Source organism: Pseudomonas sp. CP-1 (assembly GCF_021213715.1).
Classification (GTDB): Bacteria; Pseudomonadota; Gammaproteobacteria; order Pseudomonadales; family Pseudomonadaceae; genus Pseudomonas; species Pseudomonas aeruginosa.
Window position 1 is genome coordinate 1 of sequence record NZ_JAJQKY010000031.1, and the last position, 46993, is coordinate 46993.

The following is a 46993-nucleotide window of genomic DNA, read 5'->3' on the forward strand; positions in this document are numbered from 1 at the left end:
TGTTGGTCAGGCCGCTGCCCTGCGCCTGCATGACCCGCTTGCTGGCGTAGTTCTCCGAGGCGATCAGTTCGATGTGGTCTTCCTGCCGCCGGTCTTCGGCGTCCATCGCGGCGAGCAGTTCGTCGTCGTAGCCCTGGAGCTGGTCGTGCTTGCTGAACATGGCGCTGGCCTCTTGTCGTGTCGGTGTCAGGACGCTCGCTGGCGCGAGCGTGGCCGCGGCGCCGCTACGCAAGCGCGGCGCCGGGAAAGGGGTATCGCCGGAAACGCGAGGACGCCGCCGCTGGCGGCGCCCTCCTCGTCCGTCACTCCTCGCTGTACGCCTCGATCGGCGGGCAGGAGCAGGTCAGGTTGCGGTCGCCGTAGACGTTGTCGACGCGGCCCACCGGCGGCCAGTACTTGGCCTCCACCAGGCTGGCCAGCGGATAGGCGGCCTGCTCGCGGCTGTAGGCATGGTTCCATTCGCCGAGCAGTTCGGCGGCGGTGTGCGGCGCGTTCTTCAGCGGGTTGTCTTCCTTGTCCAGCTCGCCGCGTTCCACCGCGCGGATTTCCTCGCGGATGCGGATCATCGCGTCGCAGAAGCGGTCCAGCTCGGCCTTCGACTCGCTCTCGGTGGGCTCGATCATCAGCGTGCCGGCCACCGGGAAGGACATGGTCGGCGCATGGAAGCCGAAGTCCATCAGGCGCTTGGCCACGTCGTCGACGCTGATCCCGCTGCTGTCCTTGAGCGGACGCAGGTCGAGGATGCATTCGTGGGCGACCAGGCCGTTGCCGCCGGCGTAGAGCACCGGGTAGTGCTCCTCCAGGCGGTGGGCGATGTAGTTGGCATTGAGGATGGCCATTTCCGAGGCGCGCTTGAGGCCTTCGCCGCCCATCATGCGGATGTACATCCAGGTGATCGGCAGGATGCTCGCGCTGCCGTACGGCGCCGCGCTCACCGCGCCTTCCTTGCGCTCGCCGCGAGCGTGGCCGGGGAGGAACGGCGCCAGGTGCGCGCGCACGCCGATCGGGCCGACGCCCGGGCCGCCGCCGCCGTGGGGGATGCAGAAGGTCTTGTGCAGGTTCAGGTGGGAAACGTCGCCACCGAACTTGCCCGGGGCGCACAGGCCGACCATGGCGTTCATGTTGGCGCCGTCGATGTACACCTGGCCGCCGCAGTCGTGGACGATGGCGCAGATCTCGCGGATCGCTTCCTCGAACACGCCATGGGTGGACGGATAGGTGATCATCAGCGCGGCCAGGCGTTCCTTGTGCTCGCTGGCCTTGTTGCGCAGGTCCTCGACGTCGACGTTGCCGCGCGCGTCGCAGGCCACCACCACCACGCGCATGCCGACCATGCTGGCGGTAGCCGGGTTGGTACCGTGGGCGGAGGACGGGATCAGACAGATGTCGCGCTGGCTGTCGCCGCGGCTCTGGTGGTAGGCACGGATCGCCAGCAGGCCGGCGTACTCACCCTGGGAGCCGGCGTTGGGCTGCAACGACACGGCGTCGTAGCCGGTGGCGGAACAGAGCATCGCCTCCAGTTCGTCGGTGAGCTGGCGGTAGCCTTCGCTCTGCTCGGCCGGGGCGAACGGGTGCAGGTTGCCGAATTCGGCCCAGGTCACCGGGATCATCTCGCTGGCGGCGTTCAGCTTCATGGTGCAGGAGCCCAGCGGGATCATCGTGCGGTCCAGCGCCAGGTCCTTGTCCGCCAGCTTGCGCAGGTAGCGCATCAGCTCGGTTTCCGAGTGATGGCGGTTGAAGATCGGGTGGCTGAGGATCGCCGACTGGCGCAGCAGCTCGACCGGCAGGCGGTCCCCGCTGCTGGCGGCAAGGGCGGCGAAGTCCGGGAGCGCCTGGCCCTCTTCGGCCAGCAGGCCCCAGAGGGTCTCCACATCGGCCTGGCGGACGGTCTCGTCGAGCGACAGGCCGAGACGGCCGGCATCGATCTCGCGCAGGTTGATCCCGGCGGCGCGGGCCTTGGCATGGATCGCCGCGGTACGCGCGCCGGTGGCCAGGCTCAGGGTGTCGAAGAAATGCTTCTGCTCGACGGCCACGCCCAGGCGCTCCAGGCCGGCGGCGAGGATCGCGGTCAGCCGGTGGGTGCGCCGGGCGATGCGCAGCAGGCCCTGCGGGCCGTGGTAGACGGCGAACATGCTGGCGATGTTGGCCAGCAGTACCTGGGCGGTGCAGATGTTGCTGGTGGCTTTCTCGCGGCGGATGTGCTGCTCGCGGGTCTGCATGGCCAGGCGGTAGGCCGGCTTGCCGTGGCGGTCGATGGAGACGCCGACCAGGCGTCCCGGCATGTCCCGCTTGAAGGCGTCGCGGGTGGCGAAATAGGCCGCGTGCGGGCCGCCGAAGCCGAGCGGCACGCCGAAGCGCTGGGCGCTGCCGATGGCTACGTCGGCGCCGAACTCGCCCGGCGGGGTCAGCAGGGTCAGCGCCAGCAGGTCGGCGGCCACCGCGACCAGCGCATCGACCGCATGGAAGCGGCTGACCAGTTCGCGGTAGTCGACGATCTCGCCGTCGCAGGTGGGGTATTGCAGCAACGCGCCGAAGTAGGCGGAGAAGTCTTCGATGGTGCTCTCGTCGCCGACCACCACCTCGATGCCCAGCGGCTCGGCACGGGTGCGCAGCACGTCGAGGGTCTGCGGGTGGCAATGGCGGGAGGCGAAGAATGCCTGGCTGGTGCGGTTCTTCGACAGGCGCTTGCAGAAGGTCATGGCCTCGGCGGCGGCGGTCGCCTCGTCGAGCATCGAGGCGTTGGCGATCGGCAGGCCGGAGAGGTCGCTGACCAGGGTCTGGAAGTTCAGCAGCGCCTCCAGGCGGCCCTGGGAGATTTCCGGCTGGTACGGCGTGTAGGCGGTGTACCAGGCCGGGTTCTCCAGGAGGTTGCGCAGGATCGGTGCCGGGGTGTGGCAGTTGTAGTAGCCCTGGCCGATGAAGGAACGCAACGCGCGATTGCGCGCGGCGATCGCCTTCAGGCTGGCCAGCGCCTCGGCCTCGCCCATGCCGGCCGGCAGGTCGAGCACGCTGCTGCCCTTGATGCTGTCCGGGATCACGTTGCCGATCAGCGCGTCCAGCGAGTCGTAGCCCAGGCGCTGGAGCATGGCCTGGGTGTCGGCGGCGCGCGGGCCGATATGGCGGGCGATGAATTCGTCGTCGGTGCCCAGGTCGATGGCGCCGAGGTTCAGGTTATCGGTCATGACGGGATCCTCAGGCGTCGGCGTTGGCGTTCAGCAGGCGGTCGTAGGCGGCCTGGTCGAGCAGCTTTTCCCAGGCGCCGGCGTCGGCCGGACGGAAGCGGAAGAACCAGGCCTCGCCGAGCGGGTCCTGGTTGACCAGCTCCGGGGCGTCCGGCAGCGCGTCGTTGATCGCCACCACCTCGCCGTCCAGCGGCATCAGGATGTTGCTGGCGGCCTTGACCGACTCCAGCACCGCCACTTCACTGCCGGCGGCGTGTTCGCCGAGTTCCGGCAACTGCACGAATACCACGTCACCGAGGGCGTCCTGGGCGTAGGCGGTGATGCCGACGGTCAGCAGCCCGTCGTCGTCCTGGCGCAGCCATTCGTGGTCGGTGGTAAAGCGCAACTTGCTCATGCTGGATCCTCATTGTCAGCGGGTCGCCCGGTCGGGACGGGACTTTGTTCTGCGGCAGCCCGTAGCAAGCAGGGTGCCAAGCGGCCCCGGCCCTGTCGCCACGGGGCGTGGCCGGGCGCGGGGGAAACCCGGACAGGGCCGCCATGGAACGCTTTCGTTACAGACCCGCCGGACATTTCCCGAACCAGAGCGCAAACGCCTGACAGCAAAGGTTTTTCCGGCAATCGGAACGAATTCGTTCCACTCGTAACCGAAGCGTTACAGCCGATGGCACAGCCCCTGTCGCTGCAAGCTGGCGCGCAGGTGCTCGAGGAACGCACGGACCTTCCGCGTGTTGCGCCGGTGCCCCGGATAGAGGACATGGATGGAGGGCCCGAACGGCCCCGGGTCGAAGTGGTAGTCGCCGAGCAGGCGCACCAGCCGCCCTTCACCGAGCAGCGGCGCGACGCTCCACTGCGGGCAGAACTGCAGACCCAGCCCGGCCAGCAGGTGGGCGAGCAGGAAGTCGTAGTTGTCGCTGGCCAGTCGCGGGCGCGGCTGGTCGATACGCTGGCGGGCGCCGTCGCGCTCCATCCACCAGAAGTTCTGGTTCAGCGAAGGGTGCTGGAAGACCAGCCAGGCGTGCCGCTCGAAGTCCTCCGGGCCTTGCGGCGCGGGTTGCCGCGTCAGGTAGGCGGGGCTGGCGCAAAGCACGATCTGGTTCGGCGCCAGCGGCCGCGCCACCAGCCCCGGCAGGTCGATGGGGCCGTCGCGCAGGCCGAGGTCGTAGCCGCCTTCGCTGAGATCGAGGAAGGTTTCGTCGAGGTCCACCCGCAGGCTGATCCGCGGATGCGCCTCGAGGAAGCTGGCGCAGGCCTGCTGGAGGAACGCCGCGGCGAACGACGGCGGCGCGGCGAGGCGCAGTTCGCCGCGCAACTCCGACTCCAGCAGTTCGATCTCCTGCCCCGCCGTGCGCAGCGTTTCCAGGGACTGACGAGCCGCCTCCAGGTAGATCTGCCCGGCCTCGGTCAGCGCCAGGCTGCGGGTGGTGCGCTCGAACAGGCGGGCGCCGAGTTCCGCTTCCAGGTGGGCGACGGCCTTGGTCAGCGCCGAGGGCGTCTTGCCCAGGCGCTCGGCGCCACGGCTGAAGCTACCGGTTTCGGCAGTGGCGACGAACATCGCCAGGGCATTCAATTTGTCCATCGACTCCTTCCGTTCCGGCACAAGTGTTGTGCGCCGCGCCCGGTTCTGCCGGGCCGGCGCTTTGGCTAGTCTCGCCTTGCCCGGGCCACGCTACACAAGACCAAGAAGCAAAGGAAACCACCATGAAGCAACGGATTCCCACCCTCCTCGCCGGCGCCTGCCTGGCCATCCCCCTGCACGCCCTCGCCGCCGCCGACCTGCTGGTGGTCAACGCCAGGATCTTCACCGCCAATCCGCAGCAACCCTTCGCCGAGGCCCTGGCGGTGGAGGACGGGCGGGTCCTCGCGGTCGGCGACGAGGCCGGGCTGCGCGCCCTGGCCGATGGCGACAGCCAGGTCGTCGATCTCGGCGGCAAGCGCCTGATGCCCGGCCTGATCGACACCCATTCGCACGCGGTGTTCGGCGGCCTGGAGCTGGCCGGCGCGGACATGGGCAACGAACAGGTCGGCCTCGACGAACTGGAACGGCGCCTGCGCGCCTGGCGCGACAACGGCAAGGCGCGACATGGCGACATGCTCAATGTCAGCGGCATGCATACCGCCTACTGGAGCCAGGTCAAGGACTTCCGCGCGCGCTTCGACCACGGCGAATGGGCCGACCAGCCGCTGGCCTTCATCGGCAGCGACCACCACACCGGCTGGGCCAACGCCGCCATGCTGAAACGCGCCGGCATCGACGCCGCGCGGGTCCGCGCCCTGCCCGAGGAACAGCGCAACACCATCGGCCACGACGCCGACGCCACCCCCAACGGCTTCCTCGCCGATGCCGGTCTCGACGCGGTGCTTGCGGTGCTGCCGGCGCCGAGCGCGGAACAGATGCTAGAGGCCGGACGCAGCGCGGTGCGCTACAGCAACTCGCTGGGCCTGACCGCATGGATGGACCCGGCCGCCAATGGCTCGCCGGGCGACGCCCTGTTCAGCCTCAGGCCCGACGAGAACACCGTCGGCGTGCTACCGGTCTACCAGCGGCTGGCCAAGGGCGGCGAACTCAGTGCCCACGTCGCCGCCCTCCTGGTCGCCAACCCACGCAGCCGGCCGACCGACCTCGAGGTGCTGGACAAAGTGCGCCAGCGCTTCCTCGGCAGCCCCAACCTGACCCTGCCGGGAATCAAGGTGTTCGCCGACGGCGTACCGGAATACCCGGCGCAGACCGCCGCGCTCCTCGAGCCCTACCGCAACAGCAGGAAGACGGGCGAACTGCTGATCGACCCGGCGCACTTCGGCGAACTGGTCAGCGCCGCCGACGCCCGCGGCTGGCTGGTCCACGTCCACGCCATCGGCGACCGCGCGGTGCGCGAGGCGCTGAACGGCATGCAGCAGGCGCGGCGCGACCGCGACAGCGGCATCGCCCATTCGATCACCCACCTGCAACTGGTCAACCCCAAGGAATTCGAGCGCTTCAGGCCGCTCGGCGTGATCGCCTCGATGCAGCTGTACTGGGCCGCCGCCGACGAAACCACGGTGGACCTGATGAAGCCCTACATCAGCGCCTTCGCCTACCGCTACCAGTACCCGGCGCACTCCTTGCTGAGCAAGGGCGCGACCATCGCCGGGGCCAGCGACTGGCCGGTGTCCAGCCTGTCGCCGTGGAAGGCCATCCAGCAGGCGGTGACCCGCAAGGGTCCCCAGGGCGTACTCAACGCCGGCGAACGCCTGGACCGCCAGACCATGTTCTACGCCTACACCCGCAACGCTGCGCGGACCATCGGCCTGGAGCGCCGGATCGGCAGCCTGGAGCCGGGCAAGCAGGCGGACTTCATCGTCCTCGACCGCGACGTGTTCGAGGTGCCGGAGACGCAACTGGGCGAAACCAAGGTGCTGAAGACCTGGTTCGCCGGCAAGCCGGTGTATTCCAGCGAGGGCTGAGCCCGCTTCAGGCGCGCGGACCGATGCCGTACTTGCGCAGGCGGTGGGCGATGGCGGTGTGCGAGGTCTGCAGGCGCGCCGCCAACTGGCGGGTCGATGGATAGCTGACGTAGAGCTTCTCCAGCAGGGCTTTCTCGAAGCCCTCCACCGCCTCCTCCAGGCTGCCCACCTCGCCGTCGTTCTGCCGCGCCACGGCGGTGCCGGCGATCTCCAGGTCGCCGATATCCACCAGGCTGCTCTCGCAGATCGCAGCGGCGCGGAAGATCACGTTCTGCAACTGGCGCACGTTGCCCGGCCAGCGGTTGTTCAGCAGCGCCGGGTAGGTGCCCGGCGCCAGCCGGCACACCGGGCGCTGGATCTGCGCACAGGCCTGCTGCATGAAGTGCCGCGCCAGCAGCAGGATGTCGTGGCCGCGCTCGCGCAACGGCGGGACTTCCAGGCTGAGCACGTTGAGGCGGTAGAACAGGTCCTCGCGGAAGCTGCCCTCGGCGACCATCTTCTCCAGGTTGCGGTGGGTGGCGCTGAGAATCCGCACGTCGACCCTCACCTCGCGGTCGCCGCCGACCCGGCGGAAGCTGCCGTCGCTGAGGAAGCGCAGCAGCTTGGCTTGCAGATAGGGGGACATCTCGCCGATCTCGTCGAGGAACACCGTGCCCTGGTGGGCCAGCTCCAGCAGGCCTGGCTTGCCGCCGCGCTGGGCGCCGGTGAAGGCGCCGGGGGCGTAGCCGAACAGCTCGCTTTCGGCCAGGTTCTCCGGCAACGCCGCGCAGTTCAGCGCCAGGAACGGCGAGTTGTGCCGCGCACTCAGGGCGTGACAGCCGCGCGCCACCAGTTCCTTGCCGGTACCGGTCTCGCCGTGGATCAGCAGCGGCGCGTCGAGCGCCGCCACGCGCTGCGCACGGGTCTTCAGGGTGCGGATCGGCTGGGAATCGCCGAGGAGCATCTCGAACCCCTCGGCATGGTCATGGTGCAAGGCAGCCAGGCGCTCGCCGATGCGGTTCGGTTCGTAGAGGGTCAACAGGCCGCCGGCCAGGTGCCGCTCGCCCTCGCCCGGCCCTTCGGTGATCGGCGTGGCATCGAGCAGCAGGGCCTGGCCCATGAAGGTCACTTCGCGCAGCGGCAGGCGGAAGCCCTGCTCGACCAGCGCATCCTCCAGGGTTTCATCGTCGAACAGGCTGGCCAGCCTCTCGCCGGCCGGGTCGCGTCCGCAGCGCTCGCTGAAGGCCGGGTTGGCCAGCAGCACCAGGCCCTTGCCGTCCACCGCCAGCACCGGATCGGCCATCGCCGCCAGCAACGCATCGAGCTGCAAGCGGCGGCGCTGGCCGGGAAGGATGTCGACCACGGTCATCGCCTGCACGCCACGGATGCCCAGCAGCGCTGCGCGCAGTTCCTCCAGCACTTCGGGACTGAGGGTCGGCGCGTCGATGTAGACGTTCGGCGGCACCATTTCCACCGCGTCCAGGTTCAGGTTGCGCCCGCCCAGCAGCGCCAGCACCTCCTGGGTGATGCCGACACGGTCGATGAAGGAGACGTGGATGCGCATGCGGGAACCTGGACTGCGGCGACGCTCGCCATAAAGCCGTCGATTGTACGGCCTGGCGCCGCCCAGCCCAAGGGGCCGGCGTCAGGGTACGGGGCGCAGCGCCTCGCTGCGGGTGCGGTGGCTCCAGTCGCCCTCGTCGTCCATCACGGTTTCGGTCACCAGCACTCGGCCCGGCTGCTGCGGGTCGGCCTTGTACAGCACCAGTTCGGCCTCGGCATCGTCCCAGGTGGTGGAGATGTCCGGCAGCACCCGCACCCACTGGCCATCGCGGATTTCCAGCAGCGACGACTTGGTCCAGGTGCTGGTCCACCAGGTACGCAGCAGTTGCAGGCGCTCGCGGCCGCTGTCGTCGAGGCCGCCGAGGACGCTGAGCACCGCGCCGGTGCAACTGCCCAGCGGCTTGGGCGGGACGCGCGCGTCGGCGCTCCAGAGGTCGCAGCGGCAATCCTCGTATTCGTCGCACAAGGCGGCGCTGTTCGGCGCGTGGGCCACTACCCAGGCGAAATCCGCCTCGGTACCGGCGAAGCGGCCGCGAGCCAGCGGGGTGTACCGCGGGTCGACGGCGTAGCGGGTGATCTCGTCGCTCTCGCCGACGAAGCGCCAGGTATCGCCCGGCCCGGCGCGCTCGGCCAGGAGCAGCCCCGGATAGTTGCGCAGGCGTCCGTCGAGGCGTACCTGCTTGACGAAGCGCACCTCGTAGCGGCCTTCCTGGTCGCCCGGCACGATCTGCGGCGCAGCGACGATGCGCTGCTCGAAGTCGGGATGGCGGGCGAAGAAGGCCTGCTTGGCGGAGAGGGTGCGCTCGCGCGTCTGCGCGCGGCCATAGTAGTCCAGGCGCGGCGCATAGACCCCTTCCAGGGCCTTGCCGCTGCGCTGCCCGTGGGCGGCCTGCCAGCGCTGGAACAGGCCGAGGATTTCGCTTTCGGCGGCAGCCTGGACCAGCGCTGGGTACAGGCAGAAGAGCGCGGCGCAGAATACCGGGCGCAAGAGTCGGCGCATCGAGAACATCCTTGTCGTTCGATTGAGGCGAACGCCGATTGTCCCCTATCCGCCGACGCTGGCAAATGGCCCTGGACGATTTTTTCCGATTCCGCAACGCGGTGGGCATTGCGAATACGCTCCGGACAGCCTTCCCCATCTCCAGGCCGCGGCACGGCGGATAACCGCAAGCGGCTATCCGCCCCACGCCAGCCAGCCGGCTCAATGCGCCGGCAACAAGGCCTGCAACCCTTCGGCAAGCTCCAGGCTCCACGCCGCGTAGTCGTGACCGCCGGGGAACTCGCGGTAGTGCAGCGGGTAGCCCTTGCCTTGCAGCGCCGCGCGCAGGCTGCGGTTGCTGCCGAGAATGCCGTCCGCCTCGGGCTCCTCGAGCAGGCCGGAACTGAGGAAGAACGTCAGCGGCAAACGCTCGCCAGCGGCGAACTGCCGTACCAGCCACTGCGGCTGCTGCTCGTCCGGCCCCCACCAGAACGAGCCGGACAGGCTCAGCACCTTGCCGAAGCGTTCCGGATAACGGTAGGCGATGCAGCCCGAGGCCAGTCCGCCGTAGCTGGAACCGGAAAGCACGCGATCGGCAGGCTCCTCGCTCAATGCATAGCGCTGCTGCAACCAGGGCAGCAGCTCATGGGCGAGCATGTCGGCGAAGGCCTCGTTGCAGGGCAGCTCACGGCCCCGGCTGCTGGCGTCGACATTGCCGACAATCACCGCCAGGGTCGGGCGGATGCGCCCGGCAGCGATCAGGTTGTCGAGGATGGTCGGGGTCGGTACGTCGCGCGCGTAGTGGTCCTCGTCGAACAGCACCAGCAGCGGATAGCGCTGGCCCTCTGGGTCGTAGCCCGGCGGCGTGTAGAGCGTCAGCTGGCGCTGGTTGGCCAGGGCCTGGCTGCTATAGCCGAGGCGCTCCACCTTGCCGCGCGGCACGTCCTTGCGCGGCTGGTCCCAGGTCTCGGCAGGGGCGCCGCCGAGCTGCACCAGCGAGGGCTGCTCGGCCCGCGGCAGCGCGCGGCTGTTGAGCCACGGCGTACGGCTCAGCGGGTCCGGCCGCGCCGCCGCCTGCAACGCCAGGCGCAAGGTGCCGCGATCGGCCTGTTGCAGGTCCGGCAGGTCGGCGCTGAGCTGGTAGGAAACCCGCGCGTCGCGGCGCAGCGGCAGGCTCAGATAGCGTGCGTCGCTGCCGGCCAGGGCCTCGAAGCGGCGGGTGTTGACCTCCGGGGTCGGCCACAGCAGGCGCACGTCGCCGGGACGCTGCTGGCGCCAGAGGAAGGTGACCAGCACACGTTCGGCATCCAGCGGCTCCACCAGCGGCGTGCCCTGCTTCGCTACCTGCTTCCAGAACGCCTTCAGCGCGCCGGGGCGCTTTTCCGCAAGCTCCGCCTGCAGGCGTTGCAGGGTCGGGCTCTGCGGCGCCGGCGAATCAAGCGCCGGGGTCTGCGGGGTGAGGCGCTGGGTGGGGATCAGGGTCAGTGCGGTGTCTTCGTCGGCGCTGAAGGTCAGGCGCAGGCCCTGGCGCTCGCCGGCCTGCAGACCGAGCGACTGGCGTCCGGCCAGCTCCGTCGCGCGCAACGCCTTGCCGTCGGGCGTGGTGGCGCGCAGGCGGACGCGGCCGCGGTCGACCTCCAGGTCGAGCAACTGCAACTCGCCGGGGGCAAGGTCGAGGTAGCGCTGGCGGCTCTCGCCGGCAGCGATCTCGATGCGGCCATCGGCCAGCGGCACGGGCTGGGCGGCCTGGGCCGGGGTCAGCAGGTTGAGGAAAAGCAACAACGAGGTGGAAACGGCAGACATGGAATCTCCCTTCGAAGAGGCGCCGCCATCCGGGCGGCTCACCGGAAGAGACGTACGATCGCAGCGGAAATTTGCCGCTGTGATCCAGGCTAGAGCGGTTGCGCCGCGACTGGAGTAGAATCCGCCGCCTCGAAAACCGTCCGAAGGAAAATTCCGATGACCTCCCGTCTGCTGCCCGCCCTGTTGCTCTCGTCCGCATTCGCCGTCCTGGCCGGCTGCTCCACCCCGACCATCGTCACCCTCAACGATGGCCGCGAGATCCAGGCGGTGGATACCCCGCGCTATGATCGTAGTTCCGGCTTCTACGAACTGGAGCAACTGGACGGCAAGCGCACCCGCGTCAACAAGGACCAGGTGCGCAGCATCAAGGACATGTAATCCCCCGGACCCGCCATCCGCGCGGTGGCGCACTCCAGGGAAGGAGTCGAACCATGCGATCCGACCTGCACGAGGCCAACCGGCTGTCGTGGAACGCCGCCACCCGGGCGCACAACAGCCACAAGGCCGACCAGGCCGCCTTCTTCCGCAATGGCGGTTCCACGCTCTATCCCGAGGAGCTGCAACTGCTCGGCCATCTCGACGGCCTGCGCCTGCTGCATCTGCAATGCAACGCCGGACAGGACAGCCTGAGCCTGGCGCGCCTTGGCGCCCGCGTCACCGGGGTCGACATCGCCGACAGCGCCATCGACTTCGCCCGCCAGCTGTCCCGCGACAGCGGCATCGCCGCCGACTTCCAGCGCGACGACATCCTCCGCTGGCTGCCCGTCGCCGCCACTCGCGGCGAACGCTTCGAACGGGTCTTCGCCTCCTACGGCACGCTGGTCTGGCTCTCCGACCTCAAGCGCTGGGCCGACGGCATCGCCCAGGTACTGGTTCCCGGCGGGCGCTTCGTCCTGGTGGAGTTCCACCCTTTCGCCCTGTACTTCGACCCACACTGGCAACCGGCCTACGACTACTTCAGCCGCGAGCCGATCGCCGAGAGCGGCGTCAGCGACTACGTCGCCGAGTCCGGCGCCAGCCTGGCGCCCTCCGGCTACCGCGCCGGCGTCGAGAACTTCAGCAACCCTCATCCCAGCTACGAGTTCCAGTGGGGCCTGGCCGATGTGATCGGCGCCCTGCTCGGCGCCGGCCTGCAACTCGAACGGCTGGAGGAATACCCCTACGCCAACGGCTGGGCCGGCTTCGACGGCATGCGCGACGGCGGCGGCGGACGCATGCTGCCGCCCGCCGATCGTCCGCGCCTGCCGCTGATGTACGGCCTCAGCGCAAGGAAACCACGATGACCGAAGAACGCCTGCTGCGCCGCGACGAAATCCCCCTGGTCTGGGAGATCGACCGCAGCGAAGTGATCGAGCACCTGTATTCCGTCGAGGCCGGCCAACTGGTGCTGCGCCCCGAGTTCTACGACATGCGCGGCTGGCCGGAGGGCGAGGCCGAGCACTACACGCCGATCCTGCTCGACTGCTTCGACCGCGGCGGCTGGTTCCTCGGCCTGTTCGACCAGGGCCGCCTGATCGGCGCGGTAGTCCTCGACCCGCGCCGCCTCGGCCCCGAGCGCGACTGGCTGCAACTGAAGTTCCTCCACCTCAGCCACGCCTACCGCCGCCGCGGCCTCGGCGCCCACCTCTTCCACCTCGCCGCCACCCAGGCCCGCCACCTCGGCGCCAGCGCGCTCTACGTTTCGGCTACGCCGTCGCAGAACACGGTGGATTTTTATACGAGACTCGGATGCCGGCTGTGCATGGAGCCGGATGAGGAGTTGTATCGGTTGGAGCCGGAGGATGTTCATCTGGTGTTCAATCTATAGTGATGCTGAGTCTCGTTGATAATCAGCAGTGCAAATAGACTTCAAGGAATGGAAATGTACAAAGCTCTCGCTTTTCTCCTGTTAAATACATTCATCGCCGTAGTGCATGCGGAGGAAGGCTGGGAGCTTTCAGTTTCAGGACCAGCCCCTGGACAACCTGGACACGTGCCATATCCAGATAGGCGACAACCCTCGCTCGAAGCCGCTTGCGCGGCCAGCGACAGGTACTATATAGATAGCAATCTGAAGGGTGGTCACGTAGTTCTAGGGTACATCAGCAGAAAAACACTTATAGATGCCCGATACAATTCATTTTTTTGCAGCATCAGCATATTCAGAAAGTCTCCGCTAGCAGCTACATCCGGCACTGCTACCTACGGAAATCCTAACTGGTGGGGGGCCTCCGGCACGGCTGTAAACGTTACTCAGGCTCCTCCAACTGGCTGCCCATACAACCTTTTCAATGGCCGGTACGAGTGCCCCACTGACGTCTCCGATCGAAAGAACGCGGGAATCCCCAACGAAAACGGATGCCAAGGCCCCTCATCTTTCCAGGGAAACCCTATAAATGCCAGTATCGGCAATAAATTTCAACGTGAAACCGATATAGATCCGTCGCACTCCCCTCTCCAGTTCGAGAGATACTACAACAGCATTACCGGAATGTGGACGAACACCTTCCAGGAAGGCTTAAAAATAGTAGGCGAAAATATTTCCCTATCTCTACCCGATGGTCGCCAGGAACTATTCAGGCTGACTGACGGCGCAATATCGTCCGACGCAACGACGGGTACACTTTCAAAAGACCAGGCAGGCTGGAGGTATGACTACAGGGACGGAACCAGCTCACTTTTCGATGTCCAGGGCCGGCTTATCCAGAGGAAAGTCAGGGGGCAGGTCATCACGATAACCTATCCGAACCTCTCCACCACCAAGGCTAAAGATGGGTTCGGAAACACCCTAACCGTTTCCTGGAACGCAACGAAACAACCCTACCTCGTCGATTACAACGGTTCCCTGAAAGTGGAATATCTATATGACGGGGGCGCCAGGCTGGTTTCGAAGAAAACCACGTCCCAAGGACTCAACCGCACCCGGAAGTATCTCTATGCTGACAGTGGCAATGCCGGGTTAATGGTTGGAATCATCGACGAACAAGGCACGCGTTACGCCACCTGGACCTACGACAACCAAGGCCGCGCCATCTCCAGCGAACACGCCAACGGCGCCGAAAAGGTCACCCTCGCCTACAACGATGACGGCTCCACCACCGTCACCAACGAATACGGCAAGCAGGCCACCTACCGCTTCCAGGTGATCCAGGGCATCAAGCGCATCGTCGCCATCGAAGGCGAACCCTCTCCCAACTGCCCCAGCAGCAATTCCACCTTCACCTACGACGAACGCGGACTGCTCAGCAGCAAACGCGACAACAACGGCAACCTGACCACCTACCAGTACAACGCCCGTGGCCTGGAGACCTCGCGCACCGAGGCCGCCGGCACTGCGCAGGCGCGCACCATCACAACCGACTGGCACCCGACCCTGTTCCTCCCGGTGCAGGTCAGCGAGCCCGGCCGGATCACCCGCTACCAGTACGACGCCGAGGGACGCAAGACCGGCGAGACCGTCACCACCCGCTGACAAGGACGACACCCATGCGCATCCCCCCATACTTCCCCCGCCTCGGCGCCCTCGCCCTGGCCTGCGCCCTCGCCCTGCCCGCGCAGGCGGCCGAGCGCGCCTGGAGCTACAGCTACAACGCCCTCGGCCTGATCGAGCGCGCCGACGGTCCGCGCACCGATGTGCAGGACGTCACCCTCTATGCCTACGACAGTCGCGGCAACCTGACCCAGGTGACCAACGCCCTCGGCCAGGTCACCCGCCTCGGCGACTATGACGAGCGCGGCAAGCCCGGCAGCATCACCGATGCCAACGGCGTCACCAGCAGCCTCGCCTACACCGGTGTCGACGGCTGGCTGGCCTCCGTCAGCACCGCCGGCAGCACCACCCGCTTCGACTATGACGCGGTCGGCCAGATCACCCGCGTCACCCGTGGCGACGGCAGCTGGCTGAGCTACGAATACGACGACGCACGGCGCCTGGTAGCGATCGGCAACAACCTCGGCGAACGCCTCGAATACGACGTCGACACCAAGGGCAATCGCACCGCCCAGCGCATCAAGGACGCCAGCGGCAGCCTGGTGCGCCAGCAGCAATGGGCCTACGACGAGCTTGGCCGGCTGCTCCGCGCGGTCGGCGCCGGCGGCCAGACACGCAGCTTCGCCTACGACCTCAACGACAATCCGGTCGGCGAAACCAACCCGCGCCAGTTCGCCCACAGCCAGGCCTTCGATGCCCTCGACCGGCTGGTCGGCCAGAGCGATCCCCTCGGCGGCAAGACCCAACTCGCCTACGACGCCCAGGACAACCTCACCGAGGTCAAGGACCCGCGCGGCGTCACCACCCGCTACGAATACGATGGCCTCGGCAACCTGACCCGACTGGTCAGCCCGGACAGCGGCACCACCACCTTCGAGCACGACGCCGCCGGCAACGTCATCCGCCGCACCGACGCTCGCGGTGCGGTCACCGAGTATCGCTACGACGCCCTCAATCGGCTGGTCGAGCGCCGCTCGCCGAGCGACCCGAGCCTCGACGTACAGTACCGCTACGACCTCACCGCCGACGGCAACAAGGGCATCGGCCGCCTGGGCGCCATCGATGGCGCTCGCGACAGCCTGGTGTACCGCTACGACGAGCGCGGCAACCTGGTCGAGCAGGTGCGCAGCATCCGCCTCGACCAGCAGACCCTGCTCGACCGCGTGACCTACCGCTACGACGCGGCCAACCAACTGCTGGAGATCGGCTACCCCTCCGGCCTCGCCATCGGCTACCCGCGCAATGCCGGCGGCCAGGTCGCCAGCGTGACCCTGGCAGTGGGCGACAAGGCGCCGAGCACCCTGGTCGGGCAGATCGCCTACCTGCCCTTCGGCCCGCTGCAGCGCCTGACCTGGGGCAACGGCATCGCCCTCAGCCGCGAGTACGACCAGGACTACCAACTGCTGCGGCAGAAGGTCGGCCCCTGGCAGAGCGACTACCAGCACGATGCCAATGGCAATATCCAGCAGCACCGCCACAGCCTCTGGGGCGCCCTGGACTACCAGTACGACCCGCTGGACCGCCTGACCGAGGAACGCGGCGTCCAGGGCGGGCGCAGCTATGCCTACGACGCGGTCGGCAACCGCACCCAACGCAGCGACAACCCCGCCTCAGGCGGCACCGCCAGCAGCCAGGACTACCAGTACGCGCCCGACAGCAACCGATTGACCGCCATCGGCGCGCAAGCGGTGACCAGCGACGCCGCCGGCAACCTCACCCAGGACCGCGCCGCGCGCAAACTGGCCTACGACGCCCAGGGCCGCCTGCAAAGCGTCAGCCTCGACGGCCAGCAGGTCGCCGAATACCGCTACAACGCCCTCGGCCAGCGCATCGTCAAGCTCACCCCCGAGAGCGTCACCACCTACCTCTACGGTCCCGACGGCCAGTTGCTCGGCGAAGCCGAACACGACGGCAGCGGCCGGAAACTGCGAGCCCAGTACTACCTGTGGCTGGACAGCCTGCCGCTGGCCACCATCGACGCCGACTACGACGCCCAGGGCAAGGTCGGCAACCCGACCCTGCTCTACCTCCATGGCGACCACCTCGACACCCCGCGCCTGGCCACCGACGCCAGCGGCCAGATCGCCTGGCAGTGGCAGTCCGACGCCTTCGGCCGCGGCGAAGCGCTGAGCCAGGGCAGCACCCAGGTCAACCTGCGCTTCCCCGGGCAGTACTACGATGCGGAGAGCGGGCTGCACTACAACTACTTCCGCGACTATGATCCGGAGACTGGGCGGTATGTGGAGAGTGATCCGATTGGGTTGGAGGGAGGAATCAACACTTATGGTTATGTGAATGCAAATCCGATCAATCAAACAGATTGGCGAGGAACAGTCCCCGATCAAATCTGTTTAGCTGCATGCATTACCGTAGGTACAGTGACGGGTGGTTATGTAGGTACTGTGGTCGGTGGATTAGCAGGGGGGGCAGGAGGTACGCTGGTATTGCCTATAGGTGGGACGATTTCCGGCGGTGTTGCTGGTGCATCCGCAGGTGGTGCAATTGGAGCTATTGGCGGTGGTTTGGCAGGGAATGCTGCAGGAAACGCTTTTTGCCCAGAAGACGAATGTGATCCACCGGCAGGCACACAGTGTTATGAGTACAATACTGGCCACAAACACAAAGGGATGGATCCCCATTACCATATATGGCAAATGAACAAATCCCCTAATGGGTGCTTCTGGAATAAAAAAAGAGGACTGGCAGACACTCACCCCGTACAACCCAGCGGACTTTCGTCCTGCTCATCGTACTCAAGTTGGACTAGTCAAAACGGAGGTTAAGCTATGGAGTTCAAATGCATCGGGTTCGATATTAGGCTCCCCGAAAGTCTTGATAATATTTCAGCCGACGCCACAGCCTGGCCGCAAGACACTCAACTTTATGAGAGGGCACTTAATAGTCTAAAACTTCAAGAAAACGAGTTACAGCTAATCCAGATAGATACGCAAGAACAACTAGCGGAGCTTCAAGGCCTTATCAAGGCAGAAGGGAATGGCTCTGTTCTACTATCAATGGAAGTATACAGCGAAGTAATTGACGCACTAAAGCTCTCTCGATTTCGTGATTTCAACTCAACTCAGGCCAGCATAGCCAGCTGGACCGAACTGGGTCTGGATGTATGCGATATAAACGGATACTTCTCTATACTTAAAATGGAGACTTCAATCTCTCAAGAAATATTAATACCGCCAAAAGAGATTGAGAAAGCTCACGCAATTTGCGAAGCAGCCAACATCCTCATCAAAGAACACGCCCCCTTCGTTACTATAAAGTTGCGACACTATTCAGGCTCTGCATGACTCAAAAAAAATAACGCAACCCTAATTGCAGCTAATCTATATCAGACGACTCTCTTAAGTAGCCGCGACAAATAGAAAAATTAACTACGAGGAAAGAGGGGCAGATTTATTTTTACCACTATAATTTCAGCGACTGCCCACGCTAAACCACTCAAAGCGAATAATTCGCTAAACCACTCGCTCCTGCCTAGGCATCGGAAAGTCCCCTTACGGCATCTGCGCAGGATGCCTCCATGCTCAGAAAGTTTAGAGTAGATAAAATAAATCTGCACTTTTATTCACGAATTCAGAGAAAAAATGTCATTTGAATGCACATTAGAGATAACTGCCAACCCTAGCCTAAAATTTGACCTTTCTTCATTTATCACAAGCCTACCCATCCGACACACATTCAAAAACAAGAAAAATAGCACTATCTCAGTATCCACGGATGACTTCAGCTTCTCTAACTGGTTGGATTTTGAAAATAATGCTTACTCCTTCCTTAAGGGCTTGACCTTCATGACTAATGAGGAAGAAATTAGCAACCTAATCTTTAGAATCGCAATTTACTACAATACAGATGAAACTGTCATATTTCCTTTCCACCTTTCAAAAAAAATGATCAATAAAATCCATGAAATGAAACTTTCCGTAGAAATAAATGGCTACCCAAGCACCAACTAAAGCCAGACACAAAGAACTCCAGAGACAGAGGAAAACTCTATACTATAAAGAGAAAATAAATATATTTATTTTCTCGCCCCTTTGCCTTTCTTGACAGATCAAAATAACTCAATTTTTGGGAAAACGGAGATACGATGAGCAGCGTATTCATACTTCACCACACATACGGAAACTCCGAGAGCGAAAGTTATAAGATTCTAGGAATATTCCGTACAAAGACCAAGGCAAACTCAGAAATTTCCAAATATCTAGAACTTCCAGGATTCAAAGAATCCCCTAACGGTTTTACTGTTACCGAGTATGCTCTTGATGAACCACATTGGTTAAGTGGATTCGAAGGAGCACAGTCTGTTGTTATAGAAGACAGGTAACGCGGGAAGGAAGTAGGGCGAATAACCGCACCGCGGTTATCCGCCAATGTAGCGGGGTATCGGCGGATAACGCCTTTGGCGTTATTCACCCTACGGCAGCGCTGGCCAGGAAAGGGATGGAGGCGCGACGCGCCTCTCACTTCACCGGCAGGTCCTTGCCCCACAGGCGCACCGCCTTGATCCCTTCCGCGCCGCCTTCGAAGACGAAGGTCTGGCGGATGCCGGCCTTGGCCGGGACGGTGACATCGTCGGGGTTGGCGAGGGCGACCAGGGCGTTGGAGTAGCCGTCGTTGTCGATCACCAGCAGCGCGCCGGTCTGGGTCAGGTTGATCAGGCGCACGGTGGCGTCGCCGTCGTTCTTGAAGCCGAGGGTGACGGCCAGTTGCTGGTCGCGCGGCTCGGTCTTGAGCACTTCGACCTGGCCGATCTCGGCGAAGCCGGCGTTGTCGGAGACCACCTTGGCGCCATCAGCGCCTTGGGCCGACTGGCGGCCGCTGGTGATGCCCTCGCTGACCCCGCCGAGGAGGTTCTTGCCGGTCTCGATGGCCGAGGACACCGCGGCCTTGGCCGCGTCCTTGACCGAGCTGCCCTCCTCCGCGGCCACGGCGCTGCCGGCGGCCAGGGGCAGGAGCAGTCCCAATGCGGCGATCCTTGCGTTCATTCGTCCATCCTCTGGTGGTGTGGGAGGCAGCCAGACTAACAGCCGTCTAGCGGCCGTTCCAGTGGCGCGCCCGGCGCTTGCGCCACCAGATGTAGACACCGGTCAGCGACAGCCCGGCGATGGCCAGGCCGAGGGCGGCGATGGCGATGCGTCCCGGCAGGCCGGCGATGCGCCCGCCGTGGATCGGGTACTGCAAGCGGTAGAAACGCTCTCCCCAACTGCCCTGCCCGGCGACTTCCTGGCCGAGCAGGCGGCCGTCGCTGCCGTGGAAGAACAGCCAGGACTTGCCCATGGGGTCGTCGTGGTCGCCGAAGCCGGCGCCGAAGAAGTTGTATTCGAAGCTGTAGTACAGCTCGCCGATCGGCTCGGCGATGCCCAGCCGCGCCGCTTCGGCGCTGGCCAACTGGAAGGTGCGGTCGTAGTCCAGGCGGGTCTCCCCCAGTTGTTCCCTGGGCAGCCGCCCGCGCGCCTCGTAGACGCTCGGTTCGATCGGCGAGAACAGCGATACCAGCGGCTTGAACACCTGGCTCGGCAGGTTCAGGGCGACGCTGCTCAGCGCCACCGGTGCCAGCAGCAGCCAGAGCCAGAGGCCGCCGGCGCGATGCAGGTCGAAGTTGAAGCGGTAGGCGTTGCCGCGCTTGATCTTCCAGGCGGTGGCCCACTTGCTCCAGAACGGCCGGCCGCGCGGCAGGGTCAGCCAGGCGCCGACGAAGCAGTCGAGGAACCAGAACATCGCCACCCCGCCCATCAGGTACAGGCCCCAGTTCCCCGGCAGGGTCAGGTTGTGGTGGAACTCCAGGACCCAGGGAACCAGGTTCGCCGGCTGGAAGCAACAGGCCGCCCAGAGGCGCTTGCCGACTTCCTCGCCGCTGACCGGGTCGAGGTAGAACACGTCGTGCTCGACCTTGGCGCCGGCCTCGCGCGGCACGGTGGCGAGCAACGCCGGATGCCCGCCCGCCTCGGGATACTCCATGTACCACACCAGTTGTCGCGGATAGCGTGACTCGACGCGTTGCACCAGGCTGCCCGGGGAAAGGCGCTCGCCGCCCTCGCCCACGGCGTAGAAGCCGGGGTTCAGCCATTCGTCGATTTCATGATGGAAGGCCAGCAGGCTGCCGGTGAGACCGGCGAGGAAAAGGAACAGCGCGGTAGCCAGACCGACATAGCGGTGCAGCAGGACCAGGACGGGGCGCATGGGGGCTCCAGGTAACCAGGGTACGGCCGGCGACGCCGGCGAATGCCCGGCGCGTACGTTGCGCGCCGGGCTGCTTGGCCGGTACCGCGGCGCTGGCGCCGGGGCCCGGGTGGACGGTCAGAACTGGTAGTTCACCGTCGCGGTCACGTTGCGCTTCTCGCCGAAGTAGCAGAAGTCCAGGCTGTAGCAGGACGCCACGTAGTCCTTGTCCAGCAGGTTGTTGGCATTGAGGCTGACGTCCAGGCCTTTCAGGCCGAGCTTGCCGAGGTCGTAGCCGATCCGCGCGTCGACCAGGGTGTAGTCCGGCACCCGCAAGGTGTTTTCCTTGTCCGCCCAGGTCTCGCCGACGTAGCGCGCGCCGCCGCCGATGCTCAGACCGCTGAGCGGGCCGGCGTCGAAGGCATAGTCGGCCCACAGCGAAGCCATGTGCTTGGGCGCCTGGTTCGGCGTATGGCCCTGGTTGCCGTCCAGCGACTTGGTGTAGGTGATGTCGGTGTAGGTGTAGCTGCCGAGCAGCTTCAGGTTGTCGCTGAGCTGGGTATGGGCCTCCAGTTCGAGCCCCTGGGAGCGCACTTCGCCGACCGAGGTGTAGAAGTTGTCCTGGGGCTCCTTGGAGGCGACGTTTTCCTGGGTGATATGGAACAGCGAGGCGGTGTAGAAGCTGTTGCTGCCCGGCGCCTGGAACTTCAGGCCGAGTTCCCACTGCTTGCCCTCGGTGGGCGCCAGGGGCGTGCCGGAGGCGTCTGAATAGGCGTTCGGGTTGAACGACTCGGAGTAGCTGACGTAGGGCGCCAGGCCGTTGTCGAACAGGTACAGCGCGCCGATCCGCCCGGTGAATTTCTCCCAGTCGTCGTCGGCCTTGCTGCCGGTGCTGCGGTTCTTGTCGGTGACGCTGACCCAGTCCTGGCGCAGGCCGAGCGAGAAGCGCCACTGGTCGATGTCGATCAGGTCCTGGAGGTAGACGCCGGTCTGCTCCAGGCGGCGGGTGTGGTTGTCGTCCGGGAAATAGCTGATGGCGTCGTCGCCGTAGATCGGGTTGAACGCGTCCAGCGCCGAGGCCGAGCCGGAACGCCAGTCGACCACAGTGCGCCGGCGCTGATAGTCGAGGCCGGTGAGCAGGGTGTGGCGCGCCGCGCCGGTGGCGAATTCGGCCTGCAGCATGTTGTCGACGATATACGCCTGCAGGTGCTCGCGGGCGCCGCTGAAGTAGCGGTTCAGCTTGTTCGGCTCGCTGGCGCTCCAGCCGTAGGCGTAGACCTGCGACAGGTCGACGTCGGAGTCCAGGTAGCGGAAGTTCTGCCGCGCCGACCAGACGTCGTCGATGCGGTGCTCCAGCTGGTAGCCGAACATCCGCTGGGTGCGGTCGAAGTCGTCCTTGCTCGGCTCGCCATCGAAGAACTCGCGGGAGATGTGCCGGCCGTTGTGGTGCGACAGGGTGCCGTCGGCCGGTACGCCGCCGTGGTAGCCCCCGTTGGGATCGTGTTGCAGGTAGCCTTGCAGGGTCAGGGTGGTGTCATCGCTGAAGTCGATGGCCAGGGTCGGGGCGATGGCGTAGCGCTCCTCCTTGACGTGATCGAACTGGGTGTCCGAGCCCTTGCCGAGACCGACCAGGCGGTAGGCGATGCGCTTCTCCTCGTCGAGCGGCCCGCTGAAATCGAAGCCCATCTCCTTCTGGCCCATGTTGCCGATGCTGCCGGTGATCTGGCGGTAGTCCTCGTACAACGGCTTCTTGCTGGTCAGCGCCACCAGGCCGCCCGGCAGGCTACGGCCGTAGAGCACCGAGGACGGGCCCTTGAGCACATCGATGCGTTCGAGGAAGTACGGGTCGACCTGCATCGAGCTGAAGGTACCGCTGTCGCCCATGGCCTTGAGGCCGTCGAGGTAGATGTTGTCCACGCTGTTGTCGGCGAAGCCGCGCATCACCACGTAGTCGTAGCGGTTGGAGGCGCCGACCTGGCCGGTGAAGATGCCGGGGGTATAGCGCATCGCCTGCTGCACGGTCTTGGAGGCGGTGTCGTCGATCTGCTCGCGGGTGATCACCGAGACGGTCTGGCTGGTTTCCAGCAGCGGCTTGCTGGTCTTGGTGGCGATCTGGCTATGGGTGGCCAGGTAGCCATCGGTGCTGCCCAGGTTGTTGCCGAGGGCGAAGACTTCCACCGCCTGCATGTTCAGCACGTCGCCGTCCTTTGCCGGCGCCTCGCGCAAGACGAAGCTGCCGTCGCCCTGGTCTTCCGCTTCCAGCGGGGTGTCGGCGAGCAGCCGGGCCAGGCCCTGCTGCACGGTGAAACTGCCGCGCAACCCCTGGGAGCTGTAGCCACCGGTCTGCGCCGGAGTGGCCGAGAGGGTGATGCCGGCTTCGCGGGCGAAGCGGTTGAGCACGTCACCCAACTGTCCGGCGGGGATCGCATAGGGCCGCGCCTGTTCCGCCGCCGCTTCGGCGGCCGAGGCGCAGAGCGGCGCCGCGCCGGCCGCCATGGCCAGCGACAGCAGGGCCGCGCGCACCGAACGGCTCAGGCGCGAGGCGCGGGGGAAATCGAGGGACGACGGGGCATTGCGGAGGACGACGGCGGTGGCGGTCATGAACGGGATCCGTTGGAGTCGTTGAAGGGTGTTCAATCGATAAAGCCGGACCAGTCGCGGAAAGCCGACAAAAATAATGAAAATAATTTTCAGTGCGTTTCGCTCCGGGCGGAAGCAAGCGTCCACGCGGCCGCCGGCGCGACTCAGGCGGCGACCACCCTCACCCACCAGCGGGTATGCCGCTGCAGGCGCACCGGCAGGGTCCGCGCGAGCACCTGCAACAGCTTGTCGGTGTCGTCCAGGCGGTAGACCCCGGACAGGCGCAGGTCGGCGACCTCCGCGGCGCAGCCGAGGTAGCCGTTGCGGTAGCGGCTGACCTCGGCGAGGAAGTCGGCCAGGCGCATGTCGCGGGTGACGATCAGGCCATCGGCCCAGGCCACGGCGTCCATCTGCGGCCGTTCGAGGCGCCGCACGCCGTCGGCGGCGATCCGATAGCTCTGCCCCGCCTCGGCCACCGGAGCCTGCAGCGGACGCGCGCCGAAGGCATCGATGCGCACCGAACCCTCGCTGACGCTGAGACAGGTGGCGGCATCTTGCAGGCGTACGTTGAAACGGGTGCCGAGGGCCTCGAACAGCCCTTGCGCGGTACGTACCCGCAGCGGCCTGTGCGTGGGCGATTGCGTATCGGCGCCGCTGGCGAGGAAGATCTCGCCGCGGGCGAGGAGGATCAGGCGCTGGCCGGCGTCGTAGCGCACGTCGACCGCGCTGTCGGTGTTCAGTTGCAGGCGGGTGCCGTCGACCAGCTCGATACTGCGTCGCTCGCCGGTGGCGGTGCTGTAGTCGGCGCTCAGGCGCTGCCAGGGCAGGCTGTCGCGACCGACCCAGGCCACAGCGCCGCCAGCCACCAGCAGCGACAGCAGTTTCAGCGCCTGGCGCCGCTGCAGGCGCTGCGCGCTGCTGTCCAGGGTGCCGTAGGCGACCCCGCCGGGCAGCGCCTTGAAGCGTCCGTGCAGTTCTTCGTTGAGCGCGCTGACCTGCTGCCAGGCCCGCTCGTGCTCGCCGTGCTCCGCGCGCCAGGCCGCGCAGGCGCGCTGCAGGCGATCGTCGGCCGGCTGCGAGCGCAGGCGGACCAGCCAGTGGATGGCCTGCCTGACCACCGCTTCGTCGACCCTACCGCGCGTCCCGTCCACGGCTCCGCTCATTCGCCGTAGCGCAGCAGGTAGCAGTGGTACAGCGCCTCGGCCACGTAGCGCTCGACGCTACGCTGGGAAACCCCCATGCGTTCGGCGATCTGCCGGTGGCTGAGGTCTTCGCACTGGGCCAGGAGGAAGGCGGTGCGGACCTTCGGCTTGAGCCCGTCGAGCATCCGCGAGATTTCCTCCAGCAGTTCCAGCACCAGTTCCCGCGCCTCGGGCGACGGCGCCTGTGCCTCGGGCAGGTGGGCGATGCTTTCGAGGTAGGCGCGCTGCAGTTCCTCGCGACGCCAGTGGTCGATCACCAGGCCGCGGGCGATGGTCCGCAGGAACGCGCGCGGCATGCCGATCTCGCGCAGTTCGCGCTTGAGCAGGATGCGCAGGAAGGTGTCCTGGGCCAGGTCCGCCGCGTCCGCCGCGCAGCCCAGCTTGCCGCGCAACCAGTTCTGCAACCAGCCATGGTGCTCGCTGTACAGCGCATGCATGGCGCGATGGTGGGCGCTGAGAAGGATCGGGGCGGACATGGGAAAGTCGGGGCGACACATGAATGATAATGAATCGCATTGTCGAGAAGCCGCGGCCTTTTTGCAATAGCACCCGCCGGCCGGCGCCCTACTCGGCCGCCGCGCCTTCGCGCAGGCAGGCCAGCAGGTCTTCGCTGGCGCGGTCGCGATGCGGTTCGTCGCGCCAGCACATGCCCACCGCGCCCTCGCCGGGAATCTCCAGCGCCAGCCTGGCCACCAGGCCGAGCCCGGCGAGGTGCTCGACCACCCGCGCCGAGCCGATGGATAGCATGTCGCTGCCACGCAACAATTCGATGTTGGCCAGCATCGACGATGACTCCAGGCGGTAGGCCGGCGGCTGCCGGCCGCCCTGGGTCAGGGCCATGTCGAGCTTGCTGCGGATCGGCGAGCCGGGCGGCCAGACGATCCAGTCGTAGCGCCGCACGTCTTCCCAGTCCAGCGCGGCGGCCTGGGCCAGGGGGTGACCGGGGCGCGCCATCACCACGATCGCCTCGCTGTAGAGCACCTCGCAGCGCAGGCTGGCGCGCGGCGCATAGTTGTCCAGGCGCCCCACCACCACATCGAGCTGGCGTTTCTCCAGCCGCTCGAGAAGGCCGTTCATGGTGCCTTCGAGCAGTTCCACCTGGGCCCCGGGGTAGCGTCCGAGGAACGCCCGCAATGCGCGCGGCACCAGGCTCGGCGCGGAGGCCGGCGACGTGCCGAGGAGTACCCGGCTGCCGCTGCCGCTGCGCATCGCCTCGAGGTTCTGCCGCGCCCGCTCCATCTCGGTGAGCACGCGCTGGGCGTGGTTGAACAGGGTCATGCCGTAGGGCGTCGGGCGCAGGCCACGGGCGTGACGCTCGAACAGCGGCGCGCCGACGTCCTCCTCCAGTTCCTTGAGCCACTTCGACAGGCCCGGTTGGGTGGTGTGTGCGGCCCGGGCGGTGCCGCTGAGGTTGCCGGTCTCCATCAGGCTGACCAGCAGTTGCAGGTGTTGCAGGCGCAGGCGGCGGGTCCAGTCCATCGCAAGCCATCCTCGAATACGTATAGGTCGATGTCTAAATATCATTATTCGGTTATGCCTTCACCTCGAATAATGACTACCAGACCGAGGCGGCCCCGCCTCCTCCCGCCGGAGATTCATCGGTATGCATAACGACAATTCCACCGAGAAGCGCGCCGACTTCTATCGACGCATCCGCCAGCAGCACCTCACCCCGCTCTGGGAAGCCCTGCACAGCCTGGTCCCGGCGCAACCCGCCGGCGGCTGCCAGGCGGCGCTGTGGCGCTATCGCGAACTGCGCCCGTTCCTGCTCGAGGCAGGCGACCTGATCAGCGCCGAGGAAGCGGTGCGCCGCGTGCTGGTGCTGGAGAACCCGGACCTTCCCGGCCAGTCGGCGATCACCCCGAGCCTCTACGCCGGCCTGCAACTGATCCTGCCGGGCGAGATCGCTCCCAGCCACCGGCACACCCAGTCGGCCCTGCGCTTCGTCGTCGAGGGCTACGGCGCCTACACCTCGGTGGACGGCGAACGCACCCGCATGGAGCCGGGCGACTTCATCATCACTCCGTCCTGGACCTGGCACGACCACGGCAACCGCCCCGCCGCGGAAGGCGGCGAGCCGGTGGTCTGGCTGGACGGCCTGGACATCCCGATGCTGCGTTTCTTCGGCGCCACCTTCGCCGAGAGCTACGGCGAACCGGTGCAGCCGTTGCGACGTGGCGAAGGCGACAGCCTCGCCCGCTACGGCAGCAACATGCTGCCGCTGCGCCACCAGCCGACGACGCCGACCTCGCCGCTGTTCAGCTACCCCTACGCGCGCAGCCGCGAGGCCCTCGAGCGCCTGGCGCGCCTCGAACGGCCCGATCCCTGGGAAGGCCACAAGCTGCGCTACGTCAACCCGGCCACCGGCGGCTGGGCCATGCCGACCATCGCCACCTGCCTGCAACTGCTGCCGGCCGGCTTCCTCGGGCAGCCCGCGCGCAGCACCGACGCCAGCGTCTATTCGGTGGTGGAAGGCAGCGGCGTGGCGCAGATCGGCGGCCGGCGCTTCGCCTTCGAGGCCAAGGATCTGTTCGTCGTGCCCTCCTGGGCCGAGCTGCGCCTGGAAGCCGGCGCCACCGACTGCGTGCTGTTCAGTTTCTCCGACCGCCCTGTGCAGCAGGCGCTCGGCATCCTCCGCGAATCCCGCGAACCCCTCGCCCACTGAAGGACCCGTCCCATGAGCCATCTCTTCGCGCCCGAAGCGCCCGTCAGCCTCACCATCCATGGCAGCGACCAGACCTTCCCGGTGCGGCGGGTCTACTGCGTCGGCCGCAACTACGCCGCCCACGCCCGGGAAATGGGCTTCGATCCCGAGCGCGAGCCGCCGTTCTTCTTCTGCAAGCCGGCCGACGCGGTGGTCCCGGTCGCCGCCGGCAGCACCCTGGAGCTGGCCTACCCGAGCCAGACCGGCAACTACCACTACGAGATCGAACTGGTGGCGGCGATCGGCAAGGGCGGCTGCGACATCCCCCTGGAGCAGGCCGAGGAACACGTCTGGGGCTACGCGGTGGGCCTGGACATGACCCGCCGCGACCTGCAGATACGCATGCGCGAGATGGGCCGGCCCTGGGAGATCGGCAAGGCCTTCGACCGCTCGGCGCCGATCGGCCCGCTCTACCCTGCCAGCCAGGTCGGCCATCCGCGCCACGCCGCCATCAGCCTCCAGGTCGACGGCGAGGATCGCCAGCGCAGCGACATCGACCAGTTGATCTGGTCGGTGGCGGAAACCGTCAGCTACCTGTCGCGCTTCTTCGAGCTGCGCCCCGGCGACCTGGTCTTCACCGGCACCCCGGAAGGCGTCGGCGCGGTCGAGCGCGGCGAGCGGATGCTCGGCGCCATCGACGGCCTCGGCGAACTCAGCGTCCGCGTGGTCTGACCCACCGCCCGCGCACGGCGCGGGCCCACCCTGCCCTTCATCCGGGCTGTCGCCACGGCGACGGCCGAGGAACGCTCATGCCTACGCCCGACAAGAACAACAAGATCGACGTCCAGGCCTTCATCGATGCGCAGGCGGTTTCCGCCTTCCAGTTGCGAGTCCTGTCGCTGTGCTTCCTGATCGTCGCCATGGACGGATTCGACACCGCCGCCATCGGCTTCATCGCCCCGGCCCTGGCCCACGACTGGCAACTGAGCCCGGCGCAACTCAGCCCGATCCTCGGCGCCGCACTGGCCGGCCTGGCCCTCGGCGCCTTCGCCGCCGGCCCGCTGGCCGACCGTTTCGGACGCAAGAGCGTGCTCCTGCTCTCGGTGCTGTTCTTCGGCGGCTGGAGCCTCGCCTCGGCCTACGCCGGTTCGGTGGAAACCCTGGCCCTGCTGCGCTTTTTCACCGGCCTCGGCCTGGGCGGGGCGATGCCCAACGCGATCACCCTGACCTCCGAATACTGCCCGCGCCGGCACCGCGCGCTGATGGTCACCGCGATGTTCTGCGGCTTCACCCTCGGCTCGGCGCTGGGCGGCCTGCTCGCCGCGCGGATGGTCCCGGCGCTGGGCTGGGAGAGCGTGCTGCTGCTCGGCGGCGGCCTGCCCCTGGCGAGCCTGCCGCTGCTCTGGGCATGCCTGCCGGAGTCGGTGCGCTTCCTCGCCCGCCGCGCACCGGACGCGGCGCGCCTGCGGCGCATCCTCGAACGCCTGGGGCGCCTGCCCGACGGCTGGGCCGGACGCCTCGAACTGCCCGCCGACGAGTCCGACGGCACCTCGCCCCTGCGGCAGATCCTCGGCGCCGAGCTGCGCGGCGGCACCCTGCTGCTCTGGGCCACCTTTTTCATGGGCCTGCTGATCATCTACCTGCTGACCAACTGGCTGCCGACGCTGATCGGCGGCACCGGCTTCAGTCTCGGCGAGGCGGCGACGATCAGCGCCATGTTCCAGCTCGGCGGCACCCTCGGCGCACTCCTCCTGGGCAGCGCCATGGATCGCTTCGACGCGCACCGGGTGCTGAGCCTGGCCTACGTCGGCGGCGCCCTGTTCATCCTCGGCATCGCCAGCCTCTACCACAGCTTCGCCCTGCTGGCGCTGTGCGTCGCCGGCGTCGGTTTCTGCATCAGCGGCTCGCAGGTCGGCGCCAACGCCCTGGCCGCCGATTTCTATCCGACCCGCAGCCGCGCCACCGGGGTCAGCTGGGCCCTCGGCCTGGGCCGCATCGGCTCGATCGTCGGCTCCCTCAGCGGCGGCGCCCTGCTCGGCCTGGGCCTGGGCTTCAGCGGCATCCTCGCCCTGCTGGTGATCCCGGCGCTGCTCGCCGCCGTGGCCGTGCATCGCCTGGGCCGGCGCCGGGCCAGGCCTTCTTCCGTCACTCTCTGAACAGGACTTCCCATGCAGCTCTACAGCTTCTTCAACAGCTCCACGTCCTATCGGGTGCGTATCGCATTGGCCCTGAAAGGTCTGGATTACCAGGTAGTGCCGGTCAACCTGCGGCAGGGCGAGCAACTGCGCCCGGCCGACCGCCAGCGCAACCCGATGGGCGCGCTGCCGACCCTGGTCGACGCCGACGGCCGTCGGTTCAGCCAGTCGCTGGCGATCATCGACTACCTCGACGCCGTGCAGCCCGAACCGCGCCTGATCCCTCTCGACCCGCTGCATCGCGCCCAGGCGCTGGAACTGGCCCTGCTGGTGGCCTGCGACATCCATCCGCTGAACAACGTGCGGGTGCTCAAGTACCTGACCCAGGTCCTCGGCATAGACGCCGAGGACCGCCAGCGCTGGTACGCGCACTGGGTCGCCGAGGGCCTGGCGGCGGCGGAGACCCTGCTGAACCGACACCGTCGCGGCGCCTTCTTCGCCGGCGCCGCAGCGGGCATCGTCGAGTGCTGCCTGGTGCCGCAACTGGCCAACGCCCGGCGCATGGGCTGTGACCTGGCGCCCTACCCGGCGTTGCTCGAACTGGAGGGGCGCTGCCTGGCGCTCGAAGCCTTCCAGCGCGCCAGCCCCGAGCGCCAGCCCGACTACCTCCCGGACTGACGCGCTGCCCCGTGGAAAACAACAACAAGAAGGACACGCCCATGATCACCCGCACCCGGGCCAGCCTGCTGGCCCTGCCCCTGCTGCTGCCCTCGTTCCAGGCTATCGCCGCGCTGCCGGGGATGAACCTCGGCCAGACCTCCTTCCTCGACGGCAAGGCCCTGCCCGGCACGCTGTTCCAGCAGTTCGTGAATATCTACGAGGCCGACGACTTCATGGACGCCAACGGTCACCGGCGCCCGCTCGACAATCGCCTGCGCACCCTGCTCGCCACCAGCCACTTCGCCCACATCAGCCAGCACCAGCTGTTCGGCGCCTACTACGGCGCGGAAATCCTCGTCCCGGTGCTGCTCGCCGATCCCGACTTCGAACCCCACGCTGGCAGCGCCAACGGCCTCGGCAACCTGATCGTCAGTCCGTTCATCCTGCAATGGCCGCAGACCGAGCTGTTCGGCCGGCCCTACTGGCAGCGCCTGAACCTCGCCTTCCAGTTACCCACCGGGCGCTACGACAGGCATCGGGCGATCAATCCCGGCAGCAACCACTGGAGCTTCAACCCGCACTACGCGCTGACTTGGGAATTCGCCGAAGGCTGGGAAGCCAGCGCTCGCCTGCAGTACCTGTTGCCGGGCAAGAATCGCGACCCGGCGCCGCCGTTGGCCGACGACTACCTGCAGCCGGGCCAGGCGTTCCACGCCAACTACTCGGTATCGCTGGCGCTGGATGCGCATTGGCGAGTCGGGTTGTCCGGCTACAGCCTGCGACAGATCACCGACGAGCGGGTCGACGGGCACGACCGCCCGGACTCCCGCGAGCGGGTCGATGCCATCGGCCCGGCGCTGATGTTCGGCTGGGGCAAGTCGCGGCTGTTCCTCAACGCCTATCACGAATACGGCGCACGCAACCGCAGCGAGGGCAGCCGGCTGATCCTGCGCTACTCGCAGGTCTTCTGAGCGTCGCCTTCCGGGACGATCGGCAAGCGCTCCAGGGTGCGGAACACCGAGCTGCGCCGCCAGCGCAGGTCCGTCGGTTCCGAGGCCAGGGCGAAACGGCGACGCACCAGGCCGCGCAATGCGCATTGCAATTCGAGCCGGGCCAGGTACGCGCCCAGGCAGTAGTGCGGACCATGGGCGAACGCCACGTGCTGCTTGGCGTTCGCTCGCTGCAATTGCAGACGGTCGGGGGCGGCGAACATCTCCGGGTCGCGGTTCGCCGCGAGGAAGCTCAGCCAGACCTTCTCTCCAGGCGGAATCCGCTGGCCGCCGATCTCCACCTCCTCCAGGGTGCAACGCACGCCGCCGCGCACCGCGCCGTCGAAGCGCAGCAGTTCCTCCACCGCGTTCGCCGCCAGCTCCGGGCACCGCCGCAGCAGATCGAGCTGGTCGGGATGGGTGAGCAGCGCCAGCGTAGCGTTGCCGACCATGCTGATGGTGGTTTCGAACGCGGCCATGAACACCATGGCATAGGCCGCCACCAGGTCCTCGAGGCCCAGTCCGGCCTCCAGCATCGCGGCGCCGTCGAGGATGCTCGGCGCTGCGCCGGGCGGCGGGCGCGAAGAGCCATCGCTCCAGCCGCGCGCCTGGCGTTGCAGGTAGTCGCTGAAGGCGGCCGCGCTGCGGTTGATCTGCCCGGCATCGCCGTGGCTGGCGGCGAGATCGAGCCCGGCGGCCAGGTCGCGGCCCCAGGGCAGCAGTTGCCCGGTGTCTTCGCGGGGAAAGCCGAACAGCTCGGCGGCCACCCGGATCGTCAGCGGTTCGGCGAAGTCCCTGAGCAGATCGGGCTCGCGGCGCTCCAGCAAGCTGTCGAGGAGCTCTTCCACCAGCGCCTCGATGCACGCCTCCCAGCGGCGCACGGCGTCGGGGCCGAAGGCCGGAGCGAACAGCCTGCGCAGGCGGGTGTGCCGCGGCGCGTCGTTGAACAGCATGAAGTTGTCGTAGAAGCGCGCCAGCGGTTGCAATTGCTGGTGGCCGAACCAGCTGGCGCCGCCCTGGCGGACGCCGGCGGCGCCAAGGCGAGCGGGGTCGGCGGAGAAACGGCGGTCGCGCAGGCACGCCGAGACATCGGCATAGCGACTGATCCACCAGATCGAGGCCTGGTCGCGGCAGACCGGCGCACGGGAGCGGATCAGCCGCAACAGCGGATAGGGATCGGCGACGAAGTCGGGATGGTAGGTGTGGATGTCGAAACCGTCGCTCCGCGGAGCGAGCGCCGGACGCTGAGCGTCATGGCGCGGCTGCGCGCTGCCTTCCTCGCTGAATGCGTCGTCCATGGCCCTCGCTCCGCTGGGTTGGCGTAACGCAGGGAGTATAGATGGCCGGCGGCTCGGCGCCGGCCCGGAGGATCAGCGCGGACCGAGGATCTCCGCCAACTGGTCCGGCTGCGGCGCGCCCTGTTGCTGCTGCATGCGCCCCTCGGCATTGAGATAGAAGATCGCCGGGGTCGCCGCGGCGCCCATCGACTCCATCAGTTCCATGTTGCCGGCGAGCTGCTTGCGCACCGCCGCCGGGATCTTCGCCAGCGGCTTCAGGGTGCTGGCCTTGCCCGCCTGCTCATGGTCGTGCAGGGCCTTCTGCGGGTCCTTGCTGGCCAGCAGCGCAGCGGACTTGGCTTCGCTGTCCTCGCGAATGATGCCGACCATGATATGCCGCAACTGCACCTTGCCGGCATCCACCCAGGGTCGCGCCTGCTCCCAGAACATGGTGCAGTACGGGCAGTTCGGGTCGCTGAACAGGTAGACCACGCGCGGCGCGTCGGCACGGCCATCGGCGATCCAGGCGCTCTGCTCCATCTTCTGCCACATTTCCTTGGCCAGCGGCGCATACACCAGGCGCTCCAGCGGTTCGCGGCTGAGGTCCTTGCCCTGGGCGTCGAACAGGTGGCCGGTGAGTACGTGCTTGCCGTCGGGCGTCAGGTACAGCGCCATGCCCTGGTTCTGGTATTCGGCGGCGTAGCCGCGCAGGCCATCCGGGGCGTCGAAGCTGCCGAGGATGCGGGCGCCCTTCTCCTGGACCATGCGGATCGGCGCCGGCAGCTCCTCCGCCGCCGTGGCCAGGCCGGCGTTGAGGAGGGTCAGGCCCAGGCCAAGGGTGATCAGGTTGCGCGGCAGTCTCATTCGGAACTCCTGGTTGCGGGGGCGGCAGCGGCCGGCTCGAAGGCTTCGAGGTAGCGCGCCAGGCTGCCGCGGGACAGTTCGCCGAGATGGCTGCCCAGCAGGCGGCCCTCGGCGGTGTAGAAAACGGTGGTGGGCAAGGCGACCGAGCCGACCTGCTGGCCAAGCTGCCCGCCGTTGTCGAACAGCAGGTTGTCCAGGCGCAGGTTCTCGCCCTGGAGGAAATGGCGCACGGTCTCGGCGCTCTCGCCCTGGTTGGCGAAGAGGAACACTACGTCGGGATTCTCCGCCTGCGCCTGTTGCAGCACCGGCATCTCGCGCCGACACGGCGGGCACCAGCTGGCCCAGAGGTTGATCACCAGCGGGCGGCCCCGGAAATCGGCCAGTTGCACCGACTCGCCGGCGGCGTTGCGCAGGCTCAGTTCGGGCAGGCGCGTACCGCGCTCGTAGATGCCCAGGCCCAGACTGCCAAGCAGCCAGAACGCCAGTCCGAGGCTGGCGCCGACACCCAGCGAGCGACGTAGCGCCGGTCGCCGCCAGGCCCAGAACAGCGCGCCGAGCACAGCGGCGAGCAGGCCTGGCCAGGCGAGGAAACCGCCATCGCGGATATCCAGCATCTGTGCGAAGTCGCCACGGTACTGCGGCCAGTAGCGCACCACGAAGGCCAGGCGCGCCACCAGCAGGCCGAGCAACAACAGGTTGAACAGCACCGGCTCGGCGTTGCGCCCGCCGCCGCGCGCCGCCAGCCAACCACCGAGCAGCGCGGCGCCGAGGGCGAGGAACAGCAGCAGGTGTTGCAGCGAGACCACCAGCGGTCCCAGGGAAAAACTCAGCATCAGCCGCGCTCCCGGGTCGCCTGCCAATGGGCGAGGAAGCCGCCGGCGTCGACTTCGCCGGTCAACCGGCGCGCGCGGCGCTCCTCGCCTTCCGGGCCGATCCAGATCAGGCTCGGCGGGCCGGGTACCTGGTAGCGGCGCAGCAGCTCGCGGCTGGCGGCGTTGTCCGCGGTCACGTCGAGCCGCAGCAGGCGCACGCCCTGCAGGGCGGCGAGCACATCGGGCTTGGCGAACACCTGTTTCTCCATGATCCGGCAGGACACGCACCAGTCAGCGTAGTAGTCGAGCAGCACCCATTGTCCCTCGGCCTTGGCCGCAGCCAACTGACGGTCCAGCTCGGCCGGCTGGCTCACCGTGAGGAACGCCTCGTGGGCACTGGCCGTCGGCGTAGCGCCCCGGTTCGCCGCCGCATACACCTGTAGCGGACGCCAGGGGTCGTCGGCCCCGGCCGCGGCGCCCAGCAGCATCGCCGCGCCCCAGAGACCGAAGATGCAGCCCGCCGCGCCGAACAGCACCGCGTGCCGTGCCAGGCCTCGCGCCGTGTGCAGCGCGGCGTAGGCCAGGACCAGCAACAACGCGCCGCCAAGGCCGATCCACAGCGCCTCGCCGAGCAGCGGACGCAGGAGTATCCAGGCGGTGCCGAGGAAAAGGAAGCCGAACACGCCCTTGACCAGGTTCATCCAGGGACCGGGCTTGGGCAGGAAGCGGCTGCCGACCGTCACCAGCAGCAACAGCGGCATGCCGATGCCGAGGCCCAGGCTGAACAGCACCAGGCCGCCATGCAGGGCATTGCCGGTCTGCGCGATATAGAGCAAGGCGCCGGCCAGCGGCGCGGTCATGCACGGCCCCACCAGCAGCCCGGACAACGCGCCGAGCGCGGCCGCGCCGGCCAGGCTGCCGCCCTTGCGGCCGCGACTGAGACCGTCGAGGCGGTCGCGCAGGGCCGCCGGCAGTTGCAGTTCGAAGAAGCCGAACATCGGCAGCGCGAGGAACACGAACAGCGCGGCGAAGCTGCCCAGCAGCCACGGCTGTTGCAGCCAGGCCTGCAGGTTGCCGCCAAGCAGCGCCGCGACCACCCCGAGTCCGGCGTAGACCAGCGCCATGCTCAGCACGTAGCTACCGGCCAGCAGCAGGCCGCGACGAGGGCCGGCGCCGCTGCCGACCACCAGCCCGGCGAGGATCGGCAGCATCGGCAGCGAACAGGGAGCGAACGCCAGCAGCAGGCCGAGGCCGAAGAACAGCAACAGGCTCCAGGCCAGGTTGCCGGCCTGCAGGCTGCCGGCCAGGCCCTGGTCCTCGGCGACTTCGCCGCTCGTCCCGGCGACGGCGGCGGCAGGGCCGGTACCGCCCAGGTCGAGCGCCTGGCTCTGCGGCGGATAGCACAGGCCGGCATCAGCGCAGCCCTGCCAGCCCAGGCGCAGTTGTCCGGCGGCGGCCGCCGGCAGGGTCAGTTCCAGGCTCTGGCGATAGACCTGCGACTCGCCGAAGAACTCGTCGCTGTGGCTTTCGCCCGGCGGCAACTGCGGCTGCAAGGCCGGGTCGAGTCCGTCGAAGCGCAGGCGCTTCTGGTACAGGTAGTAGCCCGGCGCGATCTGCCAGCGCAGTTGCACCTGGCCGTCGTCGAGGCGCTCCCAGGTGAAGCGGAAGGCTTTCTCCACCGGCAGGAAATCCGTCTGCGTCGCGCCGCGCGGCGCGAACAGGTCGTCGCCCGGTTGCGCCTGGGACAGGCCCGGCAGCAGGAGCATCAGGAGCATCAGGAGCAGGATCAACACACGCATGGATAACGCCTTCTACGATGAACTCGGCGGCAGCATGGCCAGCGACGATTAACAGGCCGTTAACGCGGCCACGGGAAAACCCCGGCGACGCGCCGGGCGGGGCATAATCCTGGCTTAATTCGCCCGCTTCAGACTCCTATCCCTTTAACCAGCGATACCGCCATGCATGTACTGCTCACCGAAGACGACGACCTGATCGCCAGCGGCATCGTCGCCGGCCTCAACGCCCAGGGCCTGACCGTGGACCGGGTGGCCAGCGCCGCCGATACCCAGGCGCTGCTCCAGGTGGCGCGCTTCGACGTGCTGGTCCTCGATCTCGGCCTGCCCGACGAGGACGGCCTGCGCCTGCTGCAACGCCTGCGCCAGCAGGGCGTCGACCTGCCGGTGCTGGTGCTGACCGCGCGCGACGCGGTGACCGACCGGGTCGCCGGGTTGCAGGCCGGCGCCGACGACTACCTGCTCAAGCCCTTCGACCTGCGCGAACTCGGCGCCCGCCTGCATACCTTGCAACGGCGCTCCGCCGGGCGCTGCGTCAACGTCATCGAACACGGTCGCCTCAGCTACGATCCGAGCACCCGCGAAACCTGGCTCGACGGTCGCCCCGTGGAGCTGTCGCGACGCGAACAGGCGCTGTTGCAGGCATTGCTCAACAACCGCGGGCGGATCCTCAGCGGCGAGCAGCTCAAGGACAGCGTCTATGGCTTCGGCGACGAGGTCGAGAGCAACGCCCTCAACGTCCACATCCATCACCTGCGACGCAAGCTCGGCAACGCCATCGTGCAGACCGTGCGCGGCCTCGGCTACCGCCTCGGGCCGGCGCGCGGCGACGGAGACGACGCATGAGCCTGCGCCTGCGCCTGACCCTGATCCTCGGCTCGGCCTTCATCCTGCTCTGGTCGCTGGCCGCGGCCTGGATGCTCTGCGACCTGCGCGGGCAGATGATGCGCTCCTTCGACCAACGCCTGGCGGCCTCGGCGCGGATGGTCGCCGGCCTGCTCCAGCAGTTGCCGCAGCCGCAGCCGGCGGACGGCCAGACCACGCGCCTGAGCGCGGAGCAACTGGGGATTCCCAACGGCATGGCCTGCCAGGTCAGCTCATTGCGCGGCGAAGTCCTGGCGCAGAGCCATGCCACCCCGGAGCGGGCGCTGGACAGCACCGCCAGCGGCTTCCGCGACCAGGAAATCAACGGCGTGCTGTGGCGCAGCTTCACCGTGCAGGCCGGCGATCTGCGGGTCAGCACCGCCGACCGCCTGGAAGAGCGCGACGTGCTGCAACGCTCGGTGGTGGTGGCCGCCGCGGTGCCGGTGACGGTCGCCCTGCTCGGCAGCCTGGCCCTGCTCTGGCTCGGCGCCGGCCAGGGCCTGGCGCCGCTCAAGCGGATTCGCGACGCCCTCACCCGGCGCGGCGCCGACTCGCTGGAGCCACTGGAGCTGGCGGCCCTGCCGAGCGAACTGAAACCGCTGGTGGAAACCCAGAACCAGTTGTTCCAGCGCATCGCCCAGGCCATCGAACGCGAGCGACGCCTGACCGGCGATGCCGCCCACGAACTGCGCAGCCCGCTGACCGCGATCAAGACCCACCTGCAGGTCGCGCGCATGACCGAGGGCGCCGCCGCCGAGCAGGCCCTGGCCCACGCCGAGGAAGGCGCCGACCGTCTGCACCGGACGCTGGACCAGTTGTTGCTGCTGGCGCGGGTGGAAGGCAGCCTGTCGTTCGACGACGGCGTGCAGTGCAGCGCCGAGGACGCCGCCCGGGTGGCCATGCACGACGCCGGCCACGGCGACGTGCGGATGTTCGAACTGAAGCTGGCCGACGGCTTGTCCGAGGCGCCGCTGGAAGTCCCCTCGGTGCTGGCCATCGCCGCGCTGCGCAACCTGCTGGACAACGCCCTGCGCCACACCGCCGCCGGCACCCGGGTGGAGCTGGCGGTGGAAACCGCGCAAGGCTGCGCGCGCTTCCACGTCCGCGACCACGGCCCGGGCATCGCCGAAGCCGACCTGCCGCATCTCACCCGGCGCTTCTGGCGCCACGGCAAGAGCGGCGGCAGCGGGCTCGGCCTGGCCATCGTCCAGGCCATCGTGCAACGCTGCCAATGCCGGCTGGACTTCGACAGCCGCGCGGACGGCCTGCGGGTGACGCTGGAAATGCCGCTGCGCGAGTGATGCGCGGGCACCACGCGCCCCACCCACCCGCCAACCGACTCCGTAGGGCGAATAGCCGCCCCGCGGCTATCCGCCGGACCCAGGCCCAGGCATCGGCGGATAACGCCGCTGGCGTTATCCGCCCTACCCAGGCGCCGACCTGCTTCCGCCGGACCGCGTCTCCGTCCTGCGGACGCCAGGCCACGAGGGTCAGATTCCCTGTCCCAGCAGCACGCCGTTGACCTTCTGCCCATACAGGTTGACGCCGTCGTTGGCATGGAACTTCTGCCGCGTCTTCTCCACCGAACCGTCCACCAGGCGCGGGTCCTGCGGGCGCTCGTGGCTGTTCATGAAGGCGGCGACGTCCCAGGCGTCGCGGTCGCTGAGGGTACCGGGCTTGCCCAACGGCATGTTGTACTTGATGAAGGAAGCCGCGGTGTTGATGCGGTGCATGCCCGCGCCCCAGTTGAACGACTGCGCGCCCCACAGCGGCGGGAACACCGCCTGCCCCAGAGCCATCTGGCCCTGGCCGTCGGCGCCGTGACAGATCGCGCACTGCGCGGCATAGACCTTGGCGCCGCGCTCGATGCTGTAGCCGCCTTCCGGCGGGGCCACGTCCGGATAGCCGCGTCCGGGCAGGCTGACCCCGGTCGGCGCCTGGCTCGCCAGCCAATAGGCGTAGACGGTCAGGGCCTTGATCTCCGGGCTGTCGGCCGCCGGCACCTTGCCGTTCATGCTGAACTGGAAACAGCCCTGCAGGCGCTCGGCGAACGTATTGACCTTGTTGTTCTTGGCGCGGAACGCCGGATAGACCGGGTAGGCCGCCCACTGCGGCGCGGAGTTGGCCCGGCGGCCCTGTTCGAGATGGCAGTTGACGCAGTTGAGCTGGTTGCCGACCAGATGCGGCGCGTTCTTCCGGGTTTCCACGAACAGCGCCTGGCCCTGGCGGACCATTTCGCCGAAGGCGTTGTCCGGGAGGCTGCTTTCCGCCGGCGGCTGGAACGGATCCAAGGGCGCCGTTGCCGCTTGGACGGGAGCGATCAGCAGGCCAACGACGGCCAGGGAAAGGATCGACGGCATGTTCATGGCTGGCCTCCTGCCTGACCGAGGGTGGCGAAGAACTGGCTGACGCTGCGGATCTCCTCTTCGCTGAGGGATTTGGCGATATGTCCCATCAGATCGTTCGGGTCGTTGCGGCGAGTGCCAAGCTGCCAGGCGCGCAACTGGTTGCTCAGGTACATCTCGCCCTGCCCCTGCAACGGCGGGAAGGCCTCCCCCACGCCGCTGCCGGCCGGACCGTGACAGGTCACGCACTCGGGAATGTTGCGCTCCCAGGCGCCACGCACCGCCAGGGTCTCGCCGGGGCTGCGCGGGGTGGCCACGCGCGACAGCGCCACCGGCTTGGGCGCCGGCATTGCCGCGAGGGTAGTGGCGAGCGCCTGGATCTCGTCGTCGCCAAGTGCATCGGCTATGCCCTTCATCACCGGGTGCTCGCGACTGCCGCCCTGCTTGAGGTCGTGCAGTTGCTTGCTCAGGTAGGCGGCGGGAAGGCCCGCCAGGCGCGGAAAGCCGGCGGCGGCCAGGCCCATGCCATCGACGCCGTGGCAGGTGACGCAGGCCGCGGCGGCCGGGTTGGCGCCGCCCTGGGTGTAGAGTTTCTGGCCATCGACGGCGGCCTGGGCCGTCGCCGCCAGCAAGGCGGTCAATGAAAACAGCAGTCGGTGTGCAACCGGCATGGCAGGGTTCCTCTCTGGCTTATTGTTTTTAGTTCTAAGTTTAGAACCAAAAAACCTATCACCGAAAGACCCTACCGCACGCAGGACTACATCGTTTTCCTACAGGACCCGGATCACGCCCCTTTCAGCCCCGCGACGATTTCGCAAGAGCGTAGCCGATGGGCGTGCTCGTAGAAGTCGCTGGTGAAGATAAGCTCGTCGGCGCCGGTCTGCTCCAGGAGGATCTCCAGGCGCGCGCGAACCTTCTCCGGACCGCCGATCACCGCCAGGCCGAAGAAGCTGCCGACCGCGTCCTGCTCGTGGGGCAGCCACAACGGCGCCATGCTTTCCACCGGGGGCTTCTGTTTCAGGCTCTCGCCGCGGATCAGCGCCAGCACGCGCTGGAAGGCGGTAGTGGCGAGGAACTCGGCCTCTTCGTCGGTAGGTGCGGCGATCAGCGGCACGCCGATCATCGCGTAGGGTTTGTCGAGTACCGCCGAGGGCTGGAAGTTGCTGCGGTAGATGCGCAGCGCCTCGTGCAGGTAACGCGGTGCGAAATGCGAAGCGAAGGCATAGGGCAAGCCTTTCTGCGCCGCCAGGTGAGCGCTGAACAGGCTCGAACCGAGTAGCCAGATCGGCACCTGGGTACCCTCGCCCGGCACCGCCAGCAGGCTCTGCTGGGAACGGCGCGGGCCGAGCAGCATTTCCAGCTCGGCGACCTGCTCGGGGAAGTCGTCGCCGTTGCCCAGGCGGTCGCGACGCAAGGCGCGCATGGTCGCCTGGTCGGCGCCGGGGGCGCGGCCAAGGCCGAGGTCGATGCGGCCCGGGTAGAGCGTCTCCAGGGTGCCGAAGTTTTCCGCCACCACCAACGGCGCATGGTTCGGCAGCATCACCCCACCCGAGCCGACGCGGATCCGCGAGGTACCGCCGGCGATATGGCCGATCAGCAGCGCGGTGGCGGAGCTGGCGATGCCATCCATGTTGTGGTGCTCGGCCAGCCAGAAACGGTTGAAGCCCAGGCGCTCCACATGGCGCGCCAGGTCCAGGGAATTGTGCAGGGCTTCGGCCACGCTGCCGCCGGTGCGCACCGGCACCAGGTCGAGCATGGACAGGGGAATATCAGCAAGCGTTGTCATGAAGGCTCCAATCGGCAGCGGGCGATGGCCAGGGCGCGAGACACGCGCGGAAGGACTTCGCCCGGGGTTTGGATCAATTCTATATCACGCGTTATAGTTTTTGCCCACGGAGAATCCATGGGCTTTTTCCAGTCAAGGGGCGCTGTGGCGTCAGGCGGCCTCGACCGCCAGCAGGGAATCCCAGGCCGCCATCGCGCAGCGGCCGATGGCCAGCAACTGCTGGCGGCTGGCGCCGTCGCGGGCCTGGATCGACAGGCCCTGGAGCACGCTGCTGTAGAAACTGGTGAGCGCGTCGAGATCGGCTCCGGCCGGCACGTCGCCGTCGGCCACGCCTCGTGCGAAACGCTCGCGCAGCAGGCGCGCGGCGCGCCGCCGGTGATCGCGCAGATAGTCTTCGACGCCTTTGTTGGCCGGCGAGAAATTGGTCGTGCTGAGGTCGACCAGGCAACCGCGCGGCTTGCCTTCCGTGGTGTAGCTGACAGCGGCGCTTTCCAGCAGCGCGGCGATCGACTCGCGCGCCGTCGGCAGGGCGAAGGCGCCCTTGGAAAGCTGGCATTCCTGGCTCAGGTAGAGTTCCACCGCCGAACGGAACAGCGCCTCCTTGGAACCATAGGCGGCATACATGCTCGGCGCGCAGATGCCACCCATGGCCTCCTTCAGCGCGGCCATGGTCGCGCCTTCGTAACCGGCCTCCCAGAACACGTCGAGCGCCCGGCGCAATGCCTGTTCACGATCGAAGCCGCAGGGGCGTCCACGCTTGGCCATGGGAATTCCTGAGAAAAAAACACGTCATATGGTAACACCGGCGAACAGTCGCAAGGCTGGAGGGGGTCGCTTGATCCATCACCGCGCTCGATATACACCATGCAGGCTTTTTACTTCTGCCGGTTCTCCCGCTGGGCAAACATGCTCTCCAAGGGCAGACGCCCACCCTTCCTCAGGAGAACCGATCATGTCCAGCTTCAGCGCCCTCGCCAGCTACTTCGCCGCTTCCGCGTTCTACAGCAATGCAGTGACCCCTACTCGCCCGGTTCAGGCCAGCGCGCCCGCGCCGACCAGCGAGAAGAAATGAGCCCAAGGAGGCATCCATGCTCTCAGCCCGCTCCCGCAAGGCCCCGACCTATGGCGTCACCTATGTGAGCCTCGAGGATTGCACCCTGCACTTCGAGACCGAGTACATCATCGAGCGCCGCGACGGCAGCCTCGCGCACATGCCGATGCGCACGCCGGTCAGTGAGCGCGAAGCCCTGCAACGCCTGATCGAAAGCTGCATCGACGACTGATACCTCCAGTGCCCGTGTGCCGCTCTCAGGAGCGGCCAGCGGCGTTTTCCCAATCCGCCACCAGCGTCCGCAGTCGCGCGTCGCGCAGTTCGAAGAGTTCCAGCAGCCCCAGTGCCCGGATCGCCGGCAGCAGGGCGCGCAGGTCTTCTTCAGCCTGCCGCCGTTGCGCCGCGGGCAGTTCCTCCTCAAGCAGCAACCGGGCGTTGGCGATGAACGCGCCGACGCTGCCCTTGCGTATCTCCACGCCGCCCAGGCGGATGCGGTCCTGTCGGTCGGGAAGGATGTCTTCGGCTTTCATGGCGTGCTCCAGGCAAGAATGATGAGCCGCCAGGCTACATCCGCAGTCGAATGGCCTATTATCCATTCCAAGCCAATCATCGTCGTTTTTCCGCCAAATGCTTCCGGACCCCCTGCCCGTCCCGCTCTTCGCCCTGCGCATCGACCGCGCAGCCAGCCGCACGGCCTCCCACCGCCATGCCTGCGGCCAGCTCTACTGCCTGGAGCGCGGCCTTCTGGTGGTCGAGGACGAGCATGGCCGCCAGGCCCTGCCTCCGCGCCAGATCGCCTGGATCCCACCGGGTCACCCACACTCGGCGCACTCCCACGGCAGCCTGGCGGGCTGGAGCGCCTACCTCGCCGCCGAACACTGCCGCGACCTGCCCCGGCACCCCGGCGTGCTCGCCTGCTCGGCTTTCGTGGCGCTGATCGTCGAACGCGCCACCCGCTGGCCGACCGGCTCCGCCTGGAACACCGAACGCGAGAACCTGCTGCGCGTGCTGCTGGACGAACTGCGCCACGCCGTGCCCCAGCGGACCCGCCTGCCCTATCCGGGGGATTCGCGCCTGCGCAGGATCGCCGAGGCATTGCTGGCCACCCCCGGCGATCCGCGGCCGGCGGCCGAATGGGCGCGCTGGGCGGGCCTCAGCAGCCGTAGCCTGAGCCGGCTGTTCGGCGCCGAGACCGGCATGAGCTTCGCGCAATGGCGGCAACTGGCGCGACTGCACGCGGCCGTCGAACGGCTGGCAGCGGGCCAGGCGGTCGGCGAGGTCGCCTGGTCGCTCGGCTACGAAAGCCCGAGCAGCTTCGCCAGTGCCTTCCGCGCAGTATTCGGCGAGACGCCGTCCGGCTATTCCAGTCGCGCCAACGAAGCGCTAGCCTGAACCTTCCGCGCCACGAGCCTTTCCCCATGAGCCACGCCAATACGCCCCGCGACTGGGTTCGACGCGCCCCGCAACACGGTGCGGTGGAACGCATCGAGGCTTACTTCGCCGGCCACGGCTACGATCCGCATCGCCACGACACCTATGCCATCGGCCAGACCCTGGCCGGGGTGCAGAGCTTCCGCTATCGCCGCAGCCAGCGCCACAGCCTGCCGGGCGGCTGCCTGGTGCTGCATCCCGACGAGCTGCACGACGGCGAGGCCGGCAGCCAGGAAGGGTTCCGCTACCGGATGCTCTACGTCGAGCCGGCGCTGATCCAGCAGGCCCTCGGCGGCCGGCCGCTGCCGTTCGTGCGCGGGGGCTTGTCCGACGACCCGCGCCTGATCGCCGCCAGCCGGGCCCTGCTACAGGCCATGGATACCCCGCTGGAGCCGCTGGAAGAACAGGACGCCCTGTTCGAACTGGCCCACGCCCTCGACGCCGTGGCCGGCAACCGGGCGCGCGGCAGGCGCCACTTCGACTTCGTCGCCGCCGAGCGCGCCCGACAGTACATCCACGCGCACCTGGAGCGCCCGCTGAGCCTCGACGAACTGGCGCAGGTCGCCCAGCGCGAACGCTGGAGCCTGTCGCGCGATTTCCGCGCGCTGTTCGGCACCAGCCCCTACCGCTACCTGATCCAGCGCCGGCTGGACATCGCCCGCCGGCTGATGCTCGGCGGCCAGACGCTGGCCGAAGCCGCGCTTGCCGCCGGTTTCGCCGACCAGAGCCACATGACCCGCCATTTCGGCCAGAGCTACGGCCTGCCGCCGGCACGCTGGCTGCGTATGCTCGGCCGCGCCTAGCCAGGTTGCACGATCATCCAAGACCGCCCGCTCCGTAGCCGCCTACCCTGGCGCCAGAGACCAACCACCGGAGCGCACCGATGTCCACCAGCACAACCCAAGCGATCAACTTCGCCGCCAAGCTCGCCCTGTTCGACGACCGCTGGCAACCCAGGGTGATCGCCCAGATGAACGACTACCAGTTCAAGCTGGTGAAGATCGAAGGCGACTTCGTCTGGCACAGCCACGCCGACACCGACGAGACCTTCATCGTCCTCTCCGGTCGCCTGCGCATCGATTTCCGCGACGGCGCGGTGCACCTGGGCCCCGGCGAGATGTATGTGGTGCCGCGCGGCGTGGAGCACAAGCCGTTCGCCGAGGGCGAGGTGCGCATGCTCCTGGTGGAGCCCTGCGGCGTGCGCAACACCGGCGACCAGGGCGGCGAGCGGACGGCCGTCAACGATCTGTGGATCTGAACGAATAAGCAGTGTGCTTTGGCGGCAATGTATATTCGCGCCGCCATAGCGCCTACATATACATGCAAACCTGCCATTGGAGACATCCTCTAAAACACAGCACGCTCAAGAATAAAAACTGCCAAGGCACATAATAAATTTCCAAAACCGCCAGAAACGACACATCTCCACATCCTTCAAAAACCCCTCCCAAGGGCATTTCAAAAGCGCCACCCCCATCTAGACCGTCAAACATGCTTCTGTCTACTCCATGACACCCAAAGCCTCTCACGCAAGAAAAATCCATTAGTTTTCACAGAATTCTCTTACACACATCAAGAACGATATCGTGCTAAAAAACTAACGCCACACCACCCCAACCAGCAGGGAATATAAAATTGTCAGAACACAATTTTAGCAAACTCAAGATAGATAAAATCAGGAGAAGCCCTACACTCATAATTTCCGGCTACGGAGCGGGAATCGCCATACTCTTCTCAATCTTCAATGACCAACTAGGAATGGAGAAAAAATGGCTAGCAACCATTGACGCAACATTATCAATCTGCGCCATAATATTTTACACAGGAATCATTCATCTTATTTCAACAACAAAAGCGCTTAAAGAGCTAAACAAAGAAAAATCTAACCAACCAGAGCCACGAAAACGCATTCAAACACTTAGCGGGCTTCTAATCATGATCTCCACAGGCTTATTCGGCCTCTATCTGATTGGCAATAGCGATATATCACCAGGAGCAAAACTGTCATCATCCACAACCGGCCTAATACTACTTAGCTCTTGCATTATCGCTTTACTAATAACTTTTGAAAAAATCTCAAAGGAGTTATCAGGTGCGCGAACTAAGCATCATTGAGATGGATATTGTGTCAGGAGGAAACAGTCTTGATGCCGCAGCAACAGGAGCGGGTGGAGCTATAGGTGCAGGACTCGGAAAATTTGGCGGAAGTGCGGCCGGAGCTTGGGCAGGTGCAACTGTCGGCGGTGTTCTAGGAGGACCCGTTGGAGCAGTTGTCGGCCTTATCAGTGGCAGAGTTGCCGGCGGTGCTTTTGGTACCGTTGCAGGAGCAGCTGCTGGTTCGTATGCAGGTTCGGCGGCAGCTAGCGCATGGAGCAGAGGCGACAAGGCAGGTACCAACTATGATGGAGAGGGGTGTGACTATCACTAAGAAAATATTTCAAACCCAATAGAACCAACCTCCTCCAATGGTGCTTCCGGAAAAAAGCACCATTATTTTGAGATTAAAATATAGCCTACTCAGAAACACATATGACAGCCTCCATGAACTTCAAAGCAAACATATCTCAGAGCGAATTTCTTAGCCAGTACCAAGAAAATCAACCATTACATATGAAAGGTGCTGTCCTGCCAATAAATTTTTCGTGGAACGATGTAAATCGACTAATTGAACGAAGCGATCCCTCATCACCCGACTTCAAGTTATCCCTAGACAGAATCCTCCCCAAAGAAAAGTATGTCGAAAAATATTTAGACATTGGAACCATTCGCCAACGAATCATAAAGCCAGCTTTATATGATTACCTAAGTCGTGGCGCCACGCTAATCATCAACAAGATAAAGAGCGATCCAAAAATAACGGAAATCACACAACAAATAGGATTATTCACTGAAAGACAGATTGTCAGCAGTGCCTATTTAGCATTTGGCAAGAAAAGCTCCTTTCGTTGCCATTGGGACACAAGAGACGTTTTTGCAATCCAACTAATAGGGAGCAAACGCTGGGTAGTATACGAACCATCCTTTGAGCTCCCTCTTTACACTCAGCAAAGCAAAGATCTTGAGCATATTTACCCGTGCCCTACCAATCCTTACATGGATATCATCTTGGAGCCAGGGGATGTATTCTATCTACCAAAGGGCTGGTGGCATAACCCACTACCAATTGGACAACCGAGTTTCCATTTGGCACTTGGCACTTTCCCGGCATTAGGAATTGACTATCTGCAATGGACTTTATCCCACATGGAAAACTTCCTTGGAGCCAGAAAATCTTTGAGCAAATGGGCCTCAGACCAGGAAAACCTAGCAAATATTGCAAACCACATACATAGACTAATCAACAATCATGAACACTATTTGAACTTCATGAAAAATCACTTGATAGGAACCAGAATAGACTCTCCACTGGCCGTAGAGGCATTTTGCCGAGCAGACACTGAAACCATTCCCCTTCATTCACAACTATGCCTATGCACAAACAACAAATTCGGCATAGAGCAAAACTATTTAATATGCAATGGAACAAAGCTAAACATAGACCCTCACAGCATGCCAATAATTAACCACATCGCAGCAACCCCCGGCACAAGCCTTGAAGATCTCATTCATAATTTTCCCCAGCATGAATCAACTGACATTAAGAATCTCATCACCGCCCTCTGCAAAGAGGACATACTTAGCATCACCTTATAAAGATCGCTCCATCAAGAAAGAACCTGGCACACTTATCAAAAACAACAAAGCTACGCAGAGCAGTCAAACTCAAGTTAGTTACAGGAATCCACCTAAAAATTAATCAATGACACCTCAAAATGATTTTTTCCGCGCGGAAGCCCTTAATAGAAAGATGTACCAAGCTTTAGGAAAAGTAACGCTAACGCGCCCGGTCTCCTTCACTTTTCTCACCCTGCTGGCCGCGGCGATGGCGCTGCTGGTGGTGGGCTTCTTCCTGTTCGGCAGCTACACC

General features: G+C 66.1%; 43 protein-coding genes and 2 pseudogenes. 23 read left to right on the plus strand and 22 right to left on the minus strand.

The genetic code is table 11. The annotated features are described in order from the left end of the window. The 4 genes and pseudogenes from glyA to LT948_RS31320 all read right to left on the minus strand — a co-directional run. Window positions 1–160 (minus strand): annotated as a pseudogene (glyA, locus tag LT948_RS31305) (serine hydroxymethyltransferase); the annotation flags it as partial. 142 nt (window positions 161–302) lie between these two features. After that, entirely contained in the window at window positions 303–3182 is a 2880-nt protein-coding gene (gene gcvP, locus LT948_RS31310) for an aminomethyl-transferring glycine dehydrogenase (protein WP_019726243.1), read from the minus strand. A gap of 10 nt (window positions 3183–3192) precedes the next feature. After that, window positions 3193–3576, minus strand: coding sequence for a glycine cleavage system protein GcvH (gene gcvH / locus LT948_RS31315; protein WP_003089718.1), 384 nt, complete (start codon window positions 3574–3576; stop codon window positions 3193–3195). Between the two features lie 258 nt (window positions 3577–3834). Next, window positions 3835–4758 carry a LysR family transcriptional regulator gene (locus tag LT948_RS31320; RefSeq protein WP_033985269.1) on the minus strand — a complete coding sequence of 308 codons (924 nt, stop codon included), beginning with the start codon at window positions 4756–4758 and terminating at the stop codon, window positions 3835–3837. A 122-nt stretch (window positions 4759–4880) separates the two neighbouring features. On the opposite strand from LT948_RS31320, the gene LT948_RS31325 reads away from it, so the two are divergent. Beyond that, window positions 4881–6623, plus strand: a complete 1743-nt coding sequence (locus tag LT948_RS31325; protein WP_033995077.1) for an amidohydrolase — start codon at window positions 4881–4883, stop codon at window positions 6621–6623. 7 nt (window positions 6624–6630) lie between these two features. Here the strand turns inward: LT948_RS31325 and LT948_RS31330 are convergent, their stop codons facing one another. From LT948_RS31330 to LT948_RS31340, 3 genes are all read right to left on the minus strand, one after another. Continuing rightward, window positions 6631–8166, minus strand: a complete 1536-nt coding sequence (locus tag LT948_RS31330; protein WP_009876510.1) for a sigma-54-dependent transcriptional regulator — start codon at window positions 8164–8166, stop codon at window positions 6631–6633. Window positions 8167–8247: 81 nt separating this feature from the next. Then, the gene (locus LT948_RS31335; RefSeq protein WP_003122400.1) at window positions 8248–9165 is read right to left on the minus strand and encodes a hypothetical protein; all 918 of its coding nucleotides are present in this window, start codon (window positions 9163–9165) and stop codon (window positions 8248–8250) included. A gap of 201 nt (window positions 9166–9366) precedes the next feature. Continuing rightward, the gene (locus LT948_RS31340) at window positions 9367–10947 is read right to left on the minus strand and encodes an alpha/beta hydrolase (RefSeq protein WP_073657116.1); all 1581 of its coding nucleotides are present in this window, start codon (window positions 10945–10947) and stop codon (window positions 9367–9369) included. Window positions 10948–11103: 156 nt separating this feature from the next. On the opposite strand from LT948_RS31340, the gene LT948_RS31345 reads away from it, so the two are divergent. The 7 genes from LT948_RS31345 (at window position 11104) to LT948_RS31375 (ending at window position 18755) form a co-directional block, all read left to right on the plus strand. Continuing rightward, the gene (locus LT948_RS31345; RefSeq protein ID WP_003089729.1) at window positions 11104–11325 is read left to right on the plus strand and encodes a YgdI/YgdR family lipoprotein; all 222 of its coding nucleotides are present in this window, start codon (window positions 11104–11106) and stop codon (window positions 11323–11325) included. A gap of 53 nt (window positions 11326–11378) precedes the next feature. Then, a complete protein-coding gene (locus tag LT948_RS31350) occupies window positions 11379–12230 on the plus strand; it encodes a class I SAM-dependent methyltransferase (protein ID WP_003089732.1) in 852 nt (283 codons plus the stop codon). Continuing rightward, entirely contained in the window at window positions 12227–12754 is a 528-nt protein-coding gene (locus tag LT948_RS31355) for a GNAT family N-acetyltransferase (RefSeq protein WP_003089734.1), read from the plus strand. Before LT948_RS31350 ends, LT948_RS31355 begins: the two co-directional genes overlap by 4 nt. A gap of 513 nt (window positions 12755–13267) precedes the next feature. Next, window positions 13268–14398, plus strand: a complete 1131-nt coding sequence (locus LT948_RS31360) for a DUF6531 domain-containing protein (RefSeq protein ID WP_369810018.1) — start codon at window positions 13268–13270, stop codon at window positions 14396–14398. Window positions 14399–14412: 14 nt separating this feature from the next. Beyond that, window positions 14413–17199 carry an RHS repeat domain-containing protein gene (locus LT948_RS31365; protein WP_096068307.1) on the plus strand — a complete coding sequence of 929 codons (2787 nt, stop codon included), beginning with the start codon at window positions 14413–14415 and terminating at the stop codon, window positions 17197–17199. Between the two features lie 3 nt (window positions 17200–17202). Further along, window positions 17203–17718: a hypothetical protein gene (locus LT948_RS31370; RefSeq protein ID WP_057380423.1), complete on the plus strand. Its 516-nt coding sequence runs from the start codon at window positions 17203–17205 to the stop codon at window positions 17716–17718. Between the two features lie 800 nt (window positions 17719–18518). Beyond that, window positions 18519–18755 carry a DUF7336 domain-containing protein gene (locus LT948_RS31375; RefSeq protein WP_052022135.1) on the plus strand — a complete coding sequence of 79 codons (237 nt, stop codon included), beginning with the start codon at window positions 18519–18521 and terminating at the stop codon, window positions 18753–18755. A 136-nt stretch (window positions 18756–18891) separates the two neighbouring features. On the opposite strand, the gene LT948_RS31380 is transcribed toward LT948_RS31375, so the two are convergent. The 6 genes from LT948_RS31380 to LT948_RS31405 all read right to left on the minus strand — a co-directional run bounded on the left by LT948_RS31380 (window position 18892) and on the right by LT948_RS31405 (window position 25851). Then, on the minus strand, window positions 18892–19416 hold the full coding sequence (locus LT948_RS31380) for a hypothetical protein (protein ID WP_003089762.1): 525 nt from the start codon (window positions 19414–19416) through the stop codon (window positions 18892–18894). Window positions 19417–19462: 46 nt separating this feature from the next. Next, on the minus strand, window positions 19463–20611 hold the full coding sequence (locus LT948_RS31385; RefSeq protein WP_019486300.1) for a PepSY-associated TM helix domain-containing protein: 1149 nt from the start codon (window positions 20609–20611) through the stop codon (window positions 19463–19465). Window positions 20612–20728: 117 nt separating this feature from the next. After that, window positions 20729–23191 carry a ferrioxamine receptor FoxA gene (gene foxA / locus LT948_RS31390; RefSeq protein ID WP_023091724.1) on the minus strand — a complete coding sequence of 821 codons (2463 nt, stop codon included), beginning with the start codon at window positions 23189–23191 and terminating at the stop codon, window positions 20729–20731. 143 nt (window positions 23192–23334) lie between these two features. Then, a complete protein-coding gene (gene foxR / locus LT948_RS31395) occupies window positions 23335–24321 on the minus strand; it encodes an anti-sigma factor FoxR (RefSeq protein ID WP_021264848.1) in 987 nt (328 codons plus the stop codon). Between the two features lie 8 nt (window positions 24322–24329). Further along, complete coding sequence (locus LT948_RS31400; protein WP_003089775.1) at window positions 24330–24848, minus strand: sigma-70 family RNA polymerase sigma factor; 519 nt, start codon at window positions 24846–24848, stop codon at window positions 24330–24332. Window positions 24849–24936: 88 nt separating this feature from the next. Then, entirely contained in the window at window positions 24937–25851 is a 915-nt protein-coding gene (locus LT948_RS31405) for a LysR family transcriptional regulator (RefSeq protein WP_003089777.1), read from the minus strand. Window positions 25852–25975: 124 nt separating this feature from the next. Between LT948_RS31405 and gtdA the strand changes: the two genes are divergently transcribed. From gtdA to LT948_RS31430, 5 genes are all read left to right on the plus strand, one after another. Further along, window positions 25976–27037 carry a gentisate 1,2-dioxygenase gene (gene gtdA, locus LT948_RS31410; protein ID WP_003162849.1) on the plus strand — a complete coding sequence of 354 codons (1062 nt, stop codon included), beginning with the start codon at window positions 25976–25978 and terminating at the stop codon, window positions 27035–27037. Between the two features lie 12 nt (window positions 27038–27049). Next, on the plus strand, window positions 27050–27748 hold the full coding sequence (locus LT948_RS31415; protein ID WP_023091722.1) for a fumarylacetoacetate hydrolase family protein: 699 nt from the start codon (window positions 27050–27052) through the stop codon (window positions 27746–27748). Between the two features lie 77 nt (window positions 27749–27825). Then, window positions 27826–29172, plus strand: coding sequence for an MFS transporter (locus tag LT948_RS31420; RefSeq protein WP_003139140.1), 1347 nt, complete (start codon window positions 27826–27828; stop codon window positions 29170–29172). 12 nt (window positions 29173–29184) lie between these two features. After that, window positions 29185–29829: a maleylacetoacetate isomerase gene (maiA, locus tag LT948_RS31425; RefSeq protein WP_003113293.1), complete on the plus strand. Its 645-nt coding sequence runs from the start codon at window positions 29185–29187 to the stop codon at window positions 29827–29829. A gap of 41 nt (window positions 29830–29870) precedes the next feature. After that, window positions 29871–30782, plus strand: a complete 912-nt coding sequence (locus LT948_RS31430; protein ID WP_023091721.1) for a SphA family protein — start codon at window positions 29871–29873, stop codon at window positions 30780–30782. Here the strand turns inward: LT948_RS31430 and LT948_RS31435 are convergent. From LT948_RS31435 to dsbD, 4 genes are all read right to left on the minus strand, one after another. Beyond that, window positions 30764–32098, minus strand: a complete 1335-nt coding sequence (locus tag LT948_RS31435) for a cytochrome P450 (protein ID WP_003089787.1) — start codon at window positions 32096–32098, stop codon at window positions 30764–30766. The genes LT948_RS31430 and LT948_RS31435 overlap by 19 nt on opposite strands. 72 nt (window positions 32099–32170) lie before the next feature. After that, window positions 32171–32941, minus strand: a complete 771-nt coding sequence (dsbG, locus tag LT948_RS31440; protein ID WP_003089790.1) for a thiol:disulfide interchange protein DsbG — start codon at window positions 32939–32941, stop codon at window positions 32171–32173. Further along, window positions 32938–33774 (minus strand): TlpA family protein disulfide reductase, encoded by an 837-nt coding sequence (locus tag LT948_RS31445; RefSeq protein WP_003089792.1) that lies wholly within the window; start codon window positions 33772–33774, stop codon window positions 32938–32940. The genes dsbG and LT948_RS31445 overlap by 4 nt, the downstream gene beginning before the upstream one ends. Then, a complete protein-coding gene (gene dsbD / locus LT948_RS31450; protein WP_033995088.1) occupies window positions 33774–35552 on the minus strand; it encodes a protein-disulfide reductase DsbD in 1779 nt (592 codons plus the stop codon). The genes LT948_RS31445 and dsbD overlap by 1 nt, the downstream gene beginning before the upstream one ends. A gap of 162 nt (window positions 35553–35714) precedes the next feature. Between dsbD and LT948_RS31455 the strand changes: the two genes are divergently transcribed. Both LT948_RS31455 and LT948_RS31460 read left to right on the plus strand, forming a co-directional pair. Beyond that, window positions 35715–36395, plus strand: a complete 681-nt coding sequence (locus LT948_RS31455; RefSeq protein WP_003103570.1) for a response regulator — start codon at window positions 35715–35717, stop codon at window positions 36393–36395. Then, window positions 36392–37714 carry an ATP-binding protein gene (locus LT948_RS31460; RefSeq protein ID WP_003089798.1) on the plus strand — a complete coding sequence of 441 codons (1323 nt, stop codon included), beginning with the start codon at window positions 36392–36394 and terminating at the stop codon, window positions 37712–37714. Before LT948_RS31455 ends, LT948_RS31460 begins: the two co-directional genes overlap by 4 nt. A 189-nt stretch (window positions 37715–37903) precedes the next feature. Here the strand turns inward: LT948_RS31460 and LT948_RS31465 are convergent, their stop codons facing one another. The 4 genes from LT948_RS31465 to LT948_RS31480 all read right to left on the minus strand — a co-directional run bounded on the left by LT948_RS31465 (window position 37904) and on the right by LT948_RS31480 (window position 41309). Beyond that, window positions 37904–38779: a c-type cytochrome gene (locus tag LT948_RS31465; RefSeq protein WP_019485208.1), complete on the minus strand. Its 876-nt coding sequence runs from the start codon at window positions 38777–38779 to the stop codon at window positions 37904–37906. Next, on the minus strand, window positions 38776–39429 hold the full coding sequence (locus LT948_RS31470) for a c-type cytochrome (protein ID WP_033995089.1): 654 nt from the start codon (window positions 39427–39429) through the stop codon (window positions 38776–38778). The genes LT948_RS31465 and LT948_RS31470 overlap by 4 nt, the downstream gene beginning before the upstream one ends. A 113-nt stretch (window positions 39430–39542) precedes the next feature. After that, entirely contained in the window at window positions 39543–40544 is a 1002-nt protein-coding gene (locus LT948_RS31475; RefSeq protein ID WP_003089806.1) for an LLM class flavin-dependent oxidoreductase, read from the minus strand. 150 nt (window positions 40545–40694) lie between these two features. Further along, a complete protein-coding gene (locus tag LT948_RS31480) occupies window positions 40695–41309 on the minus strand; it encodes a TetR/AcrR family transcriptional regulator (protein ID WP_003089808.1) in 615 nt (204 codons plus the stop codon). Between the two features lie 187 nt (window positions 41310–41496). Here LT948_RS31480 and LT948_RS33285 point away from each other — a divergent pair, with 187 nt between their 5' ends. Further along, complete coding sequence (locus tag LT948_RS33285; RefSeq protein ID WP_003089810.1) at window positions 41497–41616, plus strand: PA2485 family small membrane protein; 120 nt, start codon at window positions 41497–41499, stop codon at window positions 41614–41616. A 16-nt stretch (window positions 41617–41632) separates the two neighbouring features. Next, window positions 41633–41827, plus strand: a complete 195-nt coding sequence (gene ptrC / locus LT948_RS31485; RefSeq protein ID WP_003089814.1) for a type III secretion system co-regulatory protein PtrC — start codon at window positions 41633–41635, stop codon at window positions 41825–41827. Between the two features lie 25 nt (window positions 41828–41852). Here the strand turns inward: ptrC and LT948_RS31490 are convergent, their stop codons facing one another. Next, a complete protein-coding gene (locus LT948_RS31490) occupies window positions 41853–42125 on the minus strand; it encodes a hypothetical protein (RefSeq protein WP_003089816.1) in 273 nt (90 codons plus the stop codon). A gap of 97 nt (window positions 42126–42222) precedes the next feature. Between LT948_RS31490 and LT948_RS31495 the strand changes: the two genes are divergently transcribed. The 6 genes and pseudogenes from LT948_RS31495 to LT948_RS31520 all read left to right on the plus strand — a co-directional run. After that, the gene (locus tag LT948_RS31495; RefSeq protein ID WP_019485209.1) at window positions 42223–42987 is read left to right on the plus strand and encodes an AraC family transcriptional regulator; all 765 of its coding nucleotides are present in this window, start codon (window positions 42223–42225) and stop codon (window positions 42985–42987) included. Between the two features lie 26 nt (window positions 42988–43013). Continuing rightward, on the plus strand, window positions 43014–43829 hold the full coding sequence (locus tag LT948_RS31500; protein ID WP_019485210.1) for an AraC family transcriptional regulator: 816 nt from the start codon (window positions 43014–43016) through the stop codon (window positions 43827–43829). 80 nt (window positions 43830–43909) lie between these two features. Further along, window positions 43910–44284 carry a cupin domain-containing protein gene (locus LT948_RS31505; protein ID WP_019485211.1) on the plus strand — a complete coding sequence of 125 codons (375 nt, stop codon included), beginning with the start codon at window positions 43910–43912 and terminating at the stop codon, window positions 44282–44284. A 377-nt stretch (window positions 44285–44661) separates the two neighbouring features. Beyond that, window positions 44662–45141 carry a hypothetical protein gene (locus LT948_RS31510; RefSeq protein ID WP_124075009.1) on the plus strand — a complete coding sequence of 160 codons (480 nt, stop codon included), beginning with the start codon at window positions 44662–44664 and terminating at the stop codon, window positions 45139–45141. A gap of 426 nt (window positions 45142–45567) precedes the next feature. Further along, window positions 45568–46719: a JmjC domain-containing protein gene (locus LT948_RS31515; protein ID WP_023091720.1), complete on the plus strand. Its 1152-nt coding sequence runs from the start codon at window positions 45568–45570 to the stop codon at window positions 46717–46719. A gap of 106 nt (window positions 46720–46825) precedes the next feature. Continuing rightward, a pseudogene (locus tag LT948_RS31520) lies at window positions 46826–46993 on the plus strand (HlyD family secretion protein); the annotation flags it as partial.

What these genes read in the sequence shown, in the direction of transcription:
- dsbG (WP_003089790.1), bottom strand. Translation starts at nt 32,941, where the DNA reads ATGAGACTGCCGCGCAACCTGATCACCCTTGGCCTGGGCCTGACCCTC.
- LT948_RS31505 (WP_019485211.1), top strand. Translation starts at nt 43,910, where the DNA reads ATGTCCACCAGCACAACCCAAGCGATCAACTTCGCCGCCAAGCTCGCC.
- LT948_RS31445 (WP_003089792.1), bottom strand. Translation starts at nt 33,774, where the DNA reads ATGCTGAGTTTTTCCCTGGGACCGCTGGTGGTCTCGCTGCAACACCTG.
- LT948_RS31385 (WP_019486300.1), bottom strand. Translation starts at nt 20,611, where the DNA reads ATGCGCCCCGTCCTGGTCCTGCTGCACCGCTATGTCGGTCTGGCTACC.
- LT948_RS31515 (WP_023091720.1), top strand. Translation starts at nt 45,568, where the DNA reads ATGAACTTCAAAGCAAACATATCTCAGAGCGAATTTCTTAGCCAGTAC.
- LT948_RS31405 (WP_003089777.1), bottom strand. Translation starts at nt 25,851, where the DNA reads ATGGACTGGACCCGCCGCCTGCGCCTGCAACACCTGCAACTGCTGGTC.
- LT948_RS31325 (WP_033995077.1), top strand. Translation starts at nt 4,881, where the DNA reads ATGAAGCAACGGATTCCCACCCTCCTCGCCGGCGCCTGCCTGGCCATC.
- gtdA (WP_003162849.1), top strand. Translation starts at nt 25,976, where the DNA reads ATGCATAACGACAATTCCACCGAGAAGCGCGCCGACTTCTATCGACGC.
- LT948_RS31430 (WP_023091721.1), top strand. Translation starts at nt 29,871, where the DNA reads ATGATCACCCGCACCCGGGCCAGCCTGCTGGCCCTGCCCCTGCTGCTG.
- LT948_RS31460 (WP_003089798.1), top strand. Translation starts at nt 36,392, where the DNA reads ATGAGCCTGCGCCTGCGCCTGACCCTGATCCTCGGCTCGGCCTTCATC.
- LT948_RS31435 (WP_003089787.1), bottom strand. Translation starts at nt 32,098, where the DNA reads ATGGACGACGCATTCAGCGAGGAAGGCAGCGCGCAGCCGCGCCATGAC.
- LT948_RS31415 (WP_023091722.1), top strand. Translation starts at nt 27,050, where the DNA reads ATGAGCCATCTCTTCGCGCCCGAAGCGCCCGTCAGCCTCACCATCCAT.
- LT948_RS33285 (WP_003089810.1), top strand. Translation starts at nt 41,497, where the DNA reads ATGTCCAGCTTCAGCGCCCTCGCCAGCTACTTCGCCGCTTCCGCGTTC.
- LT948_RS31465 (WP_019485208.1), bottom strand. Translation starts at nt 38,779, where the DNA reads ATGAACATGCCGTCGATCCTTTCCCTGGCCGTCGTTGGCCTGCTGATC.
- LT948_RS31470 (WP_033995089.1), bottom strand. Translation starts at nt 39,429, where the DNA reads ATGCCGGTTGCACACCGACTGCTGTTTTCATTGACCGCCTTGCTGGCG.
- LT948_RS31375 (WP_052022135.1), top strand. Translation starts at nt 18,519, where the DNA reads ATGAGCAGCGTATTCATACTTCACCACACATACGGAAACTCCGAGAGC.
- LT948_RS31350 (WP_003089732.1), top strand. Translation starts at nt 11,379, where the DNA reads ATGCGATCCGACCTGCACGAGGCCAACCGGCTGTCGTGGAACGCCGCC.
- gcvP (WP_019726243.1), bottom strand. Translation starts at nt 3,182, where the DNA reads ATGACCGATAACCTGAACCTCGGCGCCATCGACCTGGGCACCGACGAC.
- LT948_RS31500 (WP_019485210.1), top strand. Translation starts at nt 43,014, where the DNA reads ATGAGCCACGCCAATACGCCCCGCGACTGGGTTCGACGCGCCCCGCAA.
- LT948_RS31320 (WP_033985269.1), bottom strand. Translation starts at nt 4,758, where the DNA reads ATGGACAAATTGAATGCCCTGGCGATGTTCGTCGCCACTGCCGAAACC.
- maiA (WP_003113293.1), top strand. Translation starts at nt 29,185, where the DNA reads ATGCAGCTCTACAGCTTCTTCAACAGCTCCACGTCCTATCGGGTGCGT.
- gcvH (WP_003089718.1), bottom strand. Translation starts at nt 3,576, where the DNA reads ATGAGCAAGTTGCGCTTTACCACCGACCACGAATGGCTGCGCCAGGAC.
- LT948_RS31335 (WP_003122400.1), bottom strand. Translation starts at nt 9,165, where the DNA reads ATGCGCCGACTCTTGCGCCCGGTATTCTGCGCCGCGCTCTTCTGCCTG.
- LT948_RS31345 (WP_003089729.1), top strand. Translation starts at nt 11,104, where the DNA reads ATGACCTCCCGTCTGCTGCCCGCCCTGTTGCTCTCGTCCGCATTCGCC.
- LT948_RS31340 (WP_073657116.1), bottom strand. Translation starts at nt 10,947, where the DNA reads ATGTCTGCCGTTTCCACCTCGTTGTTGCTTTTCCTCAACCTGCTGACC.
- LT948_RS31480 (WP_003089808.1), bottom strand. Translation starts at nt 41,309, where the DNA reads ATGGCCAAGCGTGGACGCCCCTGCGGCTTCGATCGTGAACAGGCATTG.
- LT948_RS31475 (WP_003089806.1), bottom strand. Translation starts at nt 40,544, where the DNA reads ATGACAACGCTTGCTGATATTCCCCTGTCCATGCTCGACCTGGTGCCG.
- LT948_RS31365 (WP_096068307.1), top strand. Translation starts at nt 14,413, where the DNA reads ATGCGCATCCCCCCATACTTCCCCCGCCTCGGCGCCCTCGCCCTGGCC.
- foxA (WP_023091724.1), bottom strand. Translation starts at nt 23,191, where the DNA reads ATGACCGCCACCGCCGTCGTCCTCCGCAATGCCCCGTCGTCCCTCGAT.
- LT948_RS31370 (WP_057380423.1), top strand. Translation starts at nt 17,203, where the DNA reads ATGGAGTTCAAATGCATCGGGTTCGATATTAGGCTCCCCGAAAGTCTT.
- LT948_RS31400 (WP_003089775.1), bottom strand. Translation starts at nt 24,848, where the DNA reads ATGTCCGCCCCGATCCTTCTCAGCGCCCACCATCGCGCCATGCATGCG.
- LT948_RS31420 (WP_003139140.1), top strand. Translation starts at nt 27,826, where the DNA reads ATGCCTACGCCCGACAAGAACAACAAGATCGACGTCCAGGCCTTCATC.
- LT948_RS31495 (WP_019485209.1), top strand. Translation starts at nt 42,223, where the DNA reads ATGCTTCCGGACCCCCTGCCCGTCCCGCTCTTCGCCCTGCGCATCGAC.
- LT948_RS31490 (WP_003089816.1), bottom strand. Translation starts at nt 42,125, where the DNA reads ATGAAAGCCGAAGACATCCTTCCCGACCGACAGGACCGCATCCGCCTG.
- ptrC (WP_003089814.1), top strand. Translation starts at nt 41,633, where the DNA reads ATGCTCTCAGCCCGCTCCCGCAAGGCCCCGACCTATGGCGTCACCTAT.
- LT948_RS31455 (WP_003103570.1), top strand. Translation starts at nt 35,715, where the DNA reads ATGCATGTACTGCTCACCGAAGACGACGACCTGATCGCCAGCGGCATC.
- LT948_RS31380 (WP_003089762.1), bottom strand. Translation starts at nt 19,416, where the DNA reads ATGAACGCAAGGATCGCCGCATTGGGACTGCTCCTGCCCCTGGCCGCC.
- LT948_RS31330 (WP_009876510.1), bottom strand. Translation starts at nt 8,166, where the DNA reads ATGCGCATCCACGTCTCCTTCATCGACCGTGTCGGCATCACCCAGGAG.
- dsbD (WP_033995088.1), bottom strand. Translation starts at nt 35,552, where the DNA reads ATGCGTGTGTTGATCCTGCTCCTGATGCTCCTGATGCTCCTGCTGCCG.
- LT948_RS31355 (WP_003089734.1), top strand. Translation starts at nt 12,227, where the DNA reads ATGACCGAAGAACGCCTGCTGCGCCGCGACGAAATCCCCCTGGTCTGG.